This is a genomic window from Achromobacter sp. K91 (assembly GCF_003576205.1).
Lineage (GTDB): Bacteria > Pseudomonadota > Gammaproteobacteria > Burkholderiales > Burkholderiaceae_B > Achromobacter > Achromobacter aegrifaciens.
Window position 1 is genome coordinate 1 of record NZ_QWFB01000016.1, and the last position, 53,208, is coordinate 53,208.

Below are 53,208 nucleotides of genomic sequence, written 5' to 3' on the forward strand. Positions count from 1 at the left end.
AGATGTGTATAAGAGACAGGGACTGCCCCGTCGTCATCTTCGTCCAGGCCTGCGGCCTTCCCTTCAGATTCCCTCGGGCGCATCGAGGTTGCTCGCCACCCAGGCGCCCGCGCCGACGGGCTACGTGCGTACAGATTTGATGCGCCGCTAGAGCGGGGTTCGGTTTCGAGTCTTGCGATGCCCGTCAATTGCGGCCGCCCGGGCGGCCGCAATTGACGTACGTTGGGCGTGTCGTCGGGGGTTTGCGCGCTCGCGCGAATGTGGCGGGATGGCTCTTTTTTTGCAAGATCTGCGTTTGTATCAGGAACGAAGATTGCTGGCAGACGGCCTGACCCAAATGCTATTGTTTTTTCCGGCATGGCCGGCACGGGCCGTCCATGCACCACCGGGCGTCCGCGGGCTGCGGGCGCGTATCTTGGAGGCACCCCATGAAGAAAATCTCGATGCTGGTCGCGGCGCTTGCGTTCGCAGGCGCGTCTGGCGCGGCGCTGGCGGAAGACGTGTCGATGTCGTTCCTGAGCGTGGACGGCGTGGGCAAGAGCGCTGGCACGATCACGCTCAAGGACACCAAAGGCGGGCTGCAGCTTACGCCGCATCTGAAGGGCCTGCCGCCCGGCGAGCACGGCTTCCATGTGCATGAGAAGGGTTCGTGCGAGCCTGGCATGGTGAACAACCAGATGGCGGCTGGCGGCGCGGCGGGCGGGCATTTCGATCCCAAGGGCACCAAGGCGCACAAGGGGCCGATGGCGACTGACGGGCATCAGGGCGATCTGCCGTTCATCGTGGTCGCTGCCGACGGCACGGCGACGAAGGCGGTGGTGGCGCCGCATCTGAAGCTGGCCGATGTGAAGGGCCGCGCGGTGATGGTGCACGTGGGCGGCGACAACTACAGCGATACGCCGGCGCCGCTGGGCGGCGGGGGCGGCCGGCTGGTTTGCGGGGTGGTGAAGTAGCCGCTTGGGCGGTCAGGCCGTGCCGTTGCGGCCGTACAGACGGTAGCCTGCGCGTTCGGCGAGGCGGTCGTAGTACGCGGCGACGGCCGGCAATCGCGGCTTGTCGAAGGGCGTGCTGAACCAGCGGTTCACCGACAGGCCGACCGGTATGTCGGCCAGCGAGAACGCGGGGCCGGCGACGTAGCCGCCGGCCTGTTCCAGGCGCCGGTCCAGTATCGCCATGAAGCTCGCCCATTCGCGGCAGGACGCTTCGATCGCGGCGCGGTCGCGGTGGGCGGGAGATTCGCGCACCAGGGCCATGAAGGCGTAGCTCCAGGAACGATTCAGGTCGGTGGCCTGCCAGTCCATCCATTGGTCGACGCGGGCGCGCAGCCTGGGTTCGGCGGGGTACAGGTCCAGCCCGCCGTATTGCGCGGCCAGGTAGCGGATGATGCTGTTGGACTCCCACAGCACGAAGTCGCCGTCCTGGATGACGGGCACCATCGCGTTCGGATTCAGCGCCAGGAAGGCGGGCTCGCTGGTGGGTTGGAACCCGGAGCCCCAATCTTCGCGCTCGAAAGGCAGGTCCAGTTCGGCGCAGGCCCAGAGCACCTTGCGCACGTTGATGGATGAGGCTTTACCCAGGATCTTCAGCATCTTGCCGCCGCCGTGTTGACTGACCGGGGCAGTCTAGCGGGCGGCGGCGGGCGCGCACAGATACAGATTGCCGGTTTTGCGTGCGCAACAGCGTTCAATAGGCGCCGGCTTCGGGCTGGGTGCGCAGGCGCAGCACCGGCGAGGTATACAGCACCACGAATTGCACGGCAAAGCCGGCGGTCGATACCCACAGGCAGGCTTCGACGCCGGCGCGGGCGGCAAGCGCGGCGCCGATCAGCGCGCCGACCGGGCGGGCGCCGAAGGTGGCGGTCAGGATGACGGCGGACACGCGGCCCAGCAGGGCGTTGGGGGTGATTGCCTGGCGCAGCGTGGTGGTGGTGATGGTCCAGAGGATGGGACCCGCACCGAACAGGAAGAAGCCCGCTGCCGCCCACGCGCCGGACGGAAACGCCAGCGTGGAGAGCAGGATGGCGCTTGCGATCAGCGCGGCCAGAGGGCCGGCGGCGATCATGGCGCCGAAGCTCAGCCGCTGTGCGAGCCAGGGCGCGAGCAAGGCGCCGGCCACCATGCCGCCGCCATACACGCCCAGCGTCAGGCCGACGGCCGTGGCCGACAGGCCCAGCCGTTCGATGGCGTAGGCCACGTAGATGGCCTGCAGCACGAACCAGGCGGTATTGAAGAATACGGCGGTCACCAGCACCGGGCGCAGCAGCGGATGCGTGAGGACGAACGCCGCGCCCTCGCGCAGTTCCTCCAGCACGCGGCGGCGCGGCGCTGGGCCGGGAGTGTCGTGGGGCAGGCCGGCCAGCAGCAGGGCCGCCAGCAGCGACAGCACGGTGGCCAGCACATACGCCGAGGGCGCGCCCATCCACCCGACCAGCGCGCCGCCGGCGGCTGGCCCTGCGGAAAAAGCGGTACTGCGGGCCAGTTCCAGCCAGCGGTTGGCGCTGGCAAGTCCGGCGGGCGGGACCAGCCGCGGCACCAGCGCCGGCGCGGCCACGTTGTAGGCGACCGTGCCCACCGCGCCCAGGAAACCGAGCGCGGCCAGCCAGCCCAGATTAAGTCCGCCCGTGGCCAGCAGCGCCAGCAGGCCCAGCAGGCTGGCGGCGCGCACGCATTCGGCGGCGGTCATCAGGGCGCGCCGTGACATCCGGTCGGCCAGCACGCCGGCAGGCAGGGACAGCAGCAGGAAGGGCAGGGTCTGGGCCGTCTGCAGATAGCCCGTCTCGGCAGCGCTGGCGCCCAGCGCCAGCACCGCGACCAGCGGGGCGGCCGCAAGCGCCATCTGTTCGGAGAATTGGGCGGCCAGGTTGGAGGCGGCCAGGCGGCGGAACGCTGAGGGCAGGGCGGGCATGGGGCGCGGACGGCGGAAACGACAAGGGCACGATCATGATCGTGCCCTTGTCCTCCGGCACTCCGTTCCTTGCCATGGGCAAGGCGCGCGCGCCGCTTCGCCTCTTTCTCAGGGGATGGGCGGATAGTCGCCGAAGCCGTCCGGCCAAGGCGTCAGCACTTCATAGCCGGTCTCGGTCACGACCACCATGTGCTCCCATTGCGCCGACAGCGAGCGGTCCTTGGTGACTACGGTCCAGCCGTCGGGCAGTTGCTTGGTCTGGGGCTTGCCGGCGTTGATCATGGGTTCGATGGTGAACATCATGCCGGGCTGCAGCACCATGCCTTCGCCGGGGCGGCCGTAGTGCAGCACTTGCGGATCGTCGTGATAGATCTGGCCGATGCCGTGGCCGCAGTATTCCCGCACGATGCTGAAGTGCTCGCGGTGCGCCACGGTCTGAATGGCGTGGCCGATATCGCCCAGCGTCGCGCCGGGCTTGACGGCCATGATGCCGGCGCGCATGGCTTCGTAGGTGGTGTTGACCAGGCGCCGCGCCAGCGGGCTGGGCTGGCCCACGTAGTACATGCGGCTGGTGTCGCCGAACCAGCCGTCCTTGATAACGGCCACGTCGATGTTGAGGATGTCGCCGTTCTTCAACACCTTGGCCGACGGAATGCCGTGGCAGATTACGTGGTTGGCCGAGGCGCAGATGGTCTTGGGAAAGCCGTGGTAGCCGACGTTGGCGGGTATCGCCTTCTGCACGTTGACGATGTAGTCGTGGCAGATGCGGTCCAGCTCATCGGTGGTGACGCCGGGGCGGACGTGTTCGGCGATCATGTGCAGCACTTCCGCCGCCATGGCGCCGGCCTTGCGGGCCATTTCGATGTCGGCGGCGGACTTGATGGAAACCTTCTTCGCCATTTACGCGGCCTCCTGCTGGGCTGGTTGTGGCAAGCCTTGGGACAAGGAGGCGATGGCGAAGCCCTCGGCCTGTTCGATGCGGATCAGCAGCTGGCAGATGTCGGCGTGGCGCAGCTCGGGGTAGAGCTCGGACAGCATGCCGATGCGCATCCAGTGTTCGGCCTGGGAATTGATGGAGCGGCTGAGCGCGCCGCTGGCGACGCGGAGGTTCTCATGCATCTGCTCGGAGATCTTGACGATGCCCATGGAGTTAATGATCCATATATGGTTTGTATATGGATCGTATCTTACCGCCGATGGGCGGCAGGGCGCAAATCGGGAGGGGGCTAGCGGCCCTTGCCGCGCGCCGTCTTCTTGGCGCCGGCGCGGGGCGCGGCCTCCTTGGGCGGGGGCGCGATGGCGGCGTGCACCTGCTCCATCCACATCAGCGCGTCGGTGTACGACAGGAACTGCTGCAGATAGCCGGGCGACACTTCGCGCATCAGCGACAGTGCGCGGTGCACCAGCTGATTGGAGTTGAGCGGGCCGGCGTTCTTGTGCACCTGCTCCTGGGACTGCCGCACCTGGCGGTCGGCGCTGACCCGCGACCAGACGCCGCGGAAGTACTCCAGCGTTTGCAGTTCAGGATAGGTGGCGCGCAGGTCGGCGGCGCCGCGCGCGTCGGGGCCGGGATCGGCGATATAAGCCGTCAGCGCCGCCAGCGGTCCGGGTTCCGGGATGGCGGAAGCCGGCGCGGGGGCATATTCGGCCGCATCCACGGGCGCGCCTTCCAGCTCGGTCTCGTAGGCCTGGATCAACGCCGCCAGCTTGACGTCCAGCAGTCTGCGGGCTTCGCCGCCCTGTGCGGCTGCGCGCCGTTGCAGCGCGTCCATGAACTGGAAGCGGACCGGGGCCACACGGTCGGCGCCAGCCTCGCGCCAGGCGTCCAGCATGGCCCGGGCGTCGATGATTTCGCCGCGGGTGCCGTCACTGGCCATGCGAGGTCCCGGCGTCGCTGGAGGGCTTGGGGATGGGCGCGATTTCGACCCGGCGGTTCTTGGACCGGCCGTCCTCATCCGCGTTGGAGGCCACCGGCTGTTCGGAACCGAAGGCCGCGGCGAATACGGCCGACGAAGGCACGCCCTCGTCGATCAGCGCGCGCGTCACCGTCAGGGCGCGCTGCGCCGACAGGTCCCAGTTGTCGGCGAAGCGCCGGTTGCCTTCGCGCACCTGCTGGTCGTCGGTGTAGCCGCTGACCATCAGGATCTCGTTGTGCGACTTCAGATAGGCAGACAGGGGTTCGATCAGGCTTTTCAGGACTTCACGGCCCTCGGGCTGCAGTTGGTCCGAGTTCAGGGCGAACAGGACGCTGCCGCTGATGCCGATGCGGCCGTCGATCAGGGTCACGCGGCCGGCGGCCAGCGGACCCGCCAGCGCCTGCTCCAGCGTTTCGCGGCGCTGGGTTTCGACCTGGCGCTGCTTGACCTCTTCCTCCAGCTGGGTGGACAGCTGCAGCTGCACGGCGACGACGCTCACCAGGATCAGGACGAAAGCGCCCAGCAGCACCGACATCAGGTCGCCGAAGACGGCCCAGGCCGGGACTGTGGGCTCCACGCCGCCGTCGATGTCCTCGCTCATGCCGCTTCCGCTCCGGCCGTCGCGCGCTGAATAGCGAGCTGCTGCAGGTTCTCGATGATCTGCTTCTGCGACACCATGCTCAGGTCCACCACTTCACGGGCCTGCGCCACGTAGTAGGCGAGCTGCTCGTCGCCGCGCGCGATGGACTTGTCCAGCGCCGCTTCGATGCGTTGCAGGTGTGCCACCAGCTTGTCGTTGGACTCGCCGAAGAGCTGCACCGCAGTACCGAAGGATTCGCCCAGGCTGGCCACTTCGGCGGCCCCGCTGGCGACCTGCGCGGCCACCTCGGCCAGCTTGCCGGTTTCGGCCTGCGCCTGTTCGGTGAACTGCGTGCCGACGCGGTCCAGCAGCTCTGCCGACGAAGACACCAGCGCGTCCACGGCCGTGCGTTGCTCGGCGGCGGTGTGGTTGACGGCGTCCAGCAGGGTGCCCAGGGTTTCCAGCAGGCGGTTGCGTTCTTCCAGCATGTCGTTGTCGCGCTCCATGCTGTCGGAGAGCTTCTGGCGCAGTTCGCCGATGACTTCGGCGGCGGCGCGCGGCGCTTCAGAGGCGGCCTGCACCAGGCGGCCGATCTCGGCGATGGTGTCGTTGGCGCTGGCCTGGGTCTGCGCGCTGATGTCCTGTGCCGTGATGGCCAGCGTGTCGCAGATCTGCTGCTGCTGGTTGGCGGTGTAGGAACTGGTCTGTTCCCATTCGGTGCGCAGCGAGTCGGCGATCGTGCCGAGCTTGCCGGTCCAGACTTCCAGGCGCGCTTCGTCCTCGGCGGCGAGCGCATTCTGCAGGTCCGTCTGCGATTGCTCCAGCGTTTGCAGCAGGGCGGCGGAGTGTTGTTCGAATGCCGCGGCGGCGGCTTCCAGCGCCTGCTGGTTGTCGCCGGCCAGCTTGGCGTTGGCTTGCTCCTGGCGTGCCTGCGCCTCGGTCCAGGCCTGGGTGACGCCGGTGGCCGCCGTTTCCAGGCGGGCCGACACGCTTTCCAGCAGACCAGCCTGAGCCTGGGTCTGGGCGGTAATGTCGCGCGCGGTCTGGGCCAGGGTGTCGTTGACTTCCAGCTGGCGCAGGGCGGCCTGGGTGCCGGCCTGTTCCCATTCCTGGCCGAGCTTGGCGGCCATGGCGGTGAGCGTGCCGGTCCAGGCGGCCAGGCGTTCCTGGTCGCGCGAGGCCAGCGCGGCCTGCAATTCAGCGTGCGACTGGTCCAGCGTTTGCAGCAGCGCGGCGGAATGCTGTTCGAAGGTGGCGGCGGCGGTCTCCAGCGCTTGCTGGGTGTCGCCGGCCAGCTTGGCGTTGGCTTGCTCCTGGCGCGCCTGCGCCTCGGTCCAGGCCTGGGTGACGCCAGTGGCCGCCGTTTCCAGGCGTGACGACACGCTTTCCAGCAGGCCGGCCTGAGCCTGGGTCTGGGCCGTGATGTCGCGCGCGGTCTGGGCCAGGGTGTCGTTGACTTCCAGCTGGCGCAGCGCGGCCTGGGTGCCGGCCTGTTCCCATTCCTGGCCGAGCTTGGCGGCCATGGCGGTCAGTGTGCCGGTCCAGGCGGCCAGGCGTTCCTGGTCGCGCGAGGCCAGCGCGGTTTGCAATTCGGCGTGCGACTGGTCCAGCGTTTGCAGCAGCGCGGCGGAATGCTGTTCGAAGGTGGCGGCGGCGGTTTCCAGCGCTTGCTGGTTGTCGCCAGCCAGCTTGGCGTTGACCTGTTCCTGGCGGGCTTGCGCCTCGGTCCAGGCCTGGGTGACGCTGCCTGCCGCCGTTTCCAGGCGGGCCGATACGGTTTCCAGCAGGCCGGCCTGGGCCTGCGTCTGGGCGGCGATGTCGCGCGCGGTCTGGGCCAGCGTATCGCTGGCGGCCTGTTGGCGGGCCACGGTGTCGGCGCCAGCCTGCTGCCATTCCTGGCTCAGCGTGGCGGCCATGGCGGTGAGCGTGCCGGTCCAGGCGGCCAGGCGTTCCTGGTCGCGCGAGGCCAGCGCGGCCTGCAATTGCGTGTGCGACTGGTCCAGCGTCTGCAGCAGGGCCGCGGAATGCTGTTCGAACGTGGCGGCCGCGGCGGCCAGGGCCTCGCGGTTGTCGCCTGCCAGCTTTTCGCCAGCCCGTTCCTGGCGTGCCAGCGCGGTGGCCCATTGTTCCGAGACGCCGTTGGCGGCCGCTTCCATGCGGGCGGATACGCCTTCCAGCAGCCGGGCCTGGACTTCGGCCTGCGCGGTGATGTCGCGCACGGTCTGCGCCAGCGTGGCGCTGATGGCTTCCTGGCGTTCGGCGGCCTGCGCGCCGGACTGTTCCCATTCCTGGCGCAGCGTGGCGCCCATGGCGCCCAGGGTGTCGGTCCAGGCGGCCAGGCGCTGCTGGTCGCGCGAGGCCAGCTCGGACTGCAGCAAGGTGTGCGATTGGTTCAGCGTGCGCAAGAGCGAGGCCGAATGCTGCTCGAAGCTGGCTGCGGCCGCGGTCAGGGCCTGCAGATTGTCGCCCGCCAGTTTTTCGCTGGCCTGCTCCTGGCGCGACAGCGCCTGGGTCCAGGCTTGCGACATGCTGCCCGACGATTCCTCCAGGCGCGAGGACACGCTGTCCAGCAGGGCGGCCGAGCGCTGTTCGAAGGTCTGCGCGAAGTGGTCGAGCGAGGCGCGCAGGTCCTGGGACAGGGCCTCGCTGGCGCGCTGCTGGCCGGCCAGGGCCTGGTTCCAGATGCCGGCGACATTGCTGGTGGTGGCCTGGAAGCCCGAGGTCAGTCCTTCCAGTTGGCGCTGCACGGCTTGCGTCACGGTGTCCTGCAGGGAAGCGGTTTCGCGCGACAGGCTGGCCATCGTCGCTTCCACCACGGGTTGCAGGGCGGCGCCGGCCGAGCGCGCGCTTTGCGACACGCTTTCCTTCATGGACTGTTCCATGACGGCGGCCAGGCGCGAATAGGCCGCCTCGGCCTTGCCCTGGAACGCGTCCTGGCTGGCCATGTGGCGGTCGCTCAGGGCCTGGTTCTGGCGGGCCATGTCGCTCATCATGGCTTGCAGCTTGTCCACCAGGGTAGGCATGGCTTCCGCCTGGCGCTGCATGACTTCAGCCTGGCGTTGCAGCAGCTTGAAGGATTCCTCGCGCTGATAGCCCTGCGAGTACACGCGCAGCGTGGTCGCGGCCTTGCTGTCCAGCAGTTGCGCGGCGCGCACGCGTTCGCGGCGGCACAGGGCTGCCAGCAGGCCCAGCATGGCGGAGCTGGCCACGCCGGCGATCGAGGTGCCGAAGGCAAAGCCCAGGCCCTTGACCGGCGCGGCGAGCGAGGCGCGGATGGCGGCCAGATCGGTGGCGCTTTCCAGCGCCAGGCCGGTGCCGCGCAGGGTCACGACCATGCCCAGGAAAGTGCCCAGCATGCCCAGCAGCACCAGCAGGCCGACCAGGTACGGCGTCAGCGCCGGTCCGGGCAGGCCCGCGCGCTCGCCTTCGATGCGCAGCCGCGCGGCGTTGCGCAGGCCCGGCGGCAACTGGTCCAGCCAGGATCCCAGATTGCCGGGCGCTTCGGACAGGCCCGAGAGCGCGCGCGTCAACGAGGATGTCGCCTGCTGGTAGCGCAGCAGTTCCAGCGCGCCGGCCAGGTAACAGACGGCTATCAGCAAGGTCACGGCCAGCGCCAGCGGGTTGGTGCCCGCATAGCCCACGCCGATCCAGCCCACGACGGCCAGACCCGCCAAGAAAACTACGAGATTAGTCAGATATTTGGACATAGTGTCCCGGTTAGCTGGCGCGAAGGGTGGCAAGCAGCCCTTCGACCGGTTGTAAACGAACATCCAATTCGGCAAGCAGCACGCTGCGCATGTCTTTGCGGAACGTGTCCAGCCAGGCGCCCGGCGTTATCGATGCCGTCGCCGGAGCGGGCGCCGCGCCCGTCTCGACCGCGGCATCGCCTTGCGCCTCGGCTTCGGTCTCGCCTTGCGCTTGCGCCAATGCGGCAGCCTCGGCCAGGGCCGCGGCCTCCGCGTCGCGCAGGCGCTCGAAATGGCCTTGCAGCAATTTCGGAATCGCGCCGAACAGCGCGCGTTCCTTGGGCAGCAGGGCGCGGTCCATGATGGCGTCGACCACTGCCAGTCGCGTCATTTCGCCGTTTTTGGCTGCGACCATGCCGCGCAGCCGGCTGCGCAAATTGCCCACGGCGGTTTCCATCGTGTGCTGCAACGACAGATAGCGCTGGCGAAAATTCGCGTAATCGGCGTCGGCCTCGGCCAGCGCCGCCAGTTGCTTGGCGGGCGCGGGCGCTTGTCCCGGCGTGCGCCGCTTGGCGGCCGTGGCCGCGGTGTCGCTGGCGATGGCGTCGGCCAGCGTGGTCCGCACGCGTTCGCACTCGCGCTCTTCGGCGCTGCTGAACATGCGGGCGCCGGGGGCGATCACCGGCGGGCTGGTGTTCAGCGCCGCGGAGAGCGCGATCGCGTCCGTCCAGCCGAGCCATTGGCTCAGATGGTCCGAGAGCGATTGCCTGGATTGCGGAACATCGACATCCGTCAGGCGAGTCAGCAAGCGAATGAGCGTCGGGCCGCTTAAACCTGTGCGCTGTGGGGCCTGCAACATACCACCAGAGTCAAAAAGGGGGGAGTTTACACGGTGGAGGGCGGCGCCAGGGGCGGGGAACGGGCGACAAGGGCGTGCCGCCCGAAAAAAGAGGGTCGCATCATCTGCCGATGCAATATTGTGACGGGATTATGCCACCCGGCGAATCCGGAGTTCTGGCGCCAGGCCATGCGCCGGATTGTCCAGGTAGTCCGCCAGAAAATCGATGAGGTACCGGGTCCGGGCGGGCAGCAAACGGGTTTCGGTCACGGCGTGGACCTCGATCGGCCCCAGGCTCCAGGCCGGCAGCACGCGCGCCAGCTCGCCCGAGCGCAGCCGGCCGCTTTCGTCGCCGCCCAGCGCCGCGATGCCGGCGCCCAACACGGCAAGCTGCCTGGCCATGCAGGCGTCGTTGGCGCCGTAGCGGTGCTCCACCGGAACCAGCAACTGCTCGCGGCCGCGCTGTAGCGGCCAGGGCGCGGGCTGCCCGCCGCCGGCGCGCAGGCCGATGCAGTCATGGCGCGCCAGGTCCGCGGGGCTGACAGGCATGCCGCGGGCGGCCAGGTAGGCGGGCGAGGCGTACAGGCCGGCATGGACCGCGCCCACGCGGCGCGCCACCAGCGACGAGTCGGGCAGTTCGCCCAGGCGGATCGAGACGTCGCCGATCTCGGGCGGCTGCTCGGCGAACTCGGGTCCGGCCACGCTCATCTGGAGCCGGATATCCGGGTAGCGGCTGCCGAATGCCACCAGGGCGGGCATCAAGGCGTCCAGCGCATACGCCGCAGGCAGCTGGACGCGCAGCGGCCCGCTGGGAAGTTCCAGTTGCTCGCGCAGTTCCTCGTGGGCGATCTCGGCTTCTGCCACGATGCGGCGGCAGCGTTCGAAGTACAGCCGCCCGGCATCGGTCAGCTCCACGCGGCGCGTGTTGCGGCTGAGCAGCCGCAGGCCCACCGAGCGTTCCAGTTCGGCCACGTGGCGCGACACCGTGGAGGTGGGCATGCCGAGCGTCGCGGCGGCCCGGCTGAAGCTATGCGCCTTCGCCACTTCGGCGAACAATTCCATGCCTTGCAGGCGTTTCATGAGTGCATCTCCCGCGCGGTCCGGACGGATCAGCGCCATGTTCCATTGCTTGATGTGCGTGTTGCCGGCGGCCCAGGGAAGGCCAGCCGTCGCAGGAGGGCATTGTCGGCACGGGGTTTTAATAATTCTTTAAAGCGCCGCCGCGCCAGGGGAAAGAGGCAGTCCGCCCCGCCTGGAAAGGCGGGGCCTGCGCCGGTTTCAGCGTATCTCGGGATAGCCTGCCGTCACGGCGGCTTGCGCCATGTCGCCCAGGACAGAGTAGGCGGCCGGATCCGGGCGGGCGAAGCGCGCGACATGCGCCGCGCGCAATAGCGGCTGGTGCGCCGGATTCTCGTGCATGGCAAGCAGGGCATCCGACAGGGCCTGCGTGGCGGCCGGGGCCACGTCGGGTCCGGACACCAGGAGGGGATTCGGCGTCCATGGCGTATACGCCAGCGTGCGCAGTCCGGCCAGCGCGGCCGGATCGTGCGCGCGCAGCAGATCCAGATACCAACTGTCGGCCGCGGTCAGGTCGATCTCGCCGTCAGCCAGCGCGCGCAGCAGGCCCCGCGGGTTGCCATAAGGCCCCTTGGACGCTGCGAACAGTGAGCCGCCAGCCGCGGCCAGCCCGGCCAGCGCCGCGCGCGGCGCATTCCAGCCCGATTGGGAGTCACGCACCATCCAGCCATAGCGGCTGCCGGCCGCATCAGCCAGCGAGGACCAGCCGCAGTCGGCGCGCACCAGGAATTCGCTGCGATAGCGCGGCAGGCCTTCGTAGGCCGGCCAGTCCGGCACCACCGCAGCGACCGCCGCAAAGGCCCGGCCCGCCTGCAGCGCGTTGACGTAGGGCCAGCCGCACATGAAGACGCCGCACAGGCCGGGCCGTTCCCAGAGTTCGCCGATGGGCGTGGGCCAGCCGTGCTCGACGAAGCGCACCTCCAGTCCGGCGCTGGCGTGCGCGGCCTGCAGCAGCGCATGCCAGGCAACCCGCGCCGCGGGCGCCACGTCGTACATGCGCGTCGAAGTGATGAGATCCATGGCGCTGCGCCTATGCAAATTTCAAGGTCTGGCCCAGGCCCATATTGCGGGCCTTTTCCAGCATGGCGTGGCCCAGCGCGATGTCGGTGGTGGACAGGCCGCGGTGCCAGAACAGGATGGTTTCGTCATCGCGCTCGCGACCCGGCTTCAGGCCCGCCACGATCTGGCCCAGTTCGGCGTGCAGGTTTTCTTCCGTGATGCGGTCGCTGTCGACGTGGGCGCGCAGCGCGCCATAGGGCAGCCCCTTGCGGCATTGGCCCCAGTCATCGACCACCACCTTGCTCATGATGTCGGTCAGGCTCAGTTCCACCGCGCTCATGGTGCCGTAGGGCATGACCAGGGCGCCGGGCTTGATCCATTCGGTCTTGAGCAGCGGCGTGGGTTCAGGCAGGCGCGAGGCTTCGACCACGATGTCGGCGCCGCGCACGCAGGATTCCCAGTCATTGACGACCTTCACCGGTTTGCCCAGGTCGCGCGACAGGCGCTCGCCAAAGGCCTGCTGGCTTTCCGGCCGGCGCGAGTGCACGCGGATTTCGTCAAAGTCGTAAAGGCTGTCGAGCAGCCGCACGTTCCAATAGGAAGTGCCGCGCGACCCGATATGCCCCAGCACCTTGCTGTTCTTGCGCGCCAGGTACTTGGCGCCCAGCGCGGTGACGGCGCCGGTGCGCATGTCGGTGATGGCGGTCGCGTCGACCACGGCCAACGGCTTGCCGTTGACCGGATCGAACAGATTGAGCAGGGCCATCTCCGAAGGCAGGCCGACTTTGTAGTTGTCGACGAAGTCGCTGACCACCTTCACGCCCGCGACGTGCAGCGGCTCGATGTAGCCGCGCAGCACATTGAAGTGCCCTTTGGCGGAAGACTCCGGCACCAGGTGCATGCGGGGTTCGATGACGGTCTTGCCGCGTCCCTGGGCGTCCAGCGCGCTTTGCACCGCGGCCAGGATTTCCGCATCGGTCAGCGCCAGCGCGCGCACGTCAGGGCCGTTCAAATAGGTGATGTCTATGGATTGCATGATGTCTCCTCTGTTTATTGGATGGGCTGGATGCCGGCCTGCTTGACGATGGCCGCCCACTTTGCGGTTTCCTGCTGGATCGCCTGGGTGAAATCCGCGCGGTTCGAGCCGGCGGGCTCCACGCCCAGGCCGGCGAACTTCTGGCGCACGGACTCCTTTTGCAGCACGGCGGCAATGTCGGCCTGCAACTGGTCGAGGATCGCGGGCGGCACCTTGGCCGGCGCGACGATGCCGTACCAGGACGTCACGTCAAAGCCCGGATAGCCGCTCTCGGCCACCGTGGGCACGTCCTTCAGTTGCGGCAGGCGTTGCGGACCGGCCACCGCCAGCGCGCGCAGCTTGCCGGATTGGATATGCGGCAGCACGGTGGATACGCCGGCGAACATCATGTCCACGTTGCCCGCCACCACGTCGTTGACTGCGGCAGCCATGGCGTTGTAGGGGATGTGGCGCGTGACGATGCCGGCCGACTGGTTCAGCAGTTCGCCCGCCAGGTGGGCCCCGCTACCGGGGCCGGGCGAGGAATAGTTGAGCTTGTCCGGATGCTGGCGCGCATAGGCCACCAGTTCGGTGAAGCTCTTGACCGGTACCTTGTCGTTGACCACCAGCACATTGGGCGAGGTGGCCAGCATGGTCACCGGCGCGAAGTCCTTTGCGGTGTTGAACGGCAGCTTGGTATAGAGCAGCGGGTTCACGGTCAGGTTGCCCGCCGGCGCCAGGGCCAACGTATAGCCGTCCGGATTGGCGCGGGCGACAAAGTCCATGCCGATGTTGCCGGAGGCGCCGACCTTGTTTTCGATGATGACCGGCACGCCCCATTTGCTGTTGAGTTCCTGGCCGACGATGCGGGGCAGCGCATCGGCGATGCCGCCCGCGCCAAACGGCACGACGATGGTGACGGGCCTGGCGGGATACTTGCCTTCGGCGGCTGCCGCAGGCAGTGGCAGCGCGGCGGCCAGCAGGGCGCTGCTCAGGCACAGCGCAAGGTACTTTTTCATGGTCATTCCCCTTGTTGTGTGGTTCAGGCCGCGGCGTGGCGCTTACTGCGCCGCGCCGCGCTCCTGGTTCAGAAACCGGTCGGCGCGCGCGATGTCGTCGGCCAGCCTTCTGTCCTGCGAAAGAAACGGCACTTCCTGCCGGAAGGCCGCCAGCACCTCGCCGGTCCCTTTGCCCACCGGACGCCGCGGTTCCGCGCGCGTGCGCAGATCCACGGCCTGCGCCGCATGGATCAGTTCTATGCCCAGCAGCGTGCGCAGGCGCGCGGCCTGCTGGCCCACGCGCTGCGCCGCCAGCGGGCCGTTGGTGGCCACGTCTTCGATGTTGCCGGCGACCGCCAGCGCATCGGACGAGACGGGCTGCGACAGCGTCCGGATTTCGGTCGCCAGGAGCGACACGGGCTTCTGTATCGTGGTGTAGGCCAGCGTCGTGTCATTGGGCGACAGAAAGCGCGGCAGCTTGGTGAAGGCCGGGTCGCCCATGCGCAGCACGCGTTGCGCCGAAGACTGGGCCACCTGGGCCAGCGCCACGCCCACCGACTGCAGCGGCACCACCCAGGCGGTGGGATCGAAGCCGGCGCTGGGCAGCACCGCGCCGCGCAGCTTGCCCTGCGTCACGTAGTAGCGGGTTTCCTGCGGCGTGGCGCCCGGTGGCGGCGAGACATCCAGCGCCACGGTCGGGTTGTCATCAGAACTGTTGATCTGCACCAGCAGCTGCACGTCCAGCTGGCGCAGCGTTTCGCGGGCCGCGCCATGGACCTGGCTCACGGTGCGGAAGCTCAGGGGATCCTGCAACGGCCGCTGTTCATCCGTCTGCCACAGCGCGCTGCCTTCGAGCAGCGACAGGATGCGCCGGGCCACCTGCTGCTGCGCCGGATATGGACGCTGGCCCTGGGTGGCGGGCAGCAAGGGTGCAATATTGCCGTTCAGGCCTTCGAGCGACAGGGCCGCCACCTCATCGGCGCGGTCCAGCACCCGGCTGGCGTCGTGCGCGGCCAGGATGGCAAGGGCCGCGCCATAGGCGTTGGAACTCAACAAGGACAGCGAATCCTTGGCGTAGGGCTGGATCGGCGCCAGGCCTGCCTGGCGCATGGCCTCGGCTGCCGGCAGGCGCTTGCCGCCGGTTTCCACCATGCCTTCACCCATCATGGCCAGGCCGATCTGCGGCAGGATCGTGATGTCGGCCTGGCCGACCGAGCCTTGGCCCAAGACCACCGGCGTCAAGCCCTTGTTGAGAAAGTCGGCGTACTGGCGCACCAGCGGCGGACTCATGCCGGTGCCGCCCGCCAGCGCGGTATTCAACCGTATCAGCATGGCGGCGCGTACCGTGTCCGTCGCCGCCGGCTCGCCATAGGCCACGGTGTGCGACAGCAGCATGCGATGGTTGAAGGCCGCCGACAAGGCGCGGGCCTCGTCCGACAGCGTGTCGCCGGAGAAGATGGTCTGGTCCTTGTTCTGACCCACGCCACGATTCAGGCCGTACACGGGCTGCCCCAGGCGGCCGTATTCCAGCAGCAGGTCGTGCGAGCGGGCCACGCGCTGCCACGCAGTTTCGGTGGGCGCCACGGGCTGGCCGCCGCGCGCCACGGCGACCACGTCCGCGGTGGTAAGCGAGCGCCCGTCCAGCGCCAGGGGCGCCTTGCGGGCCGCGGCGCGCGCTTCGGCGGTAGTGGCCGGCGCGGCGGCTGCGGCCGTTGTGGCTGACCACGCGGGCGCGGCAGCAAGGGCCGTGGCCAGTGCCAATAGCAGCGGACCTGCGCATTTGTGTGTAAAGCCTCTGAAAACGCGAACTTCAACTGCCGGAAGATGACGCATCACTGCTCCTGGGAGGGAGGGAAGTAGAGGGACTGCAGCGTGAGTTAGGGGCGGATCCGGGGCCGACGGATGGCGCGTACTTGAAGGCGAGAGGGTGGCGCCCAGGTGCGGTGCGGCGGGTGGCGCTCTTGGCGCGTTCCGGGGATGCGGTGTCAGCGGGATTTATTTAACTCGTATATACAAGTACAGTCAAGCATATGCTAATGACGGTATAGCCAGTAAGAGGGACGTAGCCAGACTGCGCCAGCGTCGACGGGGGGCGCTTGCTAAAATCCGCCGCTCTGGTCCATCGTCCGCTCCGCGCTTTCCGCAAGGGGCTGGCCGCAAGCCGCGGGCATGGCTTCTTAATAAGTTCTTAAACCGAGGCCGGCATGCTGCGGCATGGGTGACGGTTCTGGAGTTTTCTTGCGTGTCCTGCTAGTTGAAGACGACGCCATGTTGGGCGACGCCGTGCACACCAGCCTGGCGCAGTCCGGCGCCGACGTGCAATGGGTGCGCGACGTTGCGCAGGCGCGGCTGGCCCTGGTGGATCATGGTTTTCAAGCCGTGCTGCTGGACCTGGGGCTGCCGGATGGCAGCGGGCTGGCGGTCCTGAAGCATCTGCGGGCGCGCTACGATGCCACGCCCGTGCTGATCCTGACCGCCCGCGACCGCCTGAGCGAGCGGATACAAGGCCTGGATGCCGGCGCCGATGACTACATCGTCAAGCCATTCCAACTGGACGAACTGCTGGCGCGGCTGCGCGCCGTGGTCCGGCGCAGCAGCAACGCCGTGGTTTCGGCGCTGCGCTGCCGCGACGTGGTGCTGGAGCCGGCCAGGCGGGCGGTGACCCGCGCAGGCGTGGAAGTCAGTCTCAGCGCGCATGAATACCGAACGCTGCTCGCCCTCATGGAGCGCATCGGCCACACCGTCAGCCGCGAACAACTGGAGGCCGCCGTCTACGGCGACAGCGGCGCCATCGAGAGCAACACGGTGGCCGTCTACATCCATCAGTTGCGCCGCAAGCTGGGCGACAAGCTCATCGCCACGGTCCACGGCCTGGGCTACCGCATCGAGGCGGGCGAATGAAGACGCTGCGCAAGCAGCTCACGCTGACGCTGCTGGTGACGATGACCCTGTCATGGATCGCGGTGTTCGCCTTCCAGCAGTACGAAGCCACGCGCTCGCAGACCGGCGCGCGCGATCAATGGCTGCACGACGCGGCCAGCCAGATGCTGGCGTCGCTGCCGGTCAGCCTGCTGGGCAACGAGGCCCCGTCCGAGCGTTTCACTCCGCCCGCATCCAGCCGTGTCGACGGCGACAAGGTACGTTTCCACCTGTGGTCGCTGGCCGATCGCCGGCTGCTGCTGCGCTCGCCCGAGTCGCCCGCGCAACCCTTGAGCGGCGGCTTCCAGGACGGCTATTTCGACGTGCGCGCCGACGGCGTGGACTGGCGCGTGTACGCGATCTCCGACGCGCAGGGGCGGGTGCAGGTGCAGGTGGCGCGGCCGCAGAGCGAATTGCGCGCGCAGTCGCTGTACAGCCTGAAGCGCGGACTGCTTATCGTGTCTGTCCTGTTCGTGCTGCTGGCCGTGGTGAGCTGGATGGTGGTCGGCCGCGCCTTCCGCAAGGTGGACCGCGCCGGCGTGGCCATCGCGCGGCGCGGCCCGTTCGATCTGGCGCCGCTGCCCATGGCCGGCATGCCGGGCGAACTGCGTCCCTTCATCCGCTCGATCAACCAGCTATTGCTGCGGGTCAAGGGTGGCATGGACCGCGAGCGCCGCTTTCTGGAAGATGCCGCGCACGAGCTGCGCACCCCGCTGGCCGCGCTGAGCGCGCATGCCGAACTGGTGGCCCGCAGCGCGGGTTCCGGCGACGCCCCGGCCGCCATCGAGAAACTGCGGCTGGTCGCCCAGCGCACCTCGCGCCTGTCCGAACAATTGCTGGACCAGGCCCGCATGGATGCGCTCAGCGCCAGCGCCGACGAGCCGGAGCTGGTCGAACTGGACGCGCTGGTGGCCATGCTGGTGCGCGATTGGGAATCCGACGCCACCCGCAAGCAGCTGCGCATCCAGCTGGATGTGCAGGCCTGCGTCGTCAGGGGGCGGCTGGACGCGCTGGGCGTGTTGGTGCGCAACCTGCTGGACAATGCCGTGCGCTATACGCAGAGCGGCGGCCAGATCGTGGTTTCCTGCGGACCGTCGCCCGACGGCGGAGCCTGCCTGCGCGTGGCTGACGACGGACCGGGCATCGCGCCGCAGGAACGCTCGCGCGTGTTCGACCGCTTCTATCGCGCCCCAGGCAGCGCCGCGGGGGGCAGCGGCATCGGCCTGTCGCTGGTGGCGCAGATCGCGCAACAGCATGGAGCCGAGATCACGCTGGGCGAGGGCCTGCGCGGCGCGGGCGTGGCGCTGACGGTGACTTTCCCGCCTGCAGCCGGGGGAACTCCCGCAGCAGGCGCGCAGGGCGCTTGAACCCGCCGGACCGGGGGCGGGGATTGAAATGCCGGCCGGCCTGACTGCGCAGCAAATCCTTGCCAAGTGGTAGATTAGTTTCCGGCAATCGGACTGAGGGAGCGGCGTCAGTGGCGGGATTTCCATGGATTTGCTGATCACCTCGGCAGCGCGCGCACTGGCCGCCGGCAATCCGCTGGGCGCCCTGAACCTCGTGGCCTTGCGCGATGACGCGCCCGCGCTGGCCTTGCGCGGCATCGCCATGGCCCAACTGGGCGATTTCCGCCGCGCCCGCGCCTTGCTGCGCAGCGCGGCCCGGAACTTCGATCACAAGAATGTGCTGGCCCGCTCCAGATGCGTCGTAGCCGAGGCCGAGATCGCCCTGGTATCGCGCGATCTGGCCTGGCCGGAAAAGGCCCTGGAGGCCGCGCGCGCCGCGCTGGAAGCCCATGGCGATCCGGCCAACGCCGCGCATGCGAGGCATCTGCAGGCGCGGCGTGAACTGCTGCTTGGCCAGCTCGATCGGGCCGAGGACGCCCTGGCCATGCTGGACCCGGCCTCGCTGGCCCCGGCTTCCCGCGCCATCCACGAACTGATCGCAGCCGGTATCGCCTTGCGGCGCCTGCGCACCGAGCGCGCGCGCGCCGCGCTGACCCAGGCCGAGCTTGCGGCCCGCGTCGCCGGCATCCCCGCGCTGATCGCCGAGGTGGAACACGCCACCCTGGTCCTGAATACGCCGGCCGCGCGCCTGATCGGGCAGGGCGTCCAGCGGCCCATTCTGCTGGATGAAGTGGAAGCGCTGCTGGCATCCGACACGCTGGTGGTGGACGGTTGCCGTCACGCGGTGCGCAGCGCAGGCCGCGAGATTCCGCTGGCGAGCCGGCCGGTGCTGTTCGCGCTGGCCCGCGTCCTGGCCGAAGCCTGGCCGCAGCCCGCGCCCAGGGAAACGCTTATTGAGCAGGCCTTCCGCACGGCCTATTTCGATGAAACGCACCGCGCGCGCTTGCGGGTGGAGATAGGACGCCTGCGCGCGGCCTTGGACGGCGTGGCCGGCATCAGCGCCGCGCGCGGCGGTTTCGTTCTGAGGCCCGAAGCCGACAGGCCGGTTGCGTTGCTGGCCCGGCCAAGCGGTGAGGGCGACAGGGATCAGGGAGCGGTGCTGGCCTGTCTGGCCGACGGCGAAGCCTGGTCCAGCTCGGCCCTGGCCCTGGCCTTGGGCGCAAGCCAGCGCACCGTGCAGCGCACGCTGGACGCGCTGGCGGCGGCAGACAAGGTGCAGGCTTGCGGACAGGGCCGGGCGCGCCGCTGGATGACGCCGCAGGTACCGGGATTCACGACAACCTTGTTACTCCCGGCCGCGCTGGCCGCCGACTAGCATGAAGGCTCGAACTCCAGTTCAAGGAACCGACATGAAACGAACGCAAGCCCAGATCATTCGCGAGTACGGCCCATTTCCCGGCGTGCAGGCCGTGCATGGCGTGACTTATGACGGCCGGCAGGTCTGGTTTGCCGCCGGCGAAAAGCTGATTGCCATGGATCCCGACAGCGGCAGCACCCAAGCCTCGATCGACATTGTTGCCGACGCGGGCACGGCCTTTGACGGCAAGTATCTCTACCAGATCTCCGACGGCACCATCGTCAAGCTGGAACCGCAGAGCGGCCGGGTGCTGAGCCGCATCCCCGCGCCCGGCGGCGGTGGCGCCTCGGGCATGGCCTGGGCCGAGGGCAGCCTTTGGGTGGCCGAGTACCGCCAGCGCAAGATCTATCAGGTGGATCCCGATGACGGCCGCGTGCTGCGCACCATCGAATCCAACCGCTACGTCACCGGCGTGACCTGGGTGGACGGCCAGCTATGGCACGGCACCTGGGAAGATGGCGCCAGCGATCTGCGGCAGCTGGACGAAAAGACCGGCGAAGTGCTGCAAAGCGTGGAGATGCCGGCCGGCATTGGCGTGTCGGGGCTGGAATCGGATGGCGCCGGCTGCTTTTTCTGCGGCGGTGGCGACAGCGGCAAGCTGAGGGCGGTGCGCCGCCCCTCAGCCAAGACCGACGATACGGCGGTCACCAACGGATGATGTAGGGCCTGTCTCCCAGTTCCCACACGCCGTCTTTCCGTTCCAGCATGATGTACTCGGTTTGCCATTCGTCCGGCTGGTCTTCCGGCGCAAAGCCGGACAGGTACGGACGGAAGGCGGGATCCGCCGCCCAGTCCGCGGTGCTGCGGTCCAGCCGCCATTCGAACTTCACCGCCGAGACCAGGTTGGGGTTGTCGTCGAATGGATTCTTGAGCGGCTTGGTATGGGTGAGGATCTTGCCGATCTGCAGGCCGGGGGCGCAGAACTTCGCGGTATAGACCAGCTTGGAGTTGAGGCGGGCCTCGCCATCCGTGTAGTAGGGCCGGCCTTTATCCGTCAGCTCCATGCGGCTGCTCGCGTCCTCGGGATCCTCGTCCGCTTGCGGTGGCCCGCCGTCGCCGTTGGCGCTGACGCGCTTGACCGTGACCAGCTGATGCTTGATCAACCCCTGCACGATCCTGTCCTGGCTTTCCAGGAAAGCGGTGTAGACATCAGTGGGCAAGGGCCGCACGCCCACGACGTTGACGCAGGCGCCGACCGGCGCATATTCCGGTTGCGCCGTGGCCTCGACCAGGATCTTGCGCATCTTGCCTTCGGTCAGGCCCGGACCAAGGGGTGATTGCCACCATGCATAAAAACCCGCGGCGCCCGCGATGATCAGGCCCAAGGCCCAGGCCTTGCGTGGAATCCGGCGGCGGTTGACGGCGCGCTGCTTCTGGTTCATTCCTTTCCTTGCCGATTGTGGTTCCCCGATAGTAGCGCGGGACCAGTGCAGTCCTACCAGACCTTGCCTTGCGAGGTTCCGCGGCGCAAGACCGGCAGGCAGGCAAAATACAGCCCGGCGCCCGCAATCCATGCCCATCCTTTCCACGCGTTCAGCGTCGCGGCATAGAGCGCCGTGATGGCCAACGGCCCGACTATCGCGCTCAGGCTGGACAGCGCGGCCAGCGCGCCCTGCAACTGGCCTTGGCGTTCTTGCTCCACCTGCGCGGACAACATGGCTTGCAATGCGGGCATGCCGATGCCGCCCGAAGCCAGCAGGAGCATGATGGGGAACGCCATCCATCCCCGCGACGCAAACGCCAACAGGACGTAGCCCAGGGCATCGGCGCCCATGCCCAGCAACAGCGTACGTTTTTCGCCCAGCCGCGCTGTGACGGGCCCGGTGGCCAGTCCCTGTATCAGCGCGTGCAGCGCGCCGAATGCGGCGAGCGAGACGCCGACCGTGGCGGCATCCCACTGGTAGCGGTCTTCGCCGTAAATGACCCACAAGGTGGCAGGCACCTGTCCCACGAACTGCATGAGGAAGAAGACGGCCATCAGTGCGATGACTACGGTTCTGCCGCGCGTCCACAGGAACGAAGAGGCGGGCATGAGCGCCTTTAGCGATAGCGGCCGCCGTTCGCCCGCATGCGATTCGGGCAACAGGAAACAACCCATCAGGAAATTGACGCCGTTCAGGATTGCGGCTGCCAGGAACGGCGTGTGCGGCGAGACGCCGCCCAGCAGGCCGCCGATGACGGGCCCCGCAATCATGCCGACGCCGAAGCAGGCGCTCATCAGGCCGAAGTAGCGCGCGCGCTCGTGGCCCTGCGCAAGATCGGCGATGCAGGCGCCCGCCACGGCGCCCGTGGCGCCGGTGATGCCGGCGACGAGCCGTCCCGCGTACAGGACCGGCAGCGTTGGCGCTGTCGCCATGATCAGGTAGTCGATGGCGGCGCCCGCCAGCGAGAGCAGCAGGATGGGCCGCCGGCCGTAGCGGTCGGACAGCGCGCCCAGCGCCGGAGCGCACAAGAACTGCATCAGGGCATAGGCTGCCAGCAGGGCGCCGTAATGGCCCGCTATGTCCTCCGATTGCATCAGGCCGCGCAACAGGCCGGGCAGGACGGGCATGACCAGGCCTATGCCTGCGGCGTCCAGGGCGACGGTACTGAGGATGACCAAGGCGTGGCCGGCTCTCATGCGCGGCCTCGTGGCGGGTGGATGGACTGCATGTTGTTTGATCTGTTATTTATCATTGATAAATTTTTCGCTACGATAATTTATCATCGATAAAATTTCAAGATGAACGAGGAATCGCCGTGACCAAATTGCAAGTGGATGTCGTGATCCGGGCCGGCCTGGACCTGCTGAACGAGGTCGGCGCCGATGGGCTGACGACGCGCAAGCTGGCCGAACGCCTGGGGGTCCAGCAACCCGCGCTGTACTGGCATTTCAAGAACAAGCGCGCACTGCTGGACCGCCTGGGCGAGGCGATGCTGTCGGAGAGCCACGCGTATTCGATGCCCAGGCCCGGCGACACCTGGCGTTCATTCCTCAACGGCAATGCGCGCAGTTTCCGGCGCGCATTGCTGGCCTATCGTGACGGCGCACGCATACACGCCGGCACCCGGCCGAGCGAGCCGCAATTCGAAGCCGTGGAGGCGCAGTTGGCGTTCCTGTGCAAGGACGGCTTCGCGCCCGCCGATGCCGCCTACGCGTTGACGACTGTCAGCTACTTCACGGTCGGCGCCGTGCTGGAACAGCAGGCCGCCGCGGCCGATGAGCAGGAGCGGCAGGCCGGCGCGAAGCAGACCCCGTCCTTGGCGACGCCATTGCTAACCGCGGCTTTGCAGGCCCTCGACGCCGCCGGACCCGATGCGGCATTCGAGTTTGGACTCGCGGCCATACTCGATGGACTGGAGCAGCGGCGTGGGCACTCCGCGTTGCCCGGGAAGATCGTGCGTAAGCACTAGTACTTGGTTTCTAGGGTAATTCCTGACGAGAAGCTGATTGTCAGCGATTAGTCAGAAAGGTTTAATCAGGCTCACGCTTTGCGCATCGTCCGCAATCGCGCCGGCGGGATTCCGCAGCAGGCTTCACCATCCCGCGCCCACGCAGGAGTAGTAACTACAAGCTGGTCCATGTAGTCCTAATTCAGGAGACAACACGCCATGCAACACGTTACCAAGCCCCGCCGCAAGTTCATCTCCGGCGCCGCTGTCGCCGGGGCCGCCGCGCTCGGATTTCCGGCAGTGGCCCGGGCACAGAATGCCCCGGTTTCCCTGCGCTTTCAGAGCACCTGGCCCGCCAACGACATCTTCCACGAGTTCGCGCGCGACTATGCGCAGAAGGTCAATGACATGGCCGGCGGCCAGTTGAAGATCGAGATCCTGCCGGCTGGCGCCGTGGTCAAGGCCTTCGACCTGCTGGACGCGGTGTCCGCGGGCACGCTGGACGGCGGGCATGGGGTGGTCGCCTACTGGTACGGCAAGAACACGGCGGTGGCGCTGTGGGGATCGGGGCCGTCCTTCGGCATGGACGCCAACATGTTGCTGGCCTGGCACGAATACGGCGGCGGCAAGGAGCTGCTGGTCGAAATCCAGAAGGCCATGGGCGTGAACGTGGTGTCGCTGATGTACGGGCCGATGCCGACCCAGCCGTTCGGATGGTTCAAACGTCCGATCACCAAGATGGAAGAGGTCAAGGGCCTCAAGTTCCGCACCGTCGGCCTGGCTATCGACATGTATACCGCCATGGGCGCGGCCGTGAACGCGTTGCCCGGCGGGGAAATCGTGCCGGCGCTGGACCGCGGGCTGCTGGACGGGGCGGAATTCAACAACGCTTCCTCGGACCTGGCCCTGGGCTTCCAGGACGTCTCCAAGATCTGCATGCTGCAGAGCTTCCACCAAAGCGCGGAGCAGTTCGAAATCCTCTTCAACAAGGCCAAGTACGACGCGCTGCCGGAACACCTGAAGCACATCCTCAGCTATGCCGCGCAGGCCTCCAGCGCGGACATGTCCTGGAAGGCGGCGAACCGCTATTCGCAGGACTACGTCAAGCTGCAGAAGGACCACAACGTCAAGTTCTACAAGACGCCAGACGCCATCCTGCAGCAGCAGCTGAAGATCTGGGACGAGATGATCGCCAAGCGCTCGGCCGAAAACCCCTTGTTCAAGAAGGTGCTGGAATCGCAACGGACCTTCGCCGAGCGGGTGGGGCGCTGGCACGGGGACACCTCGGTCAACTTCCGCATGGCCTACAACCACTACTTCTCGCGCTCCACCAAACAGGCTTGAAGGGCCGGTACCTGTATCCCGCGCCGCGCGCCATTCACCGGTGCGCGGCGGGACGCCATGCGTCTTGACCTGGAAGCGAGATGATCCGAATCATACGTTTCATAGACCGCATCTCCACTTTTGTCGGGCAAACCTTTGCCTGGTTGATCGTAGTCCTGACCTTGCACGTCTGCTGGGAGGTGGCCGCGCGCTACCTGTGGAACCAGCCCAGCGCCTGGGCGTTCGACATGCAGATGATGTATTACGGCATCCTGTTCATGATGGCGGGGGCCTATACCCTGGCCAAGAACGGACACGTGCGCGGAGACATCCTGTACGGCTTCCTGCCGCCGCGCGTGCAGGCGGCGCTGGACCTGATCCTGTACATCGTGTTCTTCTTCCCCGGCGTGATCGCGCTGGTGTGGGCGGGCTGGTATTACGCCGGCTACTCCATCGCCATCCGCGAGCATTCGTCGCTCATGGCCAACGGGCCGCCCATCTATCCCTTCAAGGCCTTCATCCCGATAGCCGGCGCGGTGCTGCTGGTGCAGGGCGTGGCGGAAGTGCTGCGCTGCGTGCTGTGCCTGAAGCGCGGCGCCTGGCCCTCGCGCGAGGAGGACGTTGAGGAAGTGGACGTCGACAAGCTCAAGAAGATGGTGCATGTAAAGGACGAGGACATCGCCAAGCTGGACCGCTACGTCACCACCGGGGAGCCGCGCTCATGAAGATCCACAAGGCGCTGTGGTTCGGCCTGTCGTGCATCGGCCTGGTGCTGCTGATGATCGCGTTCCTGACGCCCTGGGACCATCTGACCACGGGGCATATCGGCCTCTTGATGCTGGCGCTCATCGTGGTGGCCATCATGCTGGGCTTTCCGACGGCCTTCACGCTGATGGGCATGGGAGTGTTGTTCACCTTCCTGGCGTACTACATGCAGAGTTCCGACGCGGGCCGCTCGGTCGGGCAGACGCTGGACCTGATGGTGCAGCGGACCTACGCCACGATGACCAACGACTCGTTGATTTCGATCCCGCTGTTCGTGTTCATGGGCTATCTGGTCGAACGCGCCAACCTGATCGAAAAACTGTTCCGCTCCATGCACCTGGCGCTGGCGCGTTTGCCGGGCGCGCTGGCGGTGGCCACGCTGGCGACCTGCGCGATCTTCGCCACCGCCACCGGCATCGTGGGCGCCGTGGTCACGTTGATGGGCCTGCTGGCCATGCCCGCCATGCTGAAGGCCGGCTACAGCGTGCGCCTGACTGCGGGTTCGATTACCGCTGGCGGCTGCCTGGGCATCCTGCTGCCGCCTTCCGTGATGCTGATCGTCTATGGCGCGACCACCGGCGTATCGGTGGTGCAGCTGTATGCCGGCGCGCTGTTCCCGGGCATCATGCTGGCCGTGCTGTACATGGTCTATGTGATCATCGTGGCCAAGCTGCGCCCCGACATGGCGCCGCCCCTGCCCAAGGAAGAGCGCGGCGTGCCGCTGTCCCCGGAATCCGCCGCGCTGGCGTCCGGCGGCTACACGCGCGCCGTGTCCGGCATGCTGGCGGCCCTGTTCAAGGGTCGCCGCAACAAGGACGTGCCGTTCGGCTTCCTGATGCGCAACATGGCGCTGGCGATTGCGCCGCTGGCGGTCACGGTGCTGCTGGTGGGCGTGGTCTACCAGGCGACGACGCGGCCGGCGGTCGTGTACGAGATCCCCGCCGAGTTGCAGCTGGGGTCGGGGGGATTCGATTCGGGCCTGAGCGAGCCGCCGGCAGACGATGGGCTGGCGGAGCCGCCTTCGAACGAGTTGGCCGAACCGCCTGCGAATGATCCGCCCGCGGCCGGAGGCCTGGCCGAGCCGCCTGGCACGCCAGCCGCCACGCCAGCGGCCGCGCCCGAGACCACCGCCGCCGCGCAGGCGCCGGCATCCGCCGGCGAGAGTATCGCCGCGCCCCAGGGTTTCTGGATCTTCGCGGCCATATGCGCGGCCATCCTGGTGGCGTTCTATGCGATGCTGACCTGGGCGCGCATGGAAATCTTCAAGATGCTCATGGCCTCGTTCTTCCCGCTGGCCGTGATGATCGCGGCGGTGCTGGGCTCCATCGCCTTCGGCCTGGCCACGCCCAGCGAGGCCGCCGCCATGGGCGCCATGGGCGGCGCGCTGCTGGCCCTGGCATACCGGCGGCTGAACCTGCCGGTGCTGCGCGAATCCGTGTTCCTGACCGCCAAGACCAGCGCCATGGTGTGCTGGCTGTTCGTCGGTTCATCGATCTTCTCGGCGGCGTTCGCGCTGCTGGGAGGACAGCGCATCATCGAGGAATGGGTGCTGTCGCTGGGGCTGTCGCAGTTGCAGTTCCTGCTGCTGGCGCAGGTCATCATCTTCCTGCTCGGCTGGCCGCTGGAATGGACCGAGATCATCGTGATCTTCATGCCCATCTTCGTGCCGCTGCTCAACACCTTCGGCATCGACCCGCTGTTCTTCGGCCTGCTGGTCGCGCTGAACCTGCAGACGGCTTTCCTGTCGCCGCCAGTCGCCATGTCGGCGTTCTACCTGAAGGGCGTGTCGCCGCCGCACGTGACGCTGAACCAGATCTTCCTGGGCATGATGCCGTTCATGGGCATCCAGGTGGTGGCGATCTTCCTGCTGTACGTGTTCCCGGGCATTGGCATGTGGCTGCCGACGGTACTGTACCGGTAAGAGGCGGGGGCGGCGGTCGCGCCGCCTCCCGTTCCGCCTTGCCTCAGGCCTCTGCCTGAATGTCGCGCCGGCCCAGGCCCGCCGAATAGCGAATGAGATAGCCGTCCGGATCCTGTACCAGGAACTGCTGCACGCCCACCTCCGTGGTCCCGGCGCGATACCACTTTTCCTCGGGCTCCATATACAGCGGCCAGCCGGCGCCGCGCAGGGCATCGACGATAGGCGTGATCGCGGGCACCTCGATCTGCAGATTGATCCCGCGCCCCAAGGGCGCTTCCAGCGGGCCGGTGATCCAGTTCCTGCCGTGGCCGTATTCCTCCAGCATGACCTGGGATCCGTGCTTGTCCAGATAGGCGAAACGGTCTTCCGGGCGGTCGTAGGCTATCGAGAACCCGCAAAGCCCGCACCAGAAATGCAGGCTCTTGCGGATGTCGGACACCAGCAGTTCGGGCACGACGCGGGCGGCGGAGAATTCGGCGGCGGGAAGGACGGGGTAGTTCATGGCGGAGATTTGCAGGATGCGCAGGAGGGCGGGGATCAATGCCGCGGGAACCGGTAGGATCCAGCGGCAGGACGCGGCAGTGTATAGACGATGGTCTCGCGGTCGTAGTGGCGTTCGCGCGCCCGGAACGTAAACCCGAGTTTTTCCAGGACGCGTACGGAGGCTTGGTTGTCGGGCCAGACAACCGCGACGAGTTCGGAAACTCCCGTTTCGCGCCAGGCATACTCGCACAATTGCTGCGCGGCCTGGCTTGCATATCCCTTTCCCCAAGCCGCGCGCTGCAGCCGATAGGCAAGCTGGATGCTGTCCGTGCCAGCCAATGGGACCAGGCTTACCCAGCCCATTGCGACGCCGCCTACTGTGATCGCCCAGTGGCCCAGTTGGGTCGGCGGTTCCCGCAGCCATGCCAGCAGCTCCTGCCGCCGTGCCTCGTCTGCCGGTTTGATGCCGGTGCTGTAGCGCATGACCTCGGGGTCGGATTCCATGGCCAGCAGCATGGGGATGTCATCTTCCTGCATGCGGCGCAGGGTCACGCGGGGAGGCAAGGGCATGGATTCATTCACTGGCTGCTTGGGTAGCCAGGATGATAGCCGTTCACAGCCACCAGCCCGTCTTGCGGAAATATGGTTAGGCGCCTTATTATTTCGGCATCGAGAATCACTGGGCTGGATTACTCATGCAAGACCCACAACACATGCTTGAACCCAAACACCGCGCGCTGCTCGACGTCGCCGCCAAGCGCGGCCTGCCGTCGGCCGACGGCATAGCCCTTTGCTTTCAGCTGCTGTCGCTGGCCAGCGCCATCGACCGCGATTGCGCTGCCCGGCTGGCGCCGCGCAAGTTGTCGGAGGGAAAGTTCGTGCTGCTGTTCCTGCTGCATGAGCAGGCCGACGGCATGTCGCCGCACGAGCTGGCCGATGGCGCGGGCGTCACGCGGGCCACGGTCACGGGCTTGCTGGACGGCCTGGAGCGCGATGGTTTCGTCTCGCGCCGCGCGGGCAAGGAAGACCGGCGCAAGATCATCGTGAAGCTGAGCGCCAAGGGGCGGGCCGAGGCCGCGCAGCTGTTCAAGACGCATACGGACTGGATAGATTCCCTGTTTGCGGGCTTGGGCCCGGCGGACCGGGCGCGCCTGCGCACGCTGCTGGGCAAGATCTGGCAGGGAACCGACGCGGGCCGGACCGCGGGACAGGAGAGCACGCAATGAACAAGAAAGCTGCCGCCGCGCCGACGGGCAGGGGCGTGAAGGACATCGGCGCGGAACGCCTGGCGCAGCTGAACGCGGGCGAGCCGGCACGCAATCTGACCGAATGCCTGGCCGTGGACTTTGCCGAATTGATGCAGGCAGCCGCGCCCCAGGTCGGCGCCGAAGCCATCGCAGTTCTGCGCGCGCAGGCTGCGACGGGCATCTCCAAGCGCATGGCCGTGGCGGCGCGGACGCTGCTGGACGGCCTGGGCGCGGACGCCTTCAAGCAACTGCGTGATCACCGCTCGGATACCGTCCGGGGCTGGGCCTGCTTCATGGTCGGTGCAATGCCGGACCTGAGCTTGCAGCAGCGGGTGGCGCTGATCCGGCCGCTGGCCGATGACGGGCATTTCGGCGTGCGGGAATGGGCCTGGCTGGCGGTGCGTCCACAATTGGCGACGGAACTGGACGCCGCAGTGGAACTGCTGCGGCCCTGGACCGCGGACGCGTCCGAACGCGTACGTCGTTTTGCCAGCGAGTCGCTGCGCCCACGCGGGGTATGGTGCGCGCACATTGCGGCCTTGAAGGCTGATCCCGGCCGCGCGTTGCCGCTGCTGGAACCGCTGCGGGCCGATCCGGCCATCTACGTGCAGGACTCGGTGGCGAACTGGCTGAACGACGCCAGCAAGGACCAGCCGGACTGGGTGCGCGAAGTCTGCGCGCGCTGGTCGCGGGGCAAGCCGGCCGCGGCGACGCAACGCATCTGCCAGCGCGCGCTGCGTTCCATCGGCGCCTAGCCGCGGGTTTGGGCAGATACGCTTGCGCCCATCCGGCCGGCCAGCGATTACAACTGGCTCATGCCCCCATCCGCGATGATTTCCGTGCCCACGATGAAGGCGGATTCGGGCGAGGCCAGGTGCAGCACCGTGGAGGCGATTTCCTGCGGCGTGCCGAAACGCCCCAGCGGCACCTGGGCGCGGATGCTGGCGGCGGTCTTTTCCAGCGCCGCGGCATCCAGGCCCAGCTTGTCATAGATCGGCGTGGCGACCGGCCCGGGACTGATGACGTTGACGCGTATGCCGCGCGGCAGCAGCTCGGCCGACAAGGTCTTGGCCAGCGAAATCAGCGCGGCCTTGCTGGCCGCGTAGATCGATGAGGCAGGCATGCCGATGCGGGCGTTGATCGAACCATTTAGCACGATGGACGCGCCCGGGTTGAGCAGCGGGTCCAGCGCCTGCAACTGGAAAAAGGCGCCTTTGACGTTGGTCGAGAAGGTCTGGTCCCAGAGGGCCTCGGTGGCTTCGGCCAGCGGCGCAAAGCGGGCCACGCCGGCGTTGATGAAGACGGCGTCCAGACGGATACCGGCCTGGCGCAGTTCGGCCGCCAGCGCAGCGGGGGCGCCGGGGGCGCCGGCGTCGTTGCGCAGCGCCAGCGCATGCGAACCCAGGCTGGCGCGCACCTGCTTGAGCACCGCGGCGTCGCGCCCGGTGACGACGACGCGGGCGCCCTCGGCGGCGAAAGCCTGGGCGGCGGCCAGGCCGATGCCGCTGGTGCCGCCGGTGATCAGGACGGTCTTCTGTTCGAAACGGTTCATGGTGGGCTCCTTGGAAGCCGGGGGGGGGTCCTGCGCGTTTGCGGCGGGCGGGTTTGCCGCTATCCACGATAGATCAATCAGGGCCCCGGCGGGCGATTCGTTATAGTCATTGCTGACCGCGATCAATCTGCGGCAATGCGGCGAAGTCCGCGCACAAAACAGTCCAAGGGACGGGCATGGAAGAGACGACACTGAACTGGGCATCGCTGGTCGATGATCTGAACAAATTGCTGCGCCTGAAGACCACGGTCATCGGCATGAAGCTCTACGAGCGCGAAGACGACATGGCCGCGGTCAAGGGCCTGCGGCGTCCGCAGGCCACGCACACCACCGACCAGATCGTGGGCATGGCCGCCCGGCTCGGTTGGACGGTAGGAATCACGGGCGACGACCTGGTCGGCGCGCAATGCCGCGCCGTGGTCGGCCTGGGGCCGCAGGATGAGGCCTGGAAGCGCGGCGAGGATTACGTGGGCGTCTGGCACGCCACCCAGGAAGATGCCCAGGCGCGCCAGGAGGCGCTGTCCTGTGTGCCGGCGGGCAAGTACCGCGGGCTGGTGGTGTCGCCGCTGGCCTCGGGCCGGCTGGACCCGCCGGACGTCTGCCTGATCTACGCCACACCGGGCCAGATGATCATCCTCATCAATGGCTTGCAATGGAAGAACTACCGGCGCTTTGACTGGAGCGTGGTGGGCGAAACGGCCTGTGCCGACTCCTGGGGCCGCGCGCTCGCCACCGGCGAGCCCAGCCTGTCCTTGCCCTGTTACGCCGAGCGCCGCTACGGCGGCGTGCCCGACGAGGAAATGCTGATGGCCTTGCCGCCGCGCTACCTGCCCATCGCAATCGAGGGCATGAAGGCGCTGTCGGCCAACGGCCTGCGCTACCCGATTCCGCCCTACGGCATCCAGAACGACGTGCGCGCCGGCATGGGCGTGAGCTATGCGCGTGCGCCAGCGTCGTCCAAGCCCTGATGGACGGCTGCGCGCAAGGCGCCCGCCAGCACGCGGGCGGCCGGTCCCAGCGGCTGGTCGATGCGGTGCGCCAGATAGGTTTCGCTGACCACCTGGCTGCCGCGCCCCAGGCTGTCGGTCGGCAGGCGCAGCAGGCGGCCTTCGGCCAGGTCGCGCTCCACCTGCCAGTAGGGCAGCCGGCCCCAGCCCACGCCCGCCAGGATCAGGGCGTGCTTGGTGTCCTGGCCGCTGACGCGGCAGGTCTGCGGCGACAGCACTGCGAAGTCCCGGCCCTGGGTCAGCGTGGAGGGATCCGTCTGCACGATCTGCACGTGGTCGGCGAGTTCGGCCGGACCCAGTGGCATGTCGGCTGCGACGCGCTGCGCCAAGGCGTGGCCCGCGCCCACCACCGCCACCATCTGCACGGACGACAGCGCCTGCATCACGATCCGCGGATTGCGGAAATGGTCGCCGGCGACGATGGCCAGCGTATGGCTGCGCGTCAGCAGGGCTTCCACCGGGCCGCCCAGGGGCAGCACGGATACGCGCACGGCGACGGACGGATAGACGGCGCGCAGCGCGTTCAGGGCGGCGCCTACGTCGGCGATCGGAAACAGCGTGTCCACCGCCAGCGACAGTTCCAGCTCGACGCCTTCGCCCAGGCCCTGGGCGCGGGCGCGCATGGCGTCCACGCGGAGCAGGATGTCGCGGGCGTTGGCCAGCAGGGCCGCGCCTTGCGGCGTCATCACGGGCCGGTGGCCGCTGCGGTCGAACAGGGTCACGCCCAGCTGCGCTTCCATGTTGGCAATGGCGTGGCTGACGGCCGATTGCACGCGCGACAGGCGGCGCGCGGCCGCGCGGAAACTGCCGGCGTCGGCCACGGCGGCGAATACGCGCAACTGGTCCAGGGTCAGGGCGTCTATCATTCTGCCGGCTGATCTATCCAATCGATCAATTCCATCAAAAGATTATCACTTACCGGGATCGGTTTGCGCTGGCATCCTGGCTGGGTCGTAAAACAAGGGAGACAAGGATGGGCAAGGAAGGAACGCGCTGGTCGGCGGTGTTGGCCATCGTGGGGGCAGGGGTGGTTGCGGCGCTGCAAGTGGGCAAGGTCATCATTGCAGCGCCCTTGCTGCGCAAGGACATGGGGCTGGATCTGGCCTCCATCGGCGCGCTGGCCGCGGTGTTTTCGATCCTGGGCCTGGTCGGCGGCATTGCCGCGGGCGGCGTCATCAACCGCTATGGCGCGCGGCGCATGCTGCTGGCGGGCCTGGCGGCGACGGCGGTGGGCTCCGTGATGGGCGCGATGGCGTCCGCCTACAGCGTCCTGCTGGTCTCGCGGGTGGTGGAGGGGCTGGGCTTTCTGATGATTACCGTGGCTGGACCCGCGGCCCTGCAACGCATGGTGTCGGCATCCACCCGCGACTTCGCCTTCGCGCTGTGGAGTTGCTACATGCCGGCGGGCATGGCGATTGCGATGCTGGCCTCGCAGGCCTTCAGCGGCTGGCAGGCCTATTGGTGGTGCGCCGGCGCAGCGGTGCTGGTGGCCATGGTATGCGTGGCGGCGCTGGCGCCGGCCAACCCGGGCGGGGCCAGCCTGTCGTGGCGGGGCTTGCGGCAGGACACGGTCGATACCATGGGCGCGCCCGGTCCGCGCCTGCTGGCGCTGTCGTTCACGCTCTACAGTCTGATGTTCTTCGCGTTGTTCACCTTCCTGCCCGTGCTGCTGACCGAGCAACTGGGCCTGCCGCTGGCGACCGCCGGCCTGTACAGCGCCATCGCCAGCGCCGCCAACGTGGTCGGCAACCTGGGCGCGGGCGTGTTGCTGGCGCGCGGCTGGGGGCGTTCCACCCTGATCGCCTGCGCCAGCCTGATCATGGGCGCGGTGGCGCTGTTGATCTTTCGCTCGGTGCTGCCGGCCATGCCCACCTTCCTGCTGTGTGTGCTGTTCTCGGCGGTGGGCGGACTGATACCGGCCACGCTGCTGGGCACGGCGCCGCTGCTGGCGCCGCGGCCGGCGTTGACACCGGCTTCGGTGGGGCTGGTGATGCAGGGGAGCGGCCTGGGCCAGGTGATCGGCCCGGTGGCGGTGGGCGGCGCGATCGACCGCTACGGCTGGTCGGTGGCATCGCTGATCGTCGCGGCCGCCGGGCTGGGCGGGGTGTTTCTGGCGTGGCGCTTGCGGCGCCTCAAAGGTCCGGGGTTATAGAGCGCCCGGATCGCGCGGTGGTGTCACGAGCCAGGCATATCATGGGAACTTGTCCTGAAATGGAGCCACCATGCACACGCCTCCCCCCAGCCTGGTCATCTTCGACTGCGACGGCGTCCTGATCGATAGCGAAATCATCGCGGCGCGCGCCCAATCGCGGGCGCTGGCCGCGCATGGCATTGCCATCACGCCCGAGGACGCCGCGCGCCGCTTCGCAGGCATCCCCGATGCGGACATGTGGCAGACCTTGCAACAGGAAAACGCCCGCAGTCTGCCCGAAGGATTTGCGCGCGAATACGCGGACGGGCTCGAAGCCATCTTCCGCCAGGAGTTGCGCGCGTTGCCGGGCGCGCTGGAGACGGTTCGCATGCTGCGCGAGCGCGGCCTGCAGGTCTGCGTGGCCTCCAGCAGCACGCCGCCCAAGCTGGAGGCGGCCTTGAAGCTGGTTGGCCTGTGGGATCAGTTCGCGCCCAATGTGTTCAGCACCGCGCAGGTGGCGCACGGCAAGCCGGCGCCGGACGTGTTTCTCTTTGCCGCCCGGCAGATGCGCGCCGCAATCCTGGATTGCGTGGTGGTGGAAGACAGCGTGCCCGGCGTGCGCGCCGCTCGCGCCGCGCGCATGCGCGCCATCGGCTACGTGGGCGCTTCGCATAACGGGCCGGACCAGCGCCAGCGCTTGCTGGACGAGGGCGCATCGGACGTCATCGACGATTTGCGGCGCTTGCCGGAGTTGCTGCTGGACTAGGACGCGCGCGCGCCTATGCCGCGGCAGGCAAGGGCTCCGGCTTGACCCGCACCGCGCGCAGCACGCCCACCATCAGGCAGGCGATGCCGATCAGCGTCAGCGGCTGGGGCATCTGCCCGCGCAGGATGTAGGCATAGGCCAGCGCTGCCAGCGTTTCGAACACGATCAACTGCCCCGCCAGCGCGGTGGGCAGGCGCTGGCTGGCTTCGTTCCAGCACAAGGTGCCCAGCCAGGACGCGAACAGGCCGATGATGGCCATCAAGGCCAGGAAGACCTCGGGCCTGGGACCAGCCGGCATGGGAAAGTCGCTGCCGGCCGCGGCCATGCCGGCCCACAGCACAAGATAGCCCGCCAGCGCCAGCGGCAATGTCGCCACGCCCTGGGCCGTGGCCCAGGTGCGCGGGCTGCGGTCGGGATGGGCGCGGAGCCAGTCCGCGTTACGCAGCGGATACCAGGTCCAGCACGCCACTGCGCCCAGCGCCAGCAGCGCGCCGATGGCGTAGCGCGACATGTCGGCGTCGGCATCCTGGCGCAAGGCCTGCAATTCCACCTGATTGACGCAGGCGATGCCCAGCGCGATCAGCGCCAGCGCGGGCGCCAGTCGCTTCCAGGGCAGCCGGCCGTCGCGCCGAGCGTTGCGCAGGTTGGCGCTGATGGCGATGACCACGGGGAGCGTACCGATAATCATGGTGGGCAGCGGCCCGCCCGCGCGCTGGATGGCGCTGGCCAGGCACAGGTAGTAGAGCAGGTTGCCGATGGCGGCGAGCTTCAGCGCCTCGATCCAGTCGGCGCGCTGCAACTGGCGCAGGCCGCGGCGATCCAGCCAGGCCAGCGGCAGGGCGATCAGGCCGAACGCCAGGTAGCGCGCCACGGATTGCAGCGCGGCAGGGTATTCCGGCAGCAGAAGGGGCCCCACGAACACCAGCCCCCACATCAGGCCGGCGGCCAGGGCATAAAGGGTTCCAGCCCACATACGACGTCGCTCCAGGTCACGAATGGCGGCAGTCTAGCCAGCGGGCGGGCGGCGCGTCTTGTACCAGATTGCGGTGCGGGGCTCAGGCGCGGACTTGCTTTTGGTAGCGCGCGGGCGTGACGCCGTAGCGGCGCGAGAAGGCGCGGGTCAGATGCGCCTGGTCGGTCAGTCCCGAGGCCAGCGCCACCTGGGCAGGCGATTCGCCCGCGGCCAGCCGGCGCTTGGCTTCGAACAGCCGCAGCGCCATCAGCATCTGCTGCGGCGTGGCGTGGTATTGCGCCTGGAAGCTGCGCAGGAAATGAAAAGGGCTGAGGCCGGCCACGGCCGCGAGTTCGTCCAGCATCAGGCGGCGCGCCAGGTTGGCGCGCAGGTAATCGATGACGGGCGCAAAGCGCGGCGCGCCGGTGTCCCTGGCCGTGCGCGGCACACGCGCGTGGCGGCGAAACTCGCCCAGCAGCGCGTACAAGGCGCTGTCGAACGCCAGCGGTTCGCGCGCCTGCCATAAGGTGTCCAGCAGCGCGGTGACGCGCTGCGCGCCGGCCGCGTCATGGCCGACCGCCGTATCGAACCACCAGCCGCTTTCGCCGGTGACGCGGGCCACCACGTCCGGGTCCAGGTAGACCATGCGGTAGCGCCAGCCGCCCTCGGTTTCGGCGCGGCCGGTATGCAATTCGTCGGGGTTCATCAGCACCACCGAGCCCGAGGGCGCCAGATGCTCCGCCCCCCGGTAGCGGAAGCGCTCGACGCCGGACTCGATCGCGCCCAGCCCGTAGGCTTCGTGGGTATGTGGCTCGAAGGCGTAGCGGACGATGTGCGCGCGGTACAGCTCCACGCCGGGCAGGTGCGCCGCCTGCCGGAACTCGGCGCGGTCGCCGGGATGCTCGAACGCCTGCGGCACGCCCGGCATGACGGGCGCGGCAAGGTCGGAGAGGGCATGGTCGGCGGGGCGCATGATTGGATTTAAGCATGCCGGCAAGCGCCGCAGCGCCCCTTGGGCCGCGCGCTCAGGAACCGGACATGTCGCGCGCCCGCGCCAGCAGCAGTTCGCGTTCGCGCGCATTGCGCGTCATGCCGGCCGCGCGTTCGAACTCGGCGCGGGCCTCAGACTTGCGCCCCAGCTTGGCCAGCAGGTCCGCGCGCACGCTGGGTAGCCAGTGGTAGTTGGCCAGCGCCGGTTCCTGTGCCAAATGGTCGGCCAGGTCCAGCCCGGCCTGGGGGCCGAATGCCATGCCGACGGCGACGGCGCGGTTCAGCTCCACGACTGGCGAGGGCGCGGCCTGGGCCAACGCGTCGTACAGCGCCACGATGCGCGGCCAATCGGTTTCCTCGGGCGTGCGCGCCCGGGCGTGGCAGGCGGCCAGTTCGGCCTGCAAGGCGTAAGGGCCGCGCGGGGCTCCCAGACTGTCCGACAGCGCCAGCGCCGCCAATCCGCGGCGGATCAGCAGGGGGTCCCAACGGTTGCGGTCCTGCTCCATCAGCAGGACGGGACGGCCCTGCGCGTCGGTGCGGGCATGCAGGCGCGACGCCTGCAATTCCATCAGCGCCGCCAGTCCGTGGACCTCGCTTTCGCCCGGCGCCAGCTGGGCCAGGATGCGGCCCAGGCGCAGCGCCTCGTCGCACAGCGCGGGACGCATCCAGTCATCACCGGACGTCGCGGAATAGCCCTCATTGAAAATCAGGTAGATCACTTCCAGTACCGACGCCAGGCGCGGCGCGCGCTCCTCGGCCCGGGGGACTTCAAACGGCACGTTGGCCGCGGACAGGCTGCGCTTGGCGCGCACGATGCGCTGCGCGATGGTGGATTCCGAGGCCAGGAAAGCGCGCGCGATCTCGGCGGTGGTCAGCCCGCCCAAAAGGCGCAGGGTGAGCGCCACGCGCGCCTCGGTGGACAACAGCGGATGGCAGGCGGTGAACACCAGCCGCAGCAGGTCGTCGCCGATGTCGTCCTGGCGCGCGGCGTCCAGCGCGTCGACGAAGTCGGGCTCGACGTCGGCCTGCAGGGCTTCCAGCTCGTGTCCGATCTGCTCGTGCTTGCGCGTATGCAGCGCGTCCAGCCGCAGGCGGTCGCGCGCGCGATTCTTGGCGGTAGTCATCAGCCACGCTCCCGGGTTGTCCGGCACGCCGGTTTCGGGCCAGCGTTCCAGGGCGGCGACCAAGGCATCCTGCGCCAGCTCTTCAGCCAGTCCGACGTCGCGCACCAGGCGCGCGACGCCGGCGATGACGCTGGCGGCTTCGATCCGCCAGACCGCCTCGATGGCGCGATGCACGGCCTCCCGCGTCATGCGTTGGGCACTTCGCCGGGGGCCATGTACACCAGCTCCCAGACATGGCCGTCCAGATCCTCGAAGCCATGCGCGTACATGAACCCGTGGTCCTGGGGCTGGCGCGGAGCGGTGCCGCCGGCGGCGAGGGCGCGCTTCACCTGCTCGTCCACTTCGGCGCGGCTGTCGCAGGACAGCGCGATCAGCACCTCGGTGGTCTTGGTGGCATCGGCTACCGGCTTGCCGGTGAAGGTCTGGAAAAAGTCCTTCACCAGCAGCATGACGTAGATGCTGTCGCTCACGACCATGCAGGCGCCCTGGTCGTTGGTGAACTGCGGATTGAAGCTGAAGCCCAGGCTCTTGAAGAAAGCCTGCGATTTCTGCATGTCAGCGATGGGGAGATTGACGAAGATCTGGTTGTGCATGATGTTCCCGCTTCCTTTTTAATGTGTGTCCTGGCGCTTTTCTGCCAGGGTCTTGAGGTTGGCCAGCCCGTCTTCGAAATCCTTCCCGACCATGCTGTCCATGTTGAAAAAGAGATGCACCGGTTTGGGGGCGTGGTTCAGCCGCTCATTGGCCATTGCCGGATATCCGCCGGTAGCGTTCGACTCCCTCGCTGGGGCCGAATTCGTCCAGTTCGAAGACCTGCCGCACTTCGACGGCGCAGGACTGGCCGGGGAAGGGCTGGGGAAAGCGCAGCGCCCATTGCATGGCCTCCTCGCGCGAGCGGACCTGGATCATGGTGTAGCCGGCGATCAATTCCTTGGTCTCGGCGAACGGGCCGTCGACCACCTTGCGCTGGTCCTTGTCGTACTGCACCCGCCAGCCCTTGGAAGAGGGGTGCAAGCCATTGGCGTCCAGCAGCACGCCGGCCTTGGCCAGCGCCTCGTGATAGGTCGCCATGGCGGCCAGCAGGCTTTCCTGGGGCATCACGCCGGCTTCGCTGTCCGGCGTGGCGCGGACGATGATCATGTATCGCATTCCTGGGACTCCTCGATTCTGACTACAAGGCCCGAGGGGGGCTTGTACTGGCACGACGAACGGCAAGACGCGGAATCGACAGAAAAATGATGAACCTAGGGTAACTACCAAGAAAGCGGGCGGACCGGCCTGATCCTGCACACCGTTACAAAGGCACAGCCCTGGTTGCAGCGCGCGTCCATACACTCCCAGCGTCCGCAACTTTGAACACCGATATGAAAATCCTGTGCAGTCTTGCCTTGCTGGCTTCCTTGCTGACGGGCTGTGCCGTCTATACCCCCAGCGGCGCGGTCATCGTCGATCCCCACGACGGCGGCGGCCGTGGCGGTTTCTGTCCGCCGGGCCAGGCCAAGAAAGGAAACTGTTGAATCGCGCGGCTGGCGCGCGCGCCAGCCGCCGGTCCAGCATGGGCCGCGTGCCTACATGAAGCAGGGACCCAGTTCGCGGACCTCAACCGTGGCCCACTGGGCGGCCGGACACTCGGCCGCCAGCGCCAGCGCCTCTTCCCGGGTATCGCAGTTCAGCAGGAAGAAGCCGCCTATCATTTCCTTGGCCTCGGCATAGGGGCCGTCCACCAGGGAACGTTCGCCGTCGCGGATCCGCAGGCGCACGGCTTCCGATTCGGACTTCAGGGATTCCGCGCGCGCCAACAGGCCGCGCGAACTCAGGTCTTCCGCATAGCGCAGCATCTGCGCGTAGGCTTCGCGGCCCTCTTCGGGCGTGCGCTGGGCGCGCTGGCCCACCGGTTCGACGATGAAAAGCAGATAGGACATGGGATCTTCCAGTTCGGACTGCCGATAAGGTTCGCCAGATTACCGCTATTTGTTGCGCCGGTGCCATCCTGCAATACGTCGCCCGGCGTTCTTTGTAAGCAGAGGTAGGCGGCGGACTCAGCTACCGTCCCGCAACACTGCCACTCCCGTCCGGGGATTCACCAGCGTGACGTTCTCCAGCGCCTGGATACGCCAGGCGCCGGCCTGCCGCGTCAGCACGGCAAGAATCATGGTGTCGACGGCATGGGCGCCCGCTGGATGCGCCGCGCCGGCCGCCAGACGACTCCAGAAGTGCACGATCGCTGCGTCGGCGCCGACCGGCGTCACGTCAACGAGTTCGTTCGCCAGCGTGGAATCGCTGTAGATGCTGGCGTGGATGGGAGCATGCATCTTGACGATTTCCTCGACGCCGCGCACATAGTGGCCGAACCGGTTCACGAACGTCGCGTCCTCATGGAACAGCGCGCCCAGCGCCTGCATGTCGTGATCGTTCCAGGCGGCCTGGAACGCGCCTGGGATGTCTTCGGGATTGTGCATCTGCGTCATGTGGATTCTTGCCCGTGTCTGTATAAGGAAAGGCGTCGCGCCATGCGCCGTCATGGCTACCCGCAAGCATGAATAATGCGTCAGACTACGGAATCGGCGCTACCGGATTTGCAGCCTGACATGCTCTGCCGGCACGCCCGTCCACACTGCGAAGGTCCCATGGCATCCCATACTTCCGCCTCCAAGGATGTGACCGCCGCCGGCTGGCTGCGCTGGCTGCCCGGACTGGCGGTGCTCCGGTCATACCAGGCCGCCTGGCTGCCCAAGGACGTGGCCGCCGGCCTGGTGCTGACGACCATGCTGGTGCCGGTCGGCATTGCCTATGCCGAAGCGTCCGGCGTCCCGGGCGTTTATGGCCTTTATGCCACCATCATTCCACTATTGGCCTATGCGCTGTTCGGCCCCAGCCGGATCCTGGTGCTGGGACCGGACTCCGCTTTGGCAGCGCCCATCCTGGCAGTGGTGCTCAGCGTTTCCCAAGGCGATCCGATGCGCGCGGTGGCCGCGGCCAGCCTGATGGCGCTGGTCGCCGGGCTGTTCTGCATCGTGATGGGATTGCTGCGGCTGGGTTTCATCACCGAGCTGCTGTCCAAGCCGATCCGCTATGGCTACATGAACGGCATTGCGCTGACGGTGCTGGTCAGCCAGTTGCCCAAGCTGTTTGCCATCTCCATCGAAGACGCCGGCCCGCTGCGCGAACTGGTGCAGCTGGGCCAGGCCGTTTACCAGGGGCAGACCAACTGGTACAGCTTCGGGGTAGGGGCGGCGACTTTGGCGGTGATCCTGCTGCTCAAACGCTACGAGCGCGTGCCGGGCATCCTGATCGCGGTGATTCTGGCGACACTGGCCGTCAGCCTGTTCCACCTGGACTCGCAGGGCGTGAAAGTGCTGGGCGAAATCCCGCAGGGGCTGCCCAAGTTCGTCTTGCCCTGGCTCAGCAACGCGGACCTGGTCAAGATCGCGCTGGGCGGCTGCGCGGTGGCGCTGATCGCCTTCGCCGACACCAGCGTGCTGTCGCGCACCTATGCCGCGCGCACGAACACGCGGGTCGATCCGAACCAGGAAATGGTGGGCCTGGGCGTGGCCAACCTGGCGGCCGGCTTCTTCCAGGGCTTTCCGATCAGCAGCAGCGCTTCGCGCACGCCGGTGGCCGAGGCGGCGGGTTCGCGCACGCAGCTCACGGGCGTGGTGGGCGCGCTTGCCGTCGCGGGGCTGCTGGTCGCAGCGCCCAATCTGCTGCGCTACCTGCCGAACAGCGCGCTGGCCGCGGTGGTGATCGCGGCGGCCATCGGCCTCTTTGAATTCAAGGACCTGCGCCGCATCTACCGTATCCAGCAATGGGAGTTCTGGCTGTCGATGGCGTGCTTTGCCGGCGTGGCCGTGTTCGGCGCCATTCCGGGCATCTGCCTGGCCGTGCTGATCGCCGTGATCGAATTCCTGTGGGACGGCTGGCGTCCGCACTTCGCCGTGCTGGGCCGCGTGCCCAACCTGCGCGGCTACCATGACCTGAAACGCTATCCGAATGCTGCACTGATCGACGGCCTGGTGCTGTTCCGCTGGGACGCGCCGCTGTTCTTCGCCAATGCCGAACTCTTCCAGCAACGCCTGATGGAAGCCGTGGAGGCCTCGCCCACGCCGGTGCGCCGGGTGGTGGTGGCTGCCGAGCCGGTCACCAGTGTGGACGTCACGTCGGCGGACATGTTGCGCGAACTCAGCCGCAGCCTGGCCCAGCAAGGCGCGGCGCTGCATTTCGCGGAAATGAAGGACCCCGTGCGCGACAAGCTCAAGCGCTTCGAACTGACCGAGGTTTTTGGCGACGACCGCTTCCATCCCACGGTGGGCAGCGCGGTGGACAGTTACCTGGAGAGCGGGGGCGGCGGGCATCCTGGAGATTGAGGCCCGCCTCGCCTGGGTCAGGCCATCAACACGGCGACCTGTTCGCCGAACAGGATCAGCGCAATGACGATCATGGCCAGGCCCGAGAACTGGCTGACCCTGCGCGCGGCCACCGGGCGCGATTGCAGCACCGCCTTCGACCCCAGGCCCACCAGGGTGTAGATGACGGCGCAATTGAGGATCTGCAGGATTCCCAACGCCGTGATCTGCGTGGAAATCGGCCAGGCGCCGTCGCGGCTGGTGAATTGCGGCAGCAAGGCCAGGAACAGCAGGATGGCCTTGGGGTTCACGCCGCTGACGGCGAAACCTCTTGCGGCCCAGCCCAGCCAATGCCCCGCGGCCCGCGCGTCACCCGCTATGGGCTCCGACGGATGCGCCAGCACGTTGGCCCCCAGCCAGAGCAGATACGCCGCGCCGACCAGCGTCAGCACGGTGAGGATGGCGGGTTCGCTCGCAACCAGCGCCCCTATGCCCGCCGCGACCACCATGGTGATCATCAGATAGCCGGTCAACATGCCCGCGACGGCCGGAAGGACGGCCTTGTCCCGTAAGCCGGCGGATATGGCATACGCCCAATCCGCGCCCGGGACGACAACCAAAGAAAGCGAAACAAGCCAAAACGCCACCAGATTGCCGGTTTCCAACTGCATACCCCAAATGAATCTCAGGCGGGGAATGTTATCGGCGAAGCAAGGGGAAGTGCTCCTGCTATCTACCTAAAAATACATAGTTATGGGTAGAATCTTCCCCATGGATGACTTGGATAGAAAAATTCTTGCGCGGCTGCAGGAAGACGGCCGCATTTCCATCACGGACCTGGCGGAACGGGTTGGCCTGAGCCTGTCTCCGTGCCACCGGCGGCTGCGGGCGCTGGAAGAGGCGGGCGTCATCAGCGGCTACGGCGCAAACATCAATCTGGCCGCGGTCGGGCTGAATTTTTCGGCCATCGTCTTCGTCACCATGCGCGAAGGCAGCAGCGACCGGGTGTCGGCGTTCGAGGCAGCCCTGGCCGATATTCCCGAGGTGGTGCAGGCGCAGCGGCTGTTCGGCGACCCGGACTACATGCTGCACGTCGTCACCCAGGACCTGCCCGCGTTCCAGGCGCTCTATGACCGGGTGTTGTCGGCGCTGCCGAGCGTGCTGCGGTTGCGGTCGACGCTGGTGATGAAGAACGTGCTGAGAAACCGGCCTGTGCCGCTCTGAGGCGGGCGGAGAGCCAGGCCGCGCGGCTGCGCGCGACCTGGGCCCGGATCAGGATTTCGCGGCGGAGGCGGGGGCGGCCGCGGCGGCCCCAGGCGTCGCGCCCTGCGCCGTCTTCTGCGGGGGCGCAATGTCCATGATCAGTTCCACGCGCCGGTTGGCCGCGCGGCCTGCCGGGGTGTCATTGGACTCGATGGGGCGGGTCTCGGCGTAGCCGACAGCGCGCAGGCGCTGGGCCGATACGCCGTCGCGGACCAGCTCGCGCAGCACGCTGGTGGCGCGGCTGCTGGACAGTTCCCAGTTGGACGCGAATTGCCGGGTCTGGATGGGCACGGGGTCGCTGTGGCCCTCGACCGAGACCTGGTACTCGTTCTTGTTGAGGATGGCGGCCAGGCGCTTGATCACGTCCAGGCCGGTGGGGCTGAGGGTGGCCTGGCCGGACGGGAACAGCAGTTCATTGCTGATGCGAAAGCTCACCGACTGCTCGTTGATGATCACGTCCACCGATTTGCCCAGGTCGGCCAGGCCCAGCGATTCCTTGGAGGGCGCGCGCAGCGGCGGGGCGGCGTCGGCGACGACCTCGCCTTCCTGGGCAGGCTGGGCCGTGGCTGCGGCCACGGCAACGGCCGGGGCTTCGGCCTGCGCCCAGCTTGCCGGAATCTGGACCGCGTCGAATTCGGAGTATTCGCCGTCGTAGTCGGGCAGGCCGCTGGCGGCCAGTGTGCCGACCAGCTCCACGGGTTGTTCCGATTGGCCGAAGGCGCCGCCGTGCAGCCGCGTGAGCGCCAGCAGCACGACCAGCATGGCCAGCAGCAGGGTGATCAGGTCCAGGTAGCTGAGCAGCCAGTTCTCGGAGTCCTGTTCGACGGTTTCCTCGACGTGCCAGCGGGCATAGCGGTCCTTGCGGTCGCCCTTGCTGGGACGCCAGCCGCTATTGGCCGCCGCTTTCTCGGCGCGTAGCTGGGCCTGGCGGGCCTGCTCGATCCGCTGCGCCAGGGTGGGAGAAATCAGGCTCATTGGCGCGCGGCGGCAGGACGGGCGATGGAGACGGGCTGGGCCGCGCCAGGTTTGGCCGCGGGTTTGATCTGACCTTCCGCCTTGGCTTGCGCGGCCTGGGGCTTGGCGTCCGCGCCGCCGTCGTAGATTTCGTCTTCAACGTGCATGACGAAGGAATTCAGCGTTTCGCGCACCACCGCGGGGCCGCGCTTCTCGCACATCATGGCGATGCCCTGCAGCACCATGTTCATGGATTCGACGCGCCTTGCGGTACGGCGTTCCAGCTTGAGCGCGATGGGCTTGCAGACCAGATTGGCCAGCAGGATGCCGTAGAAGGTGGTCATCAGGCCGATGGCCAGCTGCTGGCCGATCATCTGCATGCTGCCGTCGCCCAGCACCGACATCAGGTTGATCAGGCCCACCAGCGTGCCCAGCATGCCGAAGGCCGGGGCAAAGGTGGCCATGACCCGGAACATCTGGGCCTCGGCCTGTTCACGCGCGCGCAGCCGCGCCACGCGCCATTGCAGCAGTTCGATGATCTGGTCTTCGGGCGTGTTGTCGATGATCAGCTGCACGCCGGTGCGCAGGAAGGGGTTGCTGACCTTCTTGAGTTCCTGCTCGACCTTGCGGACGTCGGTGTTCATCCACAGCTGGGCCATGGACACCAGTTCCTCGATGTCCCGCTGCTGGTCGTGCTGGTCGTTGCGAAAGACGGTGCGCACCAGCTTGAAGACGCGCAGCACTTCCGACAGCGGGTAGGCGATGAACACGGCGGCCGCGGTGCCGCCCAGCACGATGGCCAGTCCCGGCAGGTTGATGTACATGCCGGGGTCGGTGGCGGCCAGGGCCACGACGATAACCAGGGTAAGCAGGCCGACGGCGGCGCCGATGACGGTAGACGGATTCATGGATCTTGCCCGATAAACATAGGCATCCCCGTACGCGGAATGCCGGATTTCGGGGAATTCTAGCCAGGGCAGGTCTGAGTCAATCGGCCGGAAAACGGGGCGAAAAGGGCGGTAAGCGGCGGCTTGAAGCGGTCGGCGGGGCGCAGGTCGGTCCGGAAATAAAAGGGTCGGATAAGACGCAGGATCGGTCGGTGCATATGCCGGCAAGCCACGAGTCCCGCATCGGCTCCTCGTCGATCCTCGCGTCGGCCCTATCGGCCCTGGCGATCCTGCCGGGCGAACCATTCCTCGCGCGTGATCTCCCAGATTTCCGTGGGCAGCCGTCCGCTGACGTAGCCGCGCTCCTCGGTGGCGACCAGGCGCATGCCGCTTCGCTCCGAAATCCGGCGCGAGGCGGTGTTGGTGGCGGCCTTGGGCGCCCGCAGCAAAGGCTTGCCCAGGACCTCGAACCAGTATGCGGTGGCGGCTTCGCTGGCCTCGGTCATGTAGCCCCGGCCGTGATGGGCGGGGTCCAGCCAGAAACCGCGGTTGTTCCAGGAATCGTCGTCCATCAGGCTGACGATGCCTATCAGGCTGGCGGGCGCCTGACGGGTGCGGATGGACCAGTGCCACTCCTTGCCGCGCCGCATCGCAGGGATCGCTACTTGTTCCAGATAGCTGCGCGCCCCGTCGGGCGGGTAGGGCCATGGCACCTGGTCGACCAGGTAGCGCACCACTTCCCACTGCGGGAACAGGCGCTGGATCGCTTCGGCGTCGCCGATTTCCAAGGGCTGCAGGATCAGGCGGTCGGTGGCAAGAGGCGGGAACAAAGGAGCTTCAGGCATGGCTGCTGGGGGCGGGCGCCGCGTGCCGGCGGCAGATATGTATATCATGAGCGTCATCTGGCGGCGTCTCGCCCGGCGCCGCGGCAGCATTGGAGCAAAAACATGAATACCCCCAACGAAAACGTCAGCATGGCGCTTTTCTGTGATTTCGAGAACGTGGCGCTGGGCGTACGCGACACCAAGTACCAGAAGTTCGACATCCGGCCGGTGCTGGAACGGCTGCTGCTCAAGGGCAGCATCGTGGTCAAGAAGGCCTATTGCGACTGGGAGCGGTACAAGGAATTCAAGGCCCCCATGCACGAGGCCAATTTCGAACTGATCGAGATCCCGCACGTGCGCCAGTCCGGCAAGAATTCCGCCGACATCCGGTTGGTCGTGGACGCGCTGGACTTTTGCTACACCAAGTCCCACGTCAATACCTTCGTGATCATCAGCGGCGATTCCGATTTTTCGCCCCTGGTTTCCAAGCTGCGCGAGAACAACAAGAAAGTGATCGGCGTGGGCGTGAAGCAGTCCACCTCGGACCTGCTCATCGCCAACTGCGATGAATTCATCTTCTATGACGACCTGGCCCGCGAAGGCCAGCGCGCAGCCGACGCGCGCCGCGACAACCGTGGCGGCGCCGCCGCGGGCCAGCAGCGCCGCACGCCCGACGAGGAACGCCGCCGCAAGGAAGAGCTTGAGGCCCGCAAGACCCAGGCCGTGGAAATGGTCGCCGAGACCTTCGAAGCCCTCATGGCCGAACGCGGCGACAGCGGCAAGATCTGGGCGTCCGCCCTGAAGGATGCGCTCAAGCGCCGCCGGCCGGATTTCAACGAGTCCTACTACGGCTTCCGCGCCTTCGGCAACCTGCTGGACGAGGCGCAGTCGCGCGGCCTGCTGGAAGTCGGGCGCGAGGAAAACGCCGGCACCTACGTATACCGCGACAGCGCGGACGGGGCTGCGGCCGCGAATCGCGCCGCAGCCGATGGCGGATCCCGTTCAGCCTCGGCCCGGCAGCCGGCAGCGGCCGAGACCGGCGACGCGTCTGCCGGCGCGGCTCAGGAAGAATCCCGTTCCCGCTCCGGCCGCAAATCGCGTGGCGGGCGCAAGTCGGGCGGCGAGGGCAGGGGAGCCAACCAGACTGCCGAGCAGGAAACCGCTGGCGAGAGCGCTGCCGCGCCGTCCGAAGCTTCGTCCGCGGCGTCTTCCGTCCAACCCGCAACCAAGGCGCCGGCCCCGACTGAGGCAGCCGCGCAATCCGCCGCCATAGCGCCGGCGACCGCGCAGGCCGATGCCGCCAGGCAGGCCGACGAACAAGCGGATGCCGCCAAGCTGGACGCCATGCGGGCCGACGCCCTGGCTCGAGCGCAGGAATCGAAACCGGTCCAACCCTCGCGTCTGCCGCCCATGCCCAAGCCCCTGCCGCAAGCGCGCCAGCCGTTGCCGGCGGTGAACATCGCTGAATGGACCTTTGCCCAACCTGCCGCGGAAAGCCGCAGCCAGCCCGCGAGCAAAACGCCTGCCAAGATGTCCGACCCGTTCGAGGGCGGCATGGCCAGGATTGCCGCAAGGGACGAGGCCAAGGCCGTCCAGCCCGTGGCGGACACGCCTGCGGCTGCAGAGCCCGCAGCCGACAAGCCCGCTGCGAAGCGGGCCGCGACCCGCAGCCGTCCCGCTGCCAAGAAGACCGCCGCCAAGACCGCACCCGTGGCGCCGGCCGAGCCAGCGGCTGCGGCGGCAGCCGAAGCGCCCGCCAAGCCTGCCCGCAAGAGCGCCGCCAAGACCGCCAGCAAGGCGGCTCCCCGCGCGCGCCGGGCCAGCAAGACGGCCGGGGAATCCTGAAGCCCCGGCTTCAGGGCTGACAGCGCTTAACCGCCCGGGCCGCCGTAGCGGCCCGGCGTGGCGCCCAGCTCGCGCTTGAACATGGCAATGAAGGCGCTGACGTTGTCATAGCCCAGCTCCAAGGCCACTGTGGTCACGGCCGCGCCTTCGGCCAGCATTTCCTGCGCCCGCATCAGGCGGGCGCGCTGCCGCCAGGCGCCCAGGGTCAGGCCGGTTTCCGCCAGGTAGCGGCGCGCCAGCGTGCGCGGCGACATGCCGATGGCGGCGGCCCATTCTTCTTGCGTCCGGGTGTCCGAGAGCTGGTTCGACAGCGCCAGCGCCAGCCGCTGCAGACGCGCGTCTCGCGGCAGGAGCAGGGGCTGGCCGGCATGCGGCAGGGTTCTGATTTCATCCCGGATCACCTCGATCAGGCGGCTGCGCGCCGGGTCGATTGCGTCGTCGCTCCAGGACGCGGCGCGGCCCACGGCGGCCAGCAGCAGATCGGAGGCATGCAGCACGCAAGGACCGGCAGGCAGCCCCGCGCAAGCCGCCGGGCTCAAGTACGCGCTATAGCCGGCATACGGACCATGCGAGTACAGTCCGTGCGGCACGTCGGGGGGTATCCACACCGTCTGGCGGGATGCCACCACCCATTGATGGTCTCCCGCATAGACCGTCAGCAAGCCTTGATAGGCGCCCAATAGCTGCCCCCGCGCATGTTGATGCATGGCGGTATGGCGTAGCGCGCCATCCTGGCTGCGTACGGCGATCAGCCTGGGACCGCCGCGGTCGCGGGCGCGTCCAGGGTCGAGCAAGGGAGGGGTGAGAGCAGGCAGTGCCATTGGCAGAAATACCGTATTGAATGGCCAGAACCGCGCAGACCTGCCACGCGGGCCCGTCTATCGTAACTCCTGTCTTGAACAGCTACAGGAGCACAACATGAAAGCAAGCGATATCCTGCCCGACGGCAGGGATCTGGGGGAGTTCAACGGCGTGGCGGTGCGCAAGGGTACGGTGGGGGCGTTTCTCGCCAACGCCCGCGTCTGCCTCGACCCACAGGCGCCGGCCCAGGCCGTGGCCGATGCGCGTACGGACATCCAGGATGCCTTGCCGGCGCTCAATGCGCTGGGGCTGTTCGACGTGCTGCAGGTACGGGATCCCGCGCTGCGCGCCTGGATGCGCGAAATGGGCGCGGCCGCAAGCTGAGCCCTGGCCACACAGGCGTCCGCGCGCCAAGCCCGGTGCTCTATCATGCATGCTTTGAATAAGGGCCGCGCGCCGTGTTGCGGTCCATCGCCTCGGATTACGCATGCAATACGTTCTGGTCAGTTCCTGTCTGCTGGGCAACCCCGTACGCTACGACGGACGCGGCGCCTCCCATGACCACGCCGTGCTGACGCGCTGGCGGGACGAAGGCCGGGTGGTGGCGGTCTGTCCGGAAATGGCGGGCGGCATGCCGGTTCCGCGTCCGCCCGCCGAGATCGAGCCGGACTCGGACGCCGCCGCCGTGCTGGCCGGCCGCGCTCGCGTCATGGCGGTGTCGGGCGAGGATGTCACCGCGCCCTTCGTGCATGGCGCGCAAGCAGCGCTGGAAGCCGCGCGCAAGCACGGCATCGGCATCGCAGTGCTGAAGGAGGGTAGCCCTTCCTGTGGCAGCGGCTACGTGTACGACGGCCATTTCGCCGGCCGCAAACAGCCCGGCGTGGGCGTGACGGCCGAACTGCTGGCCCGGGCCGGCCTGCGCGTCTTCAGCGAGAAACAGTGGGATGAGGCCCAGGCCTGTCTGGCCGGCCTGGAGGCGGCCGATGGGCGTTGATGTGGGCGACCTGCTGGTGCTGCTGGGAGTGGCCGGTTGCGCGGTCCTGGCCTGGAAGGCCGCAGTGCGCACCGGCCGCAGCAAGGGCCTGCTGCGCCTGGCCGCCGGCCTCTGCCTGGCCCTGTCCGGCTTCTTTTTCTACGCCTGGTACGCGCAATACCTGAAGTGGGACTTCAACGAGCTGGGCCGTTACTACGATCCGGTCGACCAGGTGGTCTACACGGATTCGGGATTCGTCTGGATCCTGCCCGCCAGCGTCATGCTGGCCGTCGGCCTGCTCTGCGGCTGGCGCGGCTGGCGCCGCTGAGCCGCCAGCCGCTTACTGCCTCACGCGGTCATTCGCTGCGGATGTTGGCCTGCTTCACGATTCGGCCGTTATCGGCGTATTCCTTCTGCACCTGGGCCGTGAACTGCTCCACCGTCCCGGGCGACATGATGTTCAGCGCGTCCGTCAGCGGTTTGCTGATGTCCGGCATGGCGGCGATGCGGTTGATGAGGCCGTTCATGCGCTGGCGGAAATCCGGACTGGTGCTGGCGGGAGCGAAAAAACCGAAAGTGGATGTCATGTTGGCCATGGGATAGCCCAGTTCGGCCAGCGTGGGCGTGCCGGGCCGTCCGGGCAGCCGGGCGGGGGAACCCACCGCCAGCAGCGTGAGCTTGCCTTCGTCGATCAGCGCATTGACCGGACCGGAGGCGTTCACCAGCATCAGCGTAAATTGTCCACCGAGGGCATCGGGCACCATCTGCGCCATGCCCTTGTACGGCACGTGGGTGATGCGCACGTCCGCCTGGCCATTGATCTGCTCCAGCATCAAATGCCCCAGCGACCCCACGCCGGCCGTCGCCAGCGACAGGCCGCCGGGATCGGCCTTGGCCTGGGCCAGCATGTCCTGGAAGGTTTTGCCCGTGAACTTCGGGCCGCCCACCAGATACACCGGCGAATACATCACGGAGGCCACCGGCGCCAGATCCTTCAAGGGGTCGTACAGCGTCTTCATCACATGCGGCGATAGCGTGACGGGGCTGACGGCGGTAAAGGCCAGGGTGTTCTCGTCGTGAGCCCGCGCCACCGTGTTCATGCCAATCATGCCGCCCGCGCCGCCGCGGTTCTCGACCACCACGGGCCGGCCCAGTTCCGCCGCCAGTTTCTGCGCGAACGCGCGCGCCGTGTTGTCGACGATGCCGCCCGCACCATAGGGCACGACGATGGTCATGGCCTTGGCGTCGGCTTGCGCTTGCGCGGCGGCAGAGAACGCGCAGGCTGCGCTGATTGCGCACAGCCCGGCGATCCGCTTGAAATTCAACATGCTTTCCCCTTGTCTATGCCCGACGGCCTGTCCGTCGGGACGCGGCAACGGCCTTGCAAAGAGGCGCGCCGGCATGCAGTGTGTGCAGGCCGGCGCGGCAGGGCAAGCGGGAATACCCGGAATGGCGCTTCAGTGCGCGCGGTAGCCGCGGCTGGTCATGCAGGAATCCAGCGCCCGGTTGTAGGAGTCCACCATGACCTGGGTGGTCCATTGCGTGATGGTGGCCGGGTCGTATCCGCTCTGGTTCATTGCCCAGCGCTGGCAGTCCACGGTGGCGCTGGCCTGGGCGCTGTTGACGGGCGCGGTGGACTCGTATTGCACCGGCTCGTACTGAGGCTGGGGCGCGCTGTACACGGGCTGCGCCTCGTACACTGGCGCGTTGTAGACGGGGGCCGCGTAGACCGGCGGGCTGGTGTAGCCCACGCCCGACGAATAGACGCCCGCCTGGGTGTAGGAAGGCCCGGAATCAGCCGCCAACAGCAGGCCTATGGTGGCCAGCGCGAAGGCGCCGCCTATCCACCAACCGTCGGAACTGCTGCTGCCGCCATGGTAATTGTGGTACCCGCCGTGGTATCCGCCACCGTGGTATCCGCCGCCGTGGCCGCCGCCCCAATAACCGCCGCCACGCCCGCCAGCCATGGCAGGCGCGCTTGCCACGGCCAACGCCAGCGCCGCGACGATGGCCATACGGCCAGAAAACCGCTTCATGATCTTGCTCCTGATCCGCCCCGGGGCCCAGCGTGACGCGGGACCCGGACCGATATTGCCACTTTACCGCCTGGCCGCTCCCATAAAGTGTCTCAAGCGCTACGGAGATTTCAACTGATTTCAGCGGGAGGCGGACGGGTCCCGGCGGTCGGGCCAGTTGTTGCAGGAACGCGACTCGCCGGGGCGCAACGTGATCTGCGGCTTATCGTTGAAATACGCGGCGTCGCGGTCCAGCGTCATGTAGGTTTCGTAGCCCGTTTTCTCCACGCACCAGTTCCAGAAGTACACCTGCGCCCCGTGGATCATCATCGATTCGGCGCGCCATTCCTTCAGGGCCCCGAACGCGGCGCTGCCGTCGGACGCGCTGCGGGTTTCATTGCGGAATTGTTCCCGCCCATAGGGAAACGTGCTGCTGATCAACACCACCCGCGCATCGGCCAGGGGCTGGGAATTTTCGTCCAGCACGGTGGCGCGGGCGTCAGGCTGCATGGTCTTGTACACGGGGTAGGGCACGCAGCCCGATAGCAGGCTGGCGAGCGCCAGGGTGGCAATGGTCGGCAAGCACTTTGGGAAGGACATTGCAATGGTTGTATCCGTTGTGGGAACCGTGGGTAAAACCAGTGGCTAAAAGCGCGGAAGGGTAGTATTTTCTCGCGATGATTACGGCACGACCTTCTTCTTTACCGCAAGACAAGCGTCTCACCAAGGGTGAACGCACACGGGCTCAACTTCTGGAGGTCGCGGCAGCGGAATTCGCGGAACGCGGATTCCAGCATACCCGGATCAGCGACATCGTCGCCCGCGCCGGCGTGACCCAACCTGTCTTCTATCAATACTTCGCCGGCAAACAGGCAGCCTACGATGAACTGGTGGGCCTGTTCGCGCAGCGCTTGCGCCAGGCCATCGGCCAGGCGCGCATGCCGGACGGGCTGCAGGACGCCGGATTGGACAGTCGCGTCCGCCTGGGCGTGAGCGGCCTGCTCGCCATTCTGCAAGAGGATCCGAACCTGACGCGCATCGGCTTCTTCCAGGCCGCCGAGGCCGAGGCGCTCAAGAACGAGCTGGCGGCGATGATCGCCGACAACGTGAGGGCCGAGCAAAAGGTGGGACTGCTCCGCGAGGACATTCCGGCCGACTGGTACGCCCAATCCATGATGGGCATCATCGAACGGTTCACGCGGCAGGAGCCGGATGCGGCCAGGCAGCAAGCCCTGGCGGAAGTCGTCACCAGCCTGTTGCTGGACGGGATACGAAAACCGCTCCGACAAGCCTCCTAGCCGGAGGCTTTTTTTTGGCCGGAATCCGGATCCGAATCCGGGCCTGAATTGCATTCGCGCGGTCCGGCACTCAAGCCCAGGTTTCTTGCAGATACATCCATTGCGGCTGGCCGCCGGGCTGGAGGGCAAACAGCGCTGTCGCCCGGCGCTGGGTCGCGCCCGCGGTCCAGGCGTGGCGTTCACGGTAGCTCAGCAAGACCGAATCCGCGCCGGCGTGCAGCACGGCCAGCTCGTCGATGTCGATCTTCAAGCCGGGGCGGGAGCCGCGCAATCTGCCGAACAAGGCCGGCAAAGCCTCCGCGGGCAGACGCTGACCGTCGGCGGCGATCATGCTGAAGCCGGGCGCAAAATCCTTGAGCAGGGCGGTCAGCTGTGTATCCGGGGCATCGGGCGAGCCGATCCAGCCTTCGATACGGGCATGGACGTCGACAGCCAGGCGCAGGCAATGGGATGAAAGGTCGGACATGGGTGGGATTCCTGGAAAGGGAGCGCCATTCTAGGAGCCAGGTTGTTCCCGAAAAACGACCTATAGATGGATATACTGTTCGTGTTTTTTTGACAATTAATCCAGGCCTTCCATGATCAATCTGAATCGTCTGGCGATGTATGCGGCGGTGGCCGAGGCCGGCTCTTTTACCGCGGCGGCCGATGCGCTGGGCACGACCAAGGCGGTGGTC

The 53,208-nt window shown here is 67.6% G+C and carries 59 protein-coding genes (1 of these 59 only partly in view); 23 read left to right on the forward strand and 36 right to left on the reverse strand.

The window, feature by feature from the left end; genetic code table 11:
* Positions 1–428 precede the first annotated feature (428 nt).
* On the forward strand, positions 429–953 hold the full coding sequence (sodC, locus tag DXK93_RS03895) for a superoxide dismutase family protein (protein ID WP_054456408.1): 525 nt from the start codon (positions 429–431) through the stop codon (positions 951–953).
* Between the two features lie 12 nt (positions 954–965).
* On the opposite strand, the gene DXK93_RS03900 is transcribed toward sodC, so the two are convergent.
* The 13 genes from DXK93_RS03900 to hutH form a co-directional block, all read right to left on the reverse strand.
* Entirely contained in the window at positions 966–1,589 is a 624-nt protein-coding gene (locus DXK93_RS03900; RefSeq protein ID WP_054456409.1) for a glutathione S-transferase family protein, read from the reverse strand.
* 94 nt (positions 1,590–1,683) lie between these two features.
* Positions 1,684–2,904, reverse strand: a complete 1,221-nt coding sequence (locus tag DXK93_RS03905; protein WP_119449394.1) for an MFS transporter — start codon at positions 2,902–2,904, stop codon at positions 1,684–1,686.
* Between the two features lie 108 nt (positions 2,905–3,012).
* Positions 3,013–3,804, reverse strand: a complete 792-nt coding sequence (gene map / locus DXK93_RS03910) for a type I methionyl aminopeptidase (protein WP_054456411.1) — start codon at positions 3,802–3,804, stop codon at positions 3,013–3,015.
* Positions 3,805–4,050, reverse strand: coding sequence for a ParD-like family protein (locus DXK93_RS03915; RefSeq protein WP_054456412.1), 246 nt, complete (start codon positions 4,048–4,050; stop codon positions 3,805–3,807).
* Positions 4,051–4,130: 80 nt separating this feature from the next.
* Entirely contained in the window at positions 4,131–4,781 is a 651-nt protein-coding gene (locus DXK93_RS03920) for a DUF2894 domain-containing protein (RefSeq protein ID WP_119449395.1), read from the reverse strand.
* Positions 4,771–5,421, reverse strand: a complete 651-nt coding sequence (locus tag DXK93_RS03925) for an OmpA family protein (protein WP_054456414.1) — start codon at positions 5,419–5,421, stop codon at positions 4,771–4,773. Before DXK93_RS03925 ends, DXK93_RS03920 begins: the two co-directional genes overlap by 11 nt.
* A complete protein-coding gene (locus DXK93_RS03930) occupies positions 5,418–9,107 on the reverse strand; it encodes a DUF802 domain-containing protein (RefSeq protein WP_119449396.1) in 3,690 nt (1,229 codons plus the stop codon). The genes DXK93_RS03925 and DXK93_RS03930 overlap by 4 nt, the downstream gene beginning before the upstream one ends.
* 10 nt (positions 9,108–9,117) lie before the next feature.
* Positions 9,118–9,945 (reverse strand): DUF3348 domain-containing protein, encoded by an 828-nt coding sequence (locus tag DXK93_RS03935; RefSeq protein WP_119449397.1) that lies wholly within the window; start codon positions 9,943–9,945, stop codon positions 9,118–9,120.
* Positions 9,946–10,074: 129 nt separating this feature from the next.
* Positions 10,075–11,004, reverse strand: a complete 930-nt coding sequence (locus DXK93_RS03940) for a LysR family transcriptional regulator (protein ID WP_175181285.1) — start codon at positions 11,002–11,004, stop codon at positions 10,075–10,077.
* Positions 11,005–11,202: 198 nt separating this feature from the next.
* Positions 11,203–12,021 (reverse strand): phosphate/phosphite/phosphonate ABC transporter substrate-binding protein, encoded by an 819-nt coding sequence (locus tag DXK93_RS03945; protein WP_119449399.1) that lies wholly within the window; start codon positions 12,019–12,021, stop codon positions 11,203–11,205.
* Positions 12,022–12,031: 10 nt separating this feature from the next.
* Positions 12,032–13,036: an ornithine cyclodeaminase family protein gene (locus DXK93_RS03950; protein WP_054456417.1), complete on the reverse strand. Its 1,005-nt coding sequence runs from the start codon at positions 13,034–13,036 to the stop codon at positions 12,032–12,034.
* A 14-nt stretch (positions 13,037–13,050) separates the two neighbouring features.
* On the reverse strand, positions 13,051–14,034 hold the full coding sequence (locus tag DXK93_RS03955; RefSeq protein ID WP_119449434.1) for a tripartite tricarboxylate transporter substrate binding protein: 984 nt from the start codon (positions 14,032–14,034) through the stop codon (positions 13,051–13,053).
* A gap of 42 nt (positions 14,035–14,076) precedes the next feature.
* Positions 14,077–15,846: a histidine ammonia-lyase gene (hutH, locus tag DXK93_RS03960; protein WP_054456418.1), complete on the reverse strand. Its 1,770-nt coding sequence runs from the start codon at positions 15,844–15,846 to the stop codon at positions 14,077–14,079.
* Positions 15,847–16,251: 405 nt separating this feature from the next.
* Between hutH and DXK93_RS03965 the strand changes: the two genes are divergently transcribed.
* The 4 genes from DXK93_RS03965 (at position 16,252) to DXK93_RS03980 (ending at position 20,353) form a co-directional block, all read left to right on the forward strand.
* Entirely contained in the window at positions 16,252–16,914 is a 663-nt protein-coding gene (locus DXK93_RS03965; RefSeq protein WP_119449400.1) for a response regulator transcription factor, read from the forward strand.
* On the forward strand, positions 16,911–18,299 hold the full coding sequence (locus DXK93_RS03970) for an ATP-binding protein (protein WP_119449401.1): 1,389 nt from the start codon (positions 16,911–16,913) through the stop codon (positions 18,297–18,299). Before DXK93_RS03965 ends, DXK93_RS03970 begins: the two co-directional genes overlap by 4 nt.
* A 124-nt stretch (positions 18,300–18,423) precedes the next feature.
* Positions 18,424–19,653 carry a helix-turn-helix domain-containing protein gene (locus DXK93_RS03975; protein WP_119449402.1) on the forward strand — a complete coding sequence of 410 codons (1,230 nt, stop codon included), beginning with the start codon at positions 18,424–18,426 and terminating at the stop codon, positions 19,651–19,653.
* A 34-nt stretch (positions 19,654–19,687) separates the two neighbouring features.
* Positions 19,688–20,353, forward strand: a complete 666-nt coding sequence (locus tag DXK93_RS03980) for a glutaminyl-peptide cyclotransferase (RefSeq protein ID WP_054456422.1) — start codon at positions 19,688–19,690, stop codon at positions 20,351–20,353.
* Here DXK93_RS03980 and DXK93_RS03985 read toward each other — a convergent pair.
* Positions 20,340–21,077: a hypothetical protein gene (locus DXK93_RS03985; protein ID WP_054456423.1), complete on the reverse strand. Its 738-nt coding sequence runs from the start codon at positions 21,075–21,077 to the stop codon at positions 20,340–20,342. The genes DXK93_RS03980 and DXK93_RS03985 overlap by 14 nt on opposite strands.
* A gap of 53 nt (positions 21,078–21,130) precedes the next feature.
* Complete coding sequence (gene tet, locus DXK93_RS03990; protein WP_119449403.1) at positions 21,131–22,315, reverse strand: Tet(A)/Tet(B)/Tet(C) family tetracycline efflux MFS transporter; 1,185 nt, start codon at positions 22,313–22,315, stop codon at positions 21,131–21,133.
* A 119-nt stretch (positions 22,316–22,434) separates the two neighbouring features.
* Between tet and tetR the strand changes: the two genes are divergently transcribed.
* The 4 genes from tetR (at position 22,435) to DXK93_RS04010 (ending at position 27,076) form a co-directional block, all read left to right on the forward strand.
* Positions 22,435–23,088 carry a tetracycline resistance transcriptional repressor TetR gene (tetR, locus tag DXK93_RS03995; RefSeq protein WP_119449404.1) on the forward strand — a complete coding sequence of 218 codons (654 nt, stop codon included), beginning with the start codon at positions 22,435–22,437 and terminating at the stop codon, positions 23,086–23,088.
* Between the two features lie 198 nt (positions 23,089–23,286).
* Positions 23,287–24,411: a TRAP transporter substrate-binding protein gene (locus tag DXK93_RS04000; RefSeq protein WP_054456426.1), complete on the forward strand. Its 1,125-nt coding sequence runs from the start codon at positions 23,287–23,289 to the stop codon at positions 24,409–24,411.
* 80 nt (positions 24,412–24,491) lie between these two features.
* Complete coding sequence (locus tag DXK93_RS04005; protein ID WP_054456427.1) at positions 24,492–25,115, forward strand: TRAP transporter small permease subunit; 624 nt, start codon at positions 24,492–24,494, stop codon at positions 25,113–25,115.
* Positions 25,112–27,076, forward strand: a complete 1,965-nt coding sequence (locus DXK93_RS04010) for a TRAP transporter large permease subunit (protein ID WP_054456428.1) — start codon at positions 25,112–25,114, stop codon at positions 27,074–27,076. Before DXK93_RS04005 ends, DXK93_RS04010 begins: the two co-directional genes overlap by 4 nt.
* Before the next feature lie 43 nt (positions 27,077–27,119).
* Here the strand turns inward: DXK93_RS04010 and DXK93_RS04015 are convergent, their stop codons facing one another.
* On the reverse strand, positions 27,120–27,578 hold the full coding sequence (locus DXK93_RS04015; RefSeq protein ID WP_054456499.1) for a VOC family protein: 459 nt from the start codon (positions 27,576–27,578) through the stop codon (positions 27,120–27,122).
* A gap of 35 nt (positions 27,579–27,613) precedes the next feature.
* Positions 27,614–28,129, reverse strand: coding sequence for a GNAT family N-acetyltransferase (locus tag DXK93_RS04020; protein ID WP_119449405.1), 516 nt, complete (start codon positions 28,127–28,129; stop codon positions 27,614–27,616).
* Positions 28,130–28,254: 125 nt separating this feature from the next.
* Here DXK93_RS04020 and DXK93_RS04025 point away from each other — a divergent pair, with 125 nt between their 5' ends.
* Both DXK93_RS04025 and DXK93_RS04030 read left to right on the forward strand, forming a co-directional pair.
* On the forward strand, positions 28,255–28,785 hold the full coding sequence (locus DXK93_RS04025; RefSeq protein ID WP_225588743.1) for a MarR family winged helix-turn-helix transcriptional regulator: 531 nt from the start codon (positions 28,255–28,257) through the stop codon (positions 28,783–28,785).
* Positions 28,782–29,561: a HEAT repeat domain-containing protein gene (locus DXK93_RS04030; protein ID WP_119449406.1), complete on the forward strand. Its 780-nt coding sequence runs from the start codon at positions 28,782–28,784 to the stop codon at positions 29,559–29,561. The genes DXK93_RS04025 and DXK93_RS04030 overlap by 4 nt, the downstream gene beginning before the upstream one ends.
* 47 nt (positions 29,562–29,608) lie before the next feature.
* Here the strand turns inward: DXK93_RS04030 and DXK93_RS04035 are convergent, their stop codons facing one another.
* On the reverse strand, positions 29,609–30,358 hold the full coding sequence (locus DXK93_RS04035) for an SDR family oxidoreductase (protein WP_054456432.1): 750 nt from the start codon (positions 30,356–30,358) through the stop codon (positions 29,609–29,611).
* A 176-nt stretch (positions 30,359–30,534) separates the two neighbouring features.
* Between DXK93_RS04035 and DXK93_RS04040 the strand changes: the two genes are divergently transcribed.
* Positions 30,535–31,326: a DUF169 domain-containing protein gene (locus DXK93_RS04040; RefSeq protein ID WP_054456433.1), complete on the forward strand. Its 792-nt coding sequence runs from the start codon at positions 30,535–30,537 to the stop codon at positions 31,324–31,326.
* Here DXK93_RS04040 and DXK93_RS04045 read toward each other — a convergent pair.
* Positions 31,293–32,231, reverse strand: coding sequence for a LysR family transcriptional regulator (locus DXK93_RS04045; protein ID WP_119449407.1), 939 nt, complete (start codon positions 32,229–32,231; stop codon positions 31,293–31,295). The genes DXK93_RS04040 and DXK93_RS04045 overlap by 34 nt on opposite strands.
* 107 nt (positions 32,232–32,338) lie before the next feature.
* On the opposite strand from DXK93_RS04045, the gene DXK93_RS04050 reads away from it, so the two are divergent.
* Together DXK93_RS04050 and DXK93_RS04055 are read left to right on the forward strand one after the other, a co-directional pair.
* Positions 32,339–33,517, forward strand: a complete 1,179-nt coding sequence (locus DXK93_RS04050) for a CynX/NimT family MFS transporter (protein ID WP_054456435.1) — start codon at positions 32,339–32,341, stop codon at positions 33,515–33,517.
* Between the two features lie 70 nt (positions 33,518–33,587).
* Positions 33,588–34,262 carry an HAD family phosphatase gene (locus DXK93_RS04055; protein ID WP_119449408.1) on the forward strand — a complete coding sequence of 225 codons (675 nt, stop codon included), beginning with the start codon at positions 33,588–33,590 and terminating at the stop codon, positions 34,260–34,262.
* Between the two features lie 13 nt (positions 34,263–34,275).
* On the opposite strand, the gene DXK93_RS04060 is transcribed toward DXK93_RS04055, so the two are convergent.
* The 6 genes from DXK93_RS04060 to DXK93_RS04080 all read right to left on the reverse strand — a co-directional run bounded on the left by DXK93_RS04060 (position 34,276) and on the right by DXK93_RS04080 (position 38,477).
* On the reverse strand, positions 34,276–35,235 hold the full coding sequence (locus DXK93_RS04060) for a DMT family transporter (protein WP_054456437.1): 960 nt from the start codon (positions 35,233–35,235) through the stop codon (positions 34,276–34,278).
* 82 nt (positions 35,236–35,317) lie between these two features.
* Entirely contained in the window at positions 35,318–36,142 is an 825-nt protein-coding gene (locus DXK93_RS04065) for an AraC family transcriptional regulator (protein ID WP_119449436.1), read from the reverse strand.
* 97 nt (positions 36,143–36,239) lie between these two features.
* Positions 36,240–37,517: an RNA polymerase sigma factor gene (locus tag DXK93_RS04070; protein WP_119449409.1), complete on the reverse strand. Its 1,278-nt coding sequence runs from the start codon at positions 37,515–37,517 to the stop codon at positions 36,240–36,242.
* Positions 37,514–37,921 (reverse strand): VOC family protein, encoded by a 408-nt coding sequence (locus tag DXK93_RS04075; RefSeq protein WP_088140923.1) that lies wholly within the window; start codon positions 37,919–37,921, stop codon positions 37,514–37,516. The genes DXK93_RS04070 and DXK93_RS04075 overlap by 4 nt, the downstream gene beginning before the upstream one ends.
* An 18-nt stretch (positions 37,922–37,939) precedes the next feature.
* Positions 37,940–38,077: a hypothetical protein gene (locus tag DXK93_RS31985; protein ID WP_158598544.1), complete on the reverse strand. Its 138-nt coding sequence runs from the start codon at positions 38,075–38,077 to the stop codon at positions 37,940–37,942.
* On the reverse strand, positions 38,067–38,477 hold the full coding sequence (locus DXK93_RS04080; RefSeq protein WP_119449410.1) for a YciI family protein: 411 nt from the start codon (positions 38,475–38,477) through the stop codon (positions 38,067–38,069). The genes DXK93_RS31985 and DXK93_RS04080 overlap by 11 nt, the downstream gene beginning before the upstream one ends.
* A gap of 215 nt (positions 38,478–38,692) precedes the next feature.
* On the opposite strand from DXK93_RS04080, the gene DXK93_RS32085 reads away from it, so the two are divergent.
* Positions 38,693–38,845, forward strand: a complete 153-nt coding sequence (locus DXK93_RS32085; RefSeq protein ID WP_165867926.1) for a hypothetical protein — start codon at positions 38,693–38,695, stop codon at positions 38,843–38,845.
* Between the two features lie 51 nt (positions 38,846–38,896).
* Here DXK93_RS32085 and DXK93_RS04085 read toward each other — a convergent pair whose 3' ends face one another.
* Together DXK93_RS04085 and DXK93_RS04090 are read right to left on the reverse strand one after the other, a co-directional pair.
* The gene (locus DXK93_RS04085) at positions 38,897–39,250 is read right to left on the reverse strand and encodes a YciI family protein (RefSeq protein ID WP_119449411.1); all 354 of its coding nucleotides are present in this window, start codon (positions 39,248–39,250) and stop codon (positions 38,897–38,899) included.
* 117 nt (positions 39,251–39,367) lie between these two features.
* Complete coding sequence (locus DXK93_RS04090) at positions 39,368–39,796, reverse strand: SgcJ/EcaC family oxidoreductase (protein WP_054456442.1); 429 nt, start codon at positions 39,794–39,796, stop codon at positions 39,368–39,370.
* A 159-nt stretch (positions 39,797–39,955) separates the two neighbouring features.
* On the opposite strand from DXK93_RS04090, the gene DXK93_RS04095 reads away from it, so the two are divergent.
* Positions 39,956–41,692, forward strand: coding sequence for a SulP family inorganic anion transporter (locus DXK93_RS04095; protein WP_119449412.1), 1,737 nt, complete (start codon positions 39,956–39,958; stop codon positions 41,690–41,692).
* Positions 41,693–41,709: 17 nt separating this feature from the next.
* Here DXK93_RS04095 and DXK93_RS04100 read toward each other — a convergent pair whose 3' ends face one another.
* Complete coding sequence (locus DXK93_RS04100) at positions 41,710–42,342, reverse strand: LysE family translocator (RefSeq protein WP_082401164.1); 633 nt, start codon at positions 42,340–42,342, stop codon at positions 41,710–41,712.
* 100 nt (positions 42,343–42,442) lie between these two features.
* On the opposite strand from DXK93_RS04100, the gene DXK93_RS04105 reads away from it, so the two are divergent.
* On the forward strand, positions 42,443–42,895 hold the full coding sequence (locus tag DXK93_RS04105) for an Lrp/AsnC family transcriptional regulator (RefSeq protein ID WP_119449413.1): 453 nt from the start codon (positions 42,443–42,445) through the stop codon (positions 42,893–42,895).
* A 48-nt stretch (positions 42,896–42,943) separates the two neighbouring features.
* Here DXK93_RS04105 and DXK93_RS04110 read toward each other — a convergent pair whose 3' ends face one another.
* The 3 genes from DXK93_RS04110 to DXK93_RS04120 form a co-directional block, all read right to left on the reverse strand.
* Positions 42,944–43,909, reverse strand: a complete 966-nt coding sequence (locus DXK93_RS04110; RefSeq protein ID WP_119449414.1) for an OmpA family protein — start codon at positions 43,907–43,909, stop codon at positions 42,944–42,946.
* Entirely contained in the window at positions 43,906–44,796 is an 891-nt protein-coding gene (locus DXK93_RS04115) for a motility protein A (RefSeq protein WP_119449415.1), read from the reverse strand. The genes DXK93_RS04110 and DXK93_RS04115 overlap by 4 nt, the downstream gene beginning before the upstream one ends.
* A 251-nt stretch (positions 44,797–45,047) precedes the next feature.
* Positions 45,048–45,620: a GNAT family N-acetyltransferase gene (locus DXK93_RS04120; RefSeq protein ID WP_119449416.1), complete on the reverse strand. Its 573-nt coding sequence runs from the start codon at positions 45,618–45,620 to the stop codon at positions 45,048–45,050.
* A gap of 102 nt (positions 45,621–45,722) precedes the next feature.
* On the opposite strand from DXK93_RS04120, the gene DXK93_RS04125 reads away from it, so the two are divergent.
* Positions 45,723–47,444, forward strand: coding sequence for an NYN domain-containing protein (locus tag DXK93_RS04125; RefSeq protein WP_119449417.1), 1,722 nt, complete (start codon positions 45,723–45,725; stop codon positions 47,442–47,444).
* Positions 47,445–47,470: 26 nt separating this feature from the next.
* Here the strand turns inward: DXK93_RS04125 and DXK93_RS04130 are convergent, their stop codons facing one another.
* Positions 47,471–48,265 carry a helix-turn-helix domain-containing protein gene (locus DXK93_RS04130; RefSeq protein ID WP_119449418.1) on the reverse strand — a complete coding sequence of 265 codons (795 nt, stop codon included), beginning with the start codon at positions 48,263–48,265 and terminating at the stop codon, positions 47,471–47,473.
* A 97-nt stretch (positions 48,266–48,362) separates the two neighbouring features.
* Here DXK93_RS04130 and DXK93_RS04135 point away from each other — a divergent pair, with 97 nt between their 5' ends.
* The 3 genes from DXK93_RS04135 to DXK93_RS04145 all read left to right on the forward strand — a co-directional run bounded on the left by DXK93_RS04135 (position 48,363) and on the right by DXK93_RS04145 (position 49,546).
* Positions 48,363–48,629, forward strand: coding sequence for a hypothetical protein (locus DXK93_RS04135; protein ID WP_119449419.1), 267 nt, complete (start codon positions 48,363–48,365; stop codon positions 48,627–48,629).
* Between the two features lie 103 nt (positions 48,630–48,732).
* Positions 48,733–49,239 carry a DUF523 domain-containing protein gene (locus DXK93_RS04140; protein ID WP_054456450.1) on the forward strand — a complete coding sequence of 169 codons (507 nt, stop codon included), beginning with the start codon at positions 48,733–48,735 and terminating at the stop codon, positions 49,237–49,239.
* On the forward strand, positions 49,229–49,546 hold the full coding sequence (locus DXK93_RS04145) for a hypothetical protein (RefSeq protein WP_119449420.1): 318 nt from the start codon (positions 49,229–49,231) through the stop codon (positions 49,544–49,546). Before DXK93_RS04140 ends, DXK93_RS04145 begins: the two co-directional genes overlap by 11 nt.
* Before the next feature lie 28 nt (positions 49,547–49,574).
* Here the strand turns inward: DXK93_RS04145 and DXK93_RS04150 are convergent, their stop codons facing one another.
* The 3 genes from DXK93_RS04150 to DXK93_RS04160 form a co-directional block, all read right to left on the reverse strand.
* Positions 49,575–50,546 (reverse strand): tripartite tricarboxylate transporter substrate binding protein, encoded by a 972-nt coding sequence (locus DXK93_RS04150; RefSeq protein WP_119449421.1) that lies wholly within the window; start codon positions 50,544–50,546, stop codon positions 49,575–49,577.
* 129 nt (positions 50,547–50,675) lie between these two features.
* On the reverse strand, positions 50,676–51,254 hold the full coding sequence (locus DXK93_RS04155) for a hypothetical protein (RefSeq protein WP_054456453.1): 579 nt from the start codon (positions 51,252–51,254) through the stop codon (positions 50,676–50,678).
* Between the two features lie 120 nt (positions 51,255–51,374).
* Complete coding sequence (locus DXK93_RS04160) at positions 51,375–51,833, reverse strand: carboxypeptidase regulatory-like domain-containing protein (protein WP_119449422.1); 459 nt, start codon at positions 51,831–51,833, stop codon at positions 51,375–51,377.
* Positions 51,834–51,985: 152 nt separating this feature from the next.
* On the opposite strand from DXK93_RS04160, the gene DXK93_RS04165 reads away from it, so the two are divergent.
* Positions 51,986–52,531, forward strand: coding sequence for a TetR/AcrR family transcriptional regulator (locus DXK93_RS04165; protein WP_225596824.1), 546 nt, complete (start codon positions 51,986–51,988; stop codon positions 52,529–52,531).
* 70 nt (positions 52,532–52,601) lie between these two features.
* On the opposite strand, the gene DXK93_RS04170 is transcribed toward DXK93_RS04165, so the two are convergent.
* A complete protein-coding gene (locus tag DXK93_RS04170; RefSeq protein ID WP_119449423.1) occupies positions 52,602–52,997 on the reverse strand; it encodes a hypothetical protein in 396 nt (131 codons plus the stop codon).
* A gap of 112 nt (positions 52,998–53,109) precedes the next feature.
* On the opposite strand from DXK93_RS04170, the gene DXK93_RS04175 reads away from it, so the two are divergent.
* Positions 53,110–53,208: the start of a LysR family transcriptional regulator gene (locus DXK93_RS04175; RefSeq protein WP_119449424.1), read on the forward strand. Its footprint extends 798 nt past the window's final position; 99 of the gene's 897 nt are visible here — the first part of the coding sequence; it begins with the start codon at positions 53,110–53,112; its stop codon lies beyond the right edge, outside the window.

Excerpts from the sequence above, each read along its gene's own strand:
- DXK93_RS03975 (WP_119449402.1), top strand. The coding sequence starts at position 18,424 with ATGGATTTGCTGATCACCTCGGCAGCGCGCGCACTGGCCGCCGGCAAT.
- DXK93_RS03950 (WP_054456417.1), bottom strand. The coding sequence starts at position 13,036 with ATGCAATCCATAGACATCACCTATTTGAACGGCCCTGACGTGCGCGCG.
- DXK93_RS04000 (WP_054456426.1), top strand. The coding sequence starts at position 23,287 with ATGCAACACGTTACCAAGCCCCGCCGCAAGTTCATCTCCGGCGCCGCT.
- DXK93_RS04035 (WP_054456432.1), bottom strand. The coding sequence starts at position 30,358 with ATGAACCGTTTCGAACAGAAGACCGTCCTGATCACCGGCGGCACCAGC.
- hutH (WP_054456418.1), bottom strand. The coding sequence starts at position 15,846 with ATGCGTCATCTTCCGGCAGTTGAAGTTCGCGTTTTCAGAGGCTTTACA.
- DXK93_RS04075 (WP_088140923.1), bottom strand. The coding sequence starts at position 37,921 with ATGCACAACCAGATCTTCGTCAATCTCCCCATCGCTGACATGCAGAAA.
- DXK93_RS04135 (WP_119449419.1), top strand. The coding sequence starts at position 48,363 with ATGAAAGCAAGCGATATCCTGCCCGACGGCAGGGATCTGGGGGAGTTC.
- DXK93_RS03945 (WP_119449399.1), bottom strand. The coding sequence starts at position 12,021 with ATGGATCTCATCACTTCGACGCGCATGTACGACGTGGCGCCCGCGGCG.
- DXK93_RS04145 (WP_119449420.1), top strand. The coding sequence starts at position 49,229 with ATGGGCGTTGATGTGGGCGACCTGCTGGTGCTGCTGGGAGTGGCCGGT.
- DXK93_RS04160 (WP_119449422.1), bottom strand. The coding sequence starts at position 51,833 with ATGTCCTTCCCAAAGTGCTTGCCGACCATTGCCACCCTGGCGCTCGCC.
- DXK93_RS04115 (WP_119449415.1), bottom strand. The coding sequence starts at position 44,796 with ATGAATCCGTCTACCGTCATCGGCGCCGCCGTCGGCCTGCTTACCCTG.
- DXK93_RS03955 (WP_119449434.1), bottom strand. The coding sequence starts at position 14,034 with ATGAAAAAGTACCTTGCGCTGTGCCTGAGCAGCGCCCTGCTGGCCGCC.
- DXK93_RS03970 (WP_119449401.1), top strand. The coding sequence starts at position 16,911 with ATGAAGACGCTGCGCAAGCAGCTCACGCTGACGCTGCTGGTGACGATG.
- DXK93_RS04060 (WP_054456437.1), bottom strand. The coding sequence starts at position 35,235 with ATGTGGGCTGGAACCCTTTATGCCCTGGCCGCCGGCCTGATGTGGGGG.
- DXK93_RS04130 (WP_119449418.1), bottom strand. The coding sequence starts at position 48,265 with ATGGCACTGCCTGCTCTCACCCCTCCCTTGCTCGACCCTGGACGCGCC.
- DXK93_RS04080 (WP_119449410.1), bottom strand. The coding sequence starts at position 38,477 with ATGCGATACATGATCATCGTCCGCGCCACGCCGGACAGCGAAGCCGGC.
- map (WP_054456411.1), bottom strand. The coding sequence starts at position 3,804 with ATGGCGAAGAAGGTTTCCATCAAGTCCGCCGCCGACATCGAAATGGCC.
- DXK93_RS03930 (WP_119449396.1), bottom strand. The coding sequence starts at position 9,107 with ATGTCCAAATATCTGACTAATCTCGTAGTTTTCTTGGCGGGTCTGGCC.
- DXK93_RS04050 (WP_054456435.1), top strand. The coding sequence starts at position 32,339 with ATGGGCAAGGAAGGAACGCGCTGGTCGGCGGTGTTGGCCATCGTGGGG.
- DXK93_RS04070 (WP_119449409.1), bottom strand. The coding sequence starts at position 37,517 with ATGACGCGGGAGGCCGTGCATCGCGCCATCGAGGCGGTCTGGCGGATC.
- DXK93_RS04120 (WP_119449416.1), bottom strand. The coding sequence starts at position 45,620 with ATGCCTGAAGCTCCTTTGTTCCCGCCTCTTGCCACCGACCGCCTGATC.
- DXK93_RS04040 (WP_054456433.1), top strand. The coding sequence starts at position 30,535 with ATGGAAGAGACGACACTGAACTGGGCATCGCTGGTCGATGATCTGAAC.
- DXK93_RS04085 (WP_119449411.1), bottom strand. The coding sequence starts at position 39,250 with ATGTCCTATCTGCTTTTCATCGTCGAACCGGTGGGCCAGCGCGCCCAG.
- DXK93_RS04170 (WP_119449423.1), bottom strand. The coding sequence starts at position 52,997 with ATGTCCGACCTTTCATCCCATTGCCTGCGCCTGGCTGTCGACGTCCAT.
- DXK93_RS04015 (WP_054456499.1), bottom strand. The coding sequence starts at position 27,578 with ATGAACTACCCCGTCCTTCCCGCCGCCGAATTCTCCGCCGCCCGCGTC.
- DXK93_RS04100 (WP_082401164.1), bottom strand. The coding sequence starts at position 42,342 with ATGCAGTTGGAAACCGGCAATCTGGTGGCGTTTTGGCTTGTTTCGCTT.
- DXK93_RS04090 (WP_054456442.1), bottom strand. The coding sequence starts at position 39,796 with ATGACGCAGATGCACAATCCCGAAGACATCCCAGGCGCGTTCCAGGCC.
- DXK93_RS04020 (WP_119449405.1), bottom strand. The coding sequence starts at position 28,129 with ATGCCCTTGCCTCCCCGCGTGACCCTGCGCCGCATGCAGGAAGATGAC.
- DXK93_RS04105 (WP_119449413.1), top strand. The coding sequence starts at position 42,443 with ATGGATGACTTGGATAGAAAAATTCTTGCGCGGCTGCAGGAAGACGGC.
- DXK93_RS03935 (WP_119449397.1), bottom strand. The coding sequence starts at position 9,945 with ATGTTGCAGGCCCCACAGCGCACAGGTTTAAGCGGCCCGACGCTCATT.
- tet (WP_119449403.1), bottom strand. The coding sequence starts at position 22,315 with ATGAGAGCCGGCCACGCCTTGGTCATCCTCAGTACCGTCGCCCTGGAC.
- DXK93_RS04095 (WP_119449412.1), top strand. The coding sequence starts at position 39,956 with ATGGCATCCCATACTTCCGCCTCCAAGGATGTGACCGCCGCCGGCTGG.
- DXK93_RS03985 (WP_054456423.1), bottom strand. The coding sequence starts at position 21,077 with ATGAACCAGAAGCAGCGCGCCGTCAACCGCCGCCGGATTCCACGCAAG.
- DXK93_RS04065 (WP_119449436.1), bottom strand. The coding sequence starts at position 36,142 with ATGCCGGGCGTGCCGCAGGCGTTCGAGCATCCCGGCGACCGCGCCGAG.
- DXK93_RS03905 (WP_119449394.1), bottom strand. The coding sequence starts at position 2,904 with ATGCCCGCCCTGCCCTCAGCGTTCCGCCGCCTGGCCGCCTCCAACCTG.
- DXK93_RS04045 (WP_119449407.1), bottom strand. The coding sequence starts at position 32,231 with ATGATAGACGCCCTGACCCTGGACCAGTTGCGCGTATTCGCCGCCGTG.
- DXK93_RS04005 (WP_054456427.1), top strand. The coding sequence starts at position 24,492 with ATGATCCGAATCATACGTTTCATAGACCGCATCTCCACTTTTGTCGGG.
- DXK93_RS04110 (WP_119449414.1), bottom strand. The coding sequence starts at position 43,909 with ATGAGCCTGATTTCTCCCACCCTGGCGCAGCGGATCGAGCAGGCCCGC.
- DXK93_RS03980 (WP_054456422.1), top strand. The coding sequence starts at position 19,688 with ATGAAACGAACGCAAGCCCAGATCATTCGCGAGTACGGCCCATTTCCC.
- DXK93_RS04125 (WP_119449417.1), top strand. The coding sequence starts at position 45,723 with ATGAATACCCCCAACGAAAACGTCAGCATGGCGCTTTTCTGTGATTTC.
- DXK93_RS04030 (WP_119449406.1), top strand. The coding sequence starts at position 28,782 with ATGAACAAGAAAGCTGCCGCCGCGCCGACGGGCAGGGGCGTGAAGGAC.
- DXK93_RS32085 (WP_165867926.1), top strand. The coding sequence starts at position 38,693 with ATGAAAATCCTGTGCAGTCTTGCCTTGCTGGCTTCCTTGCTGACGGGC.
- DXK93_RS04025 (WP_225588743.1), top strand. The coding sequence starts at position 28,255 with ATGCAAGACCCACAACACATGCTTGAACCCAAACACCGCGCGCTGCTC.
- DXK93_RS31985 (WP_158598544.1), bottom strand. The coding sequence starts at position 38,077 with ATGGCCAATGAGCGGCTGAACCACGCCCCCAAACCGGTGCATCTCTTT.
- DXK93_RS04155 (WP_054456453.1), bottom strand. The coding sequence starts at position 51,254 with ATGAAGCGGTTTTCTGGCCGTATGGCCATCGTCGCGGCGCTGGCGTTG.
- DXK93_RS03920 (WP_119449395.1), bottom strand. The coding sequence starts at position 4,781 with ATGGCCAGTGACGGCACCCGCGGCGAAATCATCGACGCCCGGGCCATG.
- DXK93_RS04055 (WP_119449408.1), top strand. The coding sequence starts at position 33,588 with ATGCACACGCCTCCCCCCAGCCTGGTCATCTTCGACTGCGACGGCGTC.
- DXK93_RS03900 (WP_054456409.1), bottom strand. The coding sequence starts at position 1,589 with ATGCTGAAGATCCTGGGTAAAGCCTCATCCATCAACGTGCGCAAGGTG.
- DXK93_RS03915 (WP_054456412.1), bottom strand. The coding sequence starts at position 4,050 with ATGGGCATCGTCAAGATCTCCGAGCAGATGCATGAGAACCTCCGCGTC.
- sodC (WP_054456408.1), top strand. The coding sequence starts at position 429 with ATGAAGAAAATCTCGATGCTGGTCGCGGCGCTTGCGTTCGCAGGCGCG.
- DXK93_RS04150 (WP_119449421.1), bottom strand. The coding sequence starts at position 50,546 with ATGTTGAATTTCAAGCGGATCGCCGGGCTGTGCGCAATCAGCGCAGCC.
- DXK93_RS04140 (WP_054456450.1), top strand. The coding sequence starts at position 48,733 with ATGCAATACGTTCTGGTCAGTTCCTGTCTGCTGGGCAACCCCGTACGC.
- DXK93_RS03940 (WP_175181285.1), bottom strand. The coding sequence starts at position 11,004 with ATGAAACGCCTGCAAGGCATGGAATTGTTCGCCGAAGTGGCGAAGGCG.
- DXK93_RS03925 (WP_054456414.1), bottom strand. The coding sequence starts at position 5,421 with ATGAGCGAGGACATCGACGGCGGCGTGGAGCCCACAGTCCCGGCCTGG.
- DXK93_RS04010 (WP_054456428.1), top strand. The coding sequence starts at position 25,112 with ATGAAGATCCACAAGGCGCTGTGGTTCGGCCTGTCGTGCATCGGCCTG.